The organism is Ideonella sp. sgz306126 (genome assembly GCF_056032705.1).
The window spans coordinates 169,819-224,122 of record NZ_JBVYWP010000001.1; the positions used below are offsets into that span (position 1 = coordinate 169,819).

The window sequence follows — 54,304 nt, forward strand, 5'->3', positions numbered from 1 at the left end:
GATCGCCGAAGGAGCCGCCTTCGAAGGCTCGTTCAGTTCGCGCAACGATCTGGGGCTGAAGATCGATGGCGTGCTCAAGGGCGACATCAGCTTCCAGAACGGCGGCACCGTGCACATCGGTGCCACCGGCGTGGTGGAAGCCACCACGATCGAGGCCGACCACGTGTTGCTCGAAGGCAAGGTGCGCGGCACCATCATCGCCCGCAAGACGCTGGAGATCACCGGTACCGCGACCCTGCTGGGCGACGCGCAATACGATGCGCTGCTCGATGTCCATCCGCGCGCACGGCTGCGCGGCAAGGTCGAGTTCCGCGGCGACCTGGACACGGTCGACGCGGCGCCGTCACCGACCTATTGAGCCTGTCCGAAACGCGGCGACCGGCACGGCGCTGCGCGAGGCCGGCGCCGACCCTTCCATCAGCTGCGGTAGTCGGCGTTGATGCGGACGTAGTCGTGTGACAGGTCGCAGGTCCAGATCGTGGTGCTGGCGTCGCCACGGCGCAGGTCCACCCGCACGCAGATCTCGGACTGTTTCATCACGCGCTGGCCGTCTTCTTCGCGATAGCCGGGATGCCGTCCGCCCTGGGTCACGACGTGCACGTCGTCCAGGTGCATCTCGATCAGGCTCTGGTCCAGATCGTCGATGCCCGCATAGCCCACCGCGGCCAGGATGCGGCCGAGGTTCGGATCGCTGGCGAAAAAGGCGGTCTTGACCAAGGGCGAGTGTGCGATGGCATAGGCCGCCAGGCGGCATTCGTCGACACTGCGGCCACCGTCGATCTGCACCGTGATGAACTTGGTCGCGCCCTCGCCATCGCGCACGATGGCCTGAGCCAGTTCGCGCGACACCGCGACCACGGCGTCGCGCAAGGCCCGTCCCTGCGGACTTTGCAGCGACCGGATCGGCGCGTGGCCGGCCTGGCCGGTGGCGATCAGCACGAAGGAATCGTTGGTCGAGGTGTCGCCGTCGATCGTGATGCGGTTGAAGCTCTCGTCGGCGGCCTCGCGCACCAGGACCTGCAGCAGGTCGGCGTCGAGCGCCGCATCGGTGGCGACGAAACCCAGCATCGTCGCCATGTTCGGGCGGATCATGCCGGCGCCCTTGGAGATGCCGGTCACCGTCACCGTGCGGCCGTCGATCGTCAGCTGGCGCGACGCGGCCTTGGGCAGCGTGTCGGTGGTCATGATGCCTTCGGCGGCCCGCGCCCAGTGAGCCGGGGCCAGGTCGGCCAGCGCCGCCGGCAGGCCCGCCTCGAGGCGATCGACCGGCAGCGTTTCCATGATCACGCCGGTGGAAAACGGCAGCACCTGCTCGGGCGTCAGGCCCAACCGACCGGCCAGCGCCACGCAGCTGCGGCGCGCCCGCGCCAGGCCGTCCGCCCCCGTGCCGGCGTTCGCATTGCCGGTGTTGACGAGGATCGCCCGGATCGCTGCCCCGCTGGCCAGATGCTCGCGGCAGACCTGCACCGGCGCGGCGCAAAAGCGGTTGCGGGTGAACACGCCGGCCACCGTCGCACCTTCGGCAAGTTCGACCACGACCAGATCCTTGCGGGCGGCCTTGCGAATACCGGCCTCGGCCACGCCCAACCTCACGCCGGCGACAGCGTGCAGTGACTCGGGGGCAGCGGCGTGTAGGTTGACGGGCATGGCGGACTCGAGGCGGCGGATGGGAGTCGGCGATTGTACGAACACCGGCCGCCGTGGCACCCGGCGCGGGTCAGGCCAGCACGGTCACCGCCACACCCACCAAGGCCATCGCCAGGGTCAGCACGCACAGGCCGGCCAGCAGCAGCATGCTGCGCCGATCGAGTTCGGCCAAAGCCCGGCCTGCGTCGTCGTACTCGTCGGCCGGGTCCCACACGGCCATTTCGGCGTGACAGACACCGGACACGGCCGGGCCGTCGGACGACGGCGTTGGCAAGGGCTTCATAGGGTGCTCCTGTGGACGACGGGCGGAGGTGGACGGCGGCCGGATCACGCGCGGCGCGTCCAGGTGAAGAACTGCTCTTGCAGGAGGGTCCGCGGCTGGGCCGGCGCGATGGCGGCGGCGTCGCGCGCCAGGCTCGCCGCAGGACGGACGGCCATCCGCGGCGGGGTGTCGGGCATGACCTCGCGGAAAGTACGCAGACGGTCCAGCGCACGCTGGATCACCGCGACATCGCCGTGGCACAGCGCGTGTTCGGCCGCCAGGACGGCCTCGTCCAGCAAGGCGCGCGCAAAGGCGCCGGTGGAACCCAGCGTGGCGTAGTCCCGCGCCAGGGTCTGGCAGCGGTACATCTCGGCGCGAAGCATGTCGGGAAGCGTGGCCATGGATCTCTCCTTCGATCGGGGAACAAAGCGTCGATGCCTGGGACGGCATGGGTGCATTGCATCGCTGCGGCGTTTGCAAAACCACGCAGCAGTGCGCAGAACCGCACGTTCCTGGTAGACGATGAGCAGTCGATCCGGCAGCGCTGCAGCGGCCTGGCCGCAAGCACGGACAAAAAAAACCCGTCCATTCCCCGAAGGGCCTGAACGGGCCAAGGACAACGATGACAGCGTCTTTTTTTCTTGTTCTTGTTATGTTTTGGAGGGCGGCTCGTCCTTGCCCGCTGACCGTTGCCGAACGGCTTGCGCCACCGGACCGGGGACATGGCGACGGCGCGGCCGGCGCGCGCCGGCTGCGGCCACGGCGGCCTGGGCCGCCGGCGAAGGCCGATGGCCCGGCCGGAACACCGGATGGCTTGGCACACGACCGACGTGGAGCGCCTGGAAGGGCGTGTCGCGGTGGTATTCCTTCAGGAACTCCACCCAGTTGGTTTCCTTCAGAAAATCGATCACCGCGGGCTGCGACGGCGGCAGCGTCACGGTGCTGCCGTCGGCCAGGTTCAGCGTGCGCGGGGTCGGGTTGAGGTCGAAGTAGTACGGTGCGCGCCAGTCCCACACACCTTCGCGCAGCGGATCGGGCAGAAAGATGTTCATGGCGAGCGTCGGCTCGGTGAAGTCCCACACCGCGCTGTGCGTGTCGTCCAGGGCCGGCACGCCCTTGTCGCCATAACGCTTGATCCCGGCCAGCAGGCCGGCCAGCGTCTCTGCGGCGCCCCGCACGGCGGGATAGGCCGTTGCGTGGCGCTGCAATGCGGCGGCCAGGCTGCGCAGATCGGTGAGCTGATCGGGCGTCTGCAGGATCGCCGGCTCGGCGACGTCGTAGTTCATCGCGTCGGCCACCGCCGCTTCGATCATGGCCAGCGCCGCGGCCCGGGCGGGGGTGGCCGGCCCCCTGAGCAGGTCCAGCAGCGTATCGGACAGCGCATCGACACCGTTGGCGATGCCCGTCATGCGCGACAAGGCCAGCGCGCCACCCACGGTCGGGTAGCCCCCCCCGGGTGCCAGCGTGTCATGCTGGGCGTCGCACAGCCACTGCGCCAGTTCCAGCGCGCTCGCGCTGCCCCGCTCGGCCAATCGGGCAAAGGCGCCCGCATAGGCCGCCCCCGCGGTGAAGAAATCGATGCCGCAGACGCCGTCGGCCGCGTCGGCATAGGGCGCCACGGTGTGTAGCACCTCGGTCGAGAAGTTGAAGCAGTTGGCGAGGTGGATCACCGCGATGTGTGGCCCGCCCTGATCCCGGGCCGCCTTGAGGGCGCGCCCGAGGCCGGGGGTCGACAAGGGCATGTGCGAGTTCGGCATGCCCGGAAAGCCGAAGGGCATGCCGGGGAATCCGAAGGGCATGCCCGGAAAGCCCAGCGGCAGATCCGGAAAGCCCAACGGCAAGGCCGGATGGCCTTGCGGCTGCTCGGTCGACACGCCCACGAGGGGCGCCGCCTCGCGTCCCGAGATCTGCCACACGTTCGAGTCCGCAGCCGCCGGTGACACCGGGGGAGGGCTACCGGTGATTTCCGGCAGATAGCCGGTGCCGTGCCCTTCCAACCCCAGCACCAGCGCCGCCTTGGGATGGTGCTGATGGGCCTCCAGCAGAAAGCCCCGGAGACTGCGCTCGCACCGCATGTCCGCCTTCCAGCGACTGTGCAGCGTGGTGGATTCGGGATCATCGGCCGGGATGTGGAGCAGCCAGGTGTCGTCCTGCGCCCGATCGAACAAGGCCATCACCGGCACGCCGGTGCGCGCCACCTCGCGCAGGGACTCGACCAGCGGATGCTCCATCACCGAGCGGCTGCGGTCGTCGGGGTAGGTGCTCAGGTTGGCGTCGCTGCCGAAAGGCACATACACCGCCAGCACGACGCCATCGCAGTGCGCCGGAGCATCGGTCAAACGGGGCATGGGGAACTCCTGGTGGATGGCACTTCGAACCCGGCGCGAGCCGTCAACGGGTGGGATGGCGCAAGACTACGCCAGGGCGCCTCGCATCCCAACGCCGGCTGGCGTGCCCTACCATGCGAACGTCAGACGATGGCTTGACGATTCAGGTCATCCCGGATTCGACGTCCCCCCCCCCCCCAATTTGAAGTTCGCGATGCCCGCCCTCCCTGTTGCCGCGCCCTCCCGCCATGCCGTGGCCTGGCTGGTGCATGCCGGTTTGAACGCCCACCGCCAAGGCGGCGTGCCCGAGTTGCCGGTGCGCGCCCGGCGCCTGCGGGCCTGTCTGGAGCAGCCCTGGCTCGCCACGGTGTGGGGCACGCTGGGGGATCGGCTGCAACCCGAGCGCCGCGGGGTCGACAGCCAACACCTGCTGCTGGCCTGGGCCCTGAGCCAGCTGCGGCCTGACCACCAGGCGACGCTGGAAGGCATCGACGACGCCGCGTGGGTGCACAGCACCGCCTGGCGCCCGGTGCTGGCGCTGGCCGCGCAGAACGGCTTCCTGGCCGTGCCTGACTTTCCGACCATCTACCGGCGGCGGGCCGGCGAGCCGGTGGCCGACACCTTGTGCGGCCTGTGGTCGGTCGGTCCGAGCACGCTTTACCGCTATCTGGAAAAGGGCCGGCGGCTGATGGTCGACCTGCTCGGCAGTGGCCCGACCGATGGCGCCCTGCTGCTGAGCTTGCGCCGATATGTCGATCTGACCGGCCCGGACGCGCCGCCGCCGTCGGAGCGTGCGGCGTGGCACCGGCAGCGCGCGCAGGACGCCTTGTTGCGCGATGCGGCCGCCGATGCGTTGTGGCACCACACCCAGGCCCAGGACGTGACGGGCTGTGCCGGCACGCTGAACCGCTTCGCGCTGGAACTGGCCGAAAGCCCGGAGACCCAGTTGCTGCTGGAGGCGCTCAAACGCCAGGACCGCCCGGCACGCGAGCGCTTCGAGCTGGTGCTGGCCGAGGCGCCGCTGTGGCGCTTCCGGCGCGACGATGCGCGTGAGCTGGCCTGCCTGCAACAGGCGCTGCGGCTGGCCCAGGAAAGCGGCGAGGCGCTGCTGCTGGGCCGTGCCACGGCGGCGCTGGCGTTCTTTGACCATGCGCGCGATCCGGACCGGGCGATCAGCCGCTACGAGGCCAGCATCGAGCACTGCCAGGCCGCCGTCACCGCCGCCCGGGGCGACGCGCTGACCGAGGCCCTGGGCGAGGTGGCCACCGGCATGACCCGGCTGGCCTGGCTGCATCTGCGGCGCAGCGACCCCAAGGCCAAGCCGCTGCTCGCGGCGGTCGCCAGGATGCGCGACGAAGGCAGCTTGCCGGCAGCGGCAACCGCCCTGCTCGAACTGGTGCTGAGCGAGCAATGGCGCTGCGAGAACGAGCTGCCCCGCGCGATCGAGCATCAGCAGCGCGCGTTGCTGATCTTCGAACAACTGGGCCAGCGCCGCGACGTGCTCAATGGCTACAACAACCTGTGCCTGCTGTATGCGCAACAGGCCGAGTTCGGCAAAGCCCAGGACCATGCCCAGCGCGTGCTGGACGCGGCCCGCCGCCATGCGGTCGAGCCCAACCTCGAAGCCAGCGCCCATGGCAACCTCGCCGTGGCCTGCATGAACGTGGGCGATTTCGACGCGGCCATCGCCCACCTGCATCAGGCGCTGCCCATCTACCTGCGGCTGGACATGCAGCGCCATGTCGTGACCTGCCACCTGAATCTGGCGGAAAGCCACTACCAGCGCTTCCAGCTCGGCGGCGACCCGGCCGACGAACGCCGGGGCGACGAGCACGCCGCTCAGGGCCAGACCCTGAGCAAGACACTGGAACTGCCCAGCCTGACGCAAGCGGCTGCCGGATTGAAGCGCCAGATCCTGACCGGCCTGCAGGACGGTGAGCGGCTGCTGCCGCCCGAGCAGGCCAGCCATCCGGACGAAATGAACGAGGTACAGCGTCTTCGCAACGAACTCGCCCTGCCGCGGCCGGCGGCGCAGCGCGCCCGCACCCACCTGGCGCTGGCCCGCCAGTACCTGCTGATTGCGAGCAAGGAGCGCGAAGCCGCGCGCAGCCTGATCGCACGCCACGGCGTGAGCGATGACCTGGGCCCCGAATTCGATCAATTGCAGCAGGCCTGGGGGCGCGAGCTGAGCCGCGAGGAGCAGGTGTCCGGCCTGTGGCGCGAGCGCCTGGGCGCCTTGATCGGCGATGCGCCGCGCCGCGCCGTGGTGGCCCGGCTGTTGGCGCAGGGCAGCCTGAACAAGAGTGCCTACGCCGAGGCCGCGCAGGTCAGCCCGGCCACCGCGTCCAAGCACCTGGGGCTGCTCGCCGAGGCGGGGTTGCTGGTGCAGCGCGGCAAGGGGCCGAGCACGCGCTACACGCTGCCGCAGGCGTGAGGGCCCGCCGGTGACCGCGCCGGCTCAGCGCGGAAATTCACCCGCCAGCATCGCGAACATCACCTGGGCCGACAGGCCGCCGCGGGCGTCGCGCTCGTAGTGCCGCAACACGCCCTCCTCGCGCAAGCCGACGGACCGCGCAAAGTGCAGCGCACGCTCATTGGCCAGATCCGACAGCGCCTGGATGCGTGCCAGGCCCAGGTCGAAGCCCAGCGACAACACCGCCAGGACCGCTTCGCGCATCAGGCCCTGACCCGCATGGCGGATGTCGCCCACGTAGCCGACCTCGCCGCGCGGCACCTCGAAGTCGAAGCTGTGCAGGTCGATGCGGCCCACGAATGCGCCGTCGTCAAGGCGGAAGGCGTTGAAGATCAGGCATTCGCCGGCCTCGACCATGGCCTGGCCCGCTTGGCAGAAGCGCTCGGCCTGGGCCAGATCCCAGGGGTGCTGGGCCCAGGCGATGAAGCCCAGGGTCGACAGGCTGGTGTTGACGCTGTCGAGCAGCGCCGCTGCGTGCGCCGGCTGCGGCGCCTCCAACCGCAGGCGCGCGCTGCGGCAGTGCCGCGGCGCCAGACGCAGGGTGTCGGCGTCCAAGGCCGCTCGCTTGCCGGCCTCAGGCCAGGCGACCGTGACAGTTCTTGTATTTCTTGCCGCTACCGCAGGGGCAGGGGTCGTTGCGCCCCACGCGCGCCACCTGGGTCTCGGGGTCGGCCACCTCGCTGACGCTGCCGTCCTCGTTGGGATGGGTGTAGGTGACGTTGTGGATCAGCTCGGCCCGCTCTTCGATGGCCTCGGCGGCCTCGCTGATCTGCTCCTGGGTCTGCACGCGCACGGTCATCAGCACGCGGGTGACTTCCATCTTCACCACGTCGAGCAACTGGGCGAACAGGTCGAAGGCTTCGCGCTTGTATTCCTGCTTCGGGTTCTGCTGGGCATAGCCGCGCAGGTGGATACCCTGGCGCAGGTAATCGAGCGCGGCCAGATGCTCGCGCCAGTGCGAATCGATCGATTGCAGCAGCACCATGCGCATGAACGGCGTGAATTGCTCGACCCCGACCGACGCCAGCTTGGCATCGAAGGCCTCGTCGGCCGCGGCACCCACCTTCTCGACCACGTCCTCGTCGGTGATGGTGTCGCTGGCCTCGACCATCGCGCGCAGCGGCACCGCCAGCTGCCACTCGTCGGACAGCACCTTTTCCAGGCCCGGCAGGTCCCACTGTTCCTCGACGCTTTCGGCGGGGACGAAGGTGCGCACCACGTCGTTCATCGTGGCACGGCGCAGGTTGGCGATCTGCTCGCGCAGCGACTGCGCCTCGAGGATCTCGTTGCGTTGCTGGTAGATGACCTTGCGCTGGTCGTTGGAGACGTCGTCGTATTCCAGCAGCTGCTTGCGAATGTCGAAGTTGCGCGCCTCGACCTTGCGCTGCGCGCTTTCGATGCTGCGGCTGACGATGCCGGCCTCGATCGCCTCGCCCTCGGGCATCTTCAGGCGTTCCATGATGGCCTTGACGCGGTCGCCCGCGAAGATGCGCATCAACGGGTCGTCCAGGCTCAGGTAGAAGCGCGACGCGCCCGGATCGCCCTGGCGGCCGGAGCGGCCGCGCAATTGGTTGTCGATGCGGCGGCTTTCATGCCGTTCGGTGGCGATGATGCGCAGGCCACCCTCGGCCTTCACCTTGTCGTGCAGGCCCTGCCACTCGTCCTTGAGTTGCTGGATGCGCCGTGCCTTGTCGTCCGCCGGGATGGCCTCGTCGGCCTCGATGAACTGGATCTGCTTCTCGACGTTGCCGCCGAGCACGATGTCGGTGCCACGGCCGGCCATGTTGGTGGCGATGGTGATCACGCCGGGCCGGCCGGCCTGGGCCACGATCTCGGCTTCCTTGGCATGCTGCTTGGCATTGAGGACCTGGTGCGGCAGCTTGGCCGCGGTGAGCAGGCCGGAGATCAGCTCGGAGTTCTCGATCGAGGTCGTGCCCACCAGCACCGGCTGGCCTCGCGTGTGGCAATCGCGGATGTCGTCGATGACGGCGTTGAACTTCTCGCCCGAGGTCTTGTAGACCAGGTCGAGTTCGTCCTTGCGGATCGTCGGCTTGTTGGGCGGAATGACCACCGTTTCCAGGCCGTAGATCTCCTGGAACTCGTAGGCCTCGGTGTCGGCGGTGCCGGTCATGCCGCCGAGCTTGGCGTACATGCGGAAGTAGTTCTGGAAGGTGATCGAGGCCAGCGTCTGGTTCTCGCTCTGAATCTTCACGCCTTCCTTGGCCTCGACGGCCTGGTGCAGGCCGTCGGACCAGCGCCGACCGGTCATCAGGCGGCCGGTGAATTCGTCGACGATCACCACCTCGCCGTTCTGCACCACGTAATGCTGATCGCGGTGGTAGAGATGCTGGGCCCGCAGCGCGGCGTACACATGATGCATCAACGTGATGTTGGCCGGGTCGTACAGGCTCGCGCCTTCGGCCAGCAGGCCGGCCTCGCCGAGGATGATCTCGGCCCGCTCGTGGCCGGCTTCGGTGAGGAAGACCTGGTGCGTTTTCTCGTCGACCGTGAAGTCACCCGGCTCGATCACGCCTTCGCCGGTGCGGATGTCCTCCTCGCCGATCTGCTTCTTCAGCTTGGGCACCACGGCGTTGATGCGCACGTAGAGCTCGGTGTGGTCTTCGGCCTGGCCGGAAATGATCAGCGGCGTGCGTGCCTCGTCGATCAGGATCGAGTCCACCTCGTCGACGATGGCGTAGTTCAGGCCGCGGGCGACGCGGTCCTCGACCTCGTAGACCATGTTGTCGCGCAGGTAGTCGAAGCCGAACTCGTTGTTGGTGCCGTAGGTGATGTCGGCAGCGAACGCCGCCTGCTTCTCGGCCCGTTCGAGACCGGGCACGTTGACGCCGACGGTCATGCCCAGAAAGCCGTAAAGCCGCCCCATCCATTCGGCGTCGCGGCTGGCCAGGTAATCGTTCACCGTGACCACATGCACGCCTTTGCCGGACAGCGCATTGAGATACACCGGCAGCGTCGCCATCAGCGTCTTGCCTTCGCCGGTTCGCATCTCGGCGATCTTGCCGGCGTGCAGCACCATGCCGCCAATCAGCTGCACGTCGAAATGGCGCATCTTCAGCACCCGCTTGCCGGCCTCGCGCACTGCGGCAAAGGCTTCGGGCAGCAAGTCGTCGAGTGTCGCTCCCTGGGCCAGACGGGCGCGGAACTCGTCGGTCTTGGCCTTCAGCGCGGCATCGTCGAGCTTTTCGAACTGGGGTTCCAGGGCATTGATCGTGTCGACCGTGCGGCGGAAACCTTTGAGCAGCCGGTCATTGCGACTGCCGAAAATCTGGGTGAGGAGCTTGGGCAACATGCGGCGTGGGCAAGATAAGGGCTGAGGGCAACGCACCCGAGGGAGCCAGGCGAGCCGCCATCAGGCGGCGACAAGGTCGGGGAAGGCCCGGCACGGCGTGGCCGGCACTTGGGGGCTCCGGGGCGCGTTTGCAAGGACACCGGGACGCGCTCGTGAAGGCACCGGCGGAGTGTGAAGGGCTGGCGTCTTGGCGGGCGGTAGGGAGGTGCGTCGCAAACGATCGAGTTTAGCACCGGGGTGTTTCATGTCCGTGGCATCGGCGGCCCGCCGCATCAGCGGATCGCCTTGCCGTCGGCCGCGGCCACGGTCGGGGTGTCCGGCCCCAGCGCCAGGAAGCGCGCCGGATTCTGCGGCACGCCATCGAGCACGACCTCGAAATGCAGGTGCGGGCCGGTGGATCGACCGGTCGTGCCGACCAACGCGACCTCCTGGCCGCGCCGCACCAGGTCGCCGACCTTGACCAGGATCTTCGACGTGTGGGCATAACGGGTCACGACGCCGTTGCCGTGGTCGATCTGCAGCAGATTGCCGTAGTCGCTGTGCCAGTCGGTCGACAGCACCACGCCGCCGGCAGCCGCCTTGATCGGCGTGCCGATCGGCGCCGGGAAGTCCAGGCCGGTGTGCAGCGCGGCATGCCCGGTGAACGGATCGCTGCGAAAGCCGAAGCCCGAGCCCACCGGACCCTCGACCGGCCGGCTGCTGGGGATCATCAACGAGCTCATGCGACTCTCGAACAGCCGGGACTCGGTGAGCGTGAACAGATCGGACTGCAGGTCCGCCCGCTCGTCCAGGATGGCCATGGCGTCGTTCAACTGCTTCAGGCTCGGGTGTTCCAGCGGCAGGTACGGCCCCCCGGCAGCGGCGGAGGCAGCCTGCGGACGATGCAAGTCCTTGAGTTCACTGCCCTTGATGCCCGCCAGGCCCGACAGGCGATCGCTCAGCGCCTCCAGGCCGATCAGGCGCGCCTGCATGGTGCCCACCTTCTGCGCCATGGCGTCGAGGTTTTCTCTCATGAAGCGGTCACGCTGCGCGAACTCGTCCCGGACCACCAGCCGGACCACCCGGCTGACCACCGGCCAGCCCTGGCGCGCCGCGGTGACCAGGACCAGGTTGTAGATCACGCCGGACAGCAGCAACCAGACGATGGCCAAGCCTGCCAGGGCCATGATCAACTGGCCTCGCCCGATCGAGATCGACCTGGTCCGTGACGAACCCATGCCGGTGATAAGGATCTGCATCGCTACACTCCTGCAACCATGAACCGGCCGCCGCAACAAGCCCCGACACGCCCCATCTCGGAGGCGCTGGACGCCAACCACATGCTCGGCCACCTGATGGAGCGGCTGCGCGAATCCCAGGCCCGCTTCGCCACCATCCTGCCCGCCTTGCCAGCGTCGCTGCATGCCTGGGTGCGTCCCGGCGTGCTGGACGACGACGGCTGGAACCTGCTGGTGCCCAACACGGCCGTCGCCGCCAAGCTCCGCCAGAGCGTGCCCACCCTGGAAAGACTGCTCGCCGAGGCCGGCTGGCCCGCGCTTGCGGTGCGAGTCAAGGTTCAGCCGCGTCGACCCTGACCCCTTGGCAGCGCGGAGCGCTGGTGCCGGCTATCCGAATCGAACGGATGACCTACCGCTTACAAGGCGGTTGCTCTACCAGCTGAGCTAAGCCGGCACGGGAAATCGGCATTCTATGCATCTCACCGCCACCGCCTCGCGAGGGGCCGCGATGCCGGCGCCAGACTACTTGATGCGCTTGAGCGTCGGGCGCGGCGGCGTCGCCGGCGGGGGTTGATCGTCTCCCCCCGCATCCGGCTCCGCCGCCGGCTCGACGCTGGCCAGACGCAGGCCTGGAGCGGCCCTTTGCGGCCCCCCCTCCACGGCGAGCATGCCGGTGCTGTCGGCCGCCGTGTCGGCCGAAGGCATCGGGAACGCCATGCCTTGTCCGTTCTCGCGGGCGTAGATGGCAACGACGTGATCCACCGGCACGACGATCTCGCGCGCCACGCCGCCGAACCGGGCCTTGAACTCGATGAATTCGTTGCCCAGCTTCAAGCCGCTGGTGGCCTCGAACCCGACGTTGAGCACGATCTCGTTGTTCTTGACGTACTCCATCGGCACCTGGACGCCGGAGTCGACAAACACCGCCACATAGGGCGTGAAGCCGTTGTCGGTGCACCAGTCGTGCAGGGCACGGATCAGGTAGGGACGGGTCGAACTACCCTGGCTGTCGGAGGCGGTCGGCGGGGTGGTCATGGTGGATGTGACGTCGTGTCGTCGAAGCTTACTTGCGCATCACCTTTTCGGACGGCGTCAATGCCTCGATGTAGGCCGGGCGCGAGAAGATCCGCTCGGCGTACTTCAGCAGCGGCGCCGCGTTCTTCGACAGGTCGATGCCGTAGTAATCCAGGCGCCACAGAAGCGGTGCGATGGCCACGTCGAGCATCGAGAAGTCGTCGCCCAGCATGTACTTGTTCTTCAGGAAGATCGGGGCGAGCTGGGTCAGGCGGTCGCGAATCTGGCCGCGGGCCTTCTCCAACTGCTTGTCGTTGCCCTTGATCCCCCGGCCTTCGAGGATGTTCACGTTGGCGAACAACTCTTTCTCGAAGTTGAACAGGAACAGGCGCACGCGGGCGCGAGCCACCGGATCGCCGGGCATCAGCTGCGGGTGCGGAAAGCGCTCGTCGATGTACTCGTTGATGATGTGCGATTCGTACAGGATCAGGTCGCGCTCCACCAGGATGGGCACTTCGTTGTACGGGTTCATCAACGCGATGTCTTCGGGCTTGGCGAAGAGGTCAACGTCGCGAATTTCGAAATCCATGCCCTTCTCGAACAGCACGAAGCGGCAGCGGTGCGAGTAGGGGCAGGTGGTTCCGGAGTAAAGCACCATCATGGTGTCGAGCTCCCTTCAGAAGCGGTTCAGGCAGGCGCCGAAAAACAGAAAACGCAGTGGGCGCCTGAGCCGCACTGCGCGAGAGGCCCGACCGCGGGTCGGCCGGGCGTGGATCACACTTACTTGACGTCTTTCCAGTATGCCGCGTTCAAGCGCCAGGCGAAGACGGTCATCATGGCCAGGAACAGCAGCACCCACACGCCCAGACGCACGCGCTGGGCCTGGGCGGGCTCGCCCATCCACTGCAGGTAGGCGACCAGGTCGGCCACGTTGCTGTTGTACTCGGCCGGCGTCATCGTACCGGGCACGGCGAGTTCGAACCCCTTGAACACCTCGTCGGTCTTGGTCGGATCCTCAGGGTTCTTGACCTGTTCGAAGATGGCCTTTTGCTGCCCCTGCAGTTGCCACAGCGCGTGCGGCATGCCCACGTTCGGGAAGGCGATGTTGTTCCAGCCGGTCGGACGCGAATCGTCGCGGTAGAAGCTGCGCAGATAGGTGTAGAGGTAGTCCGCGCCGCTGCCCCGCTCGCTGGCGCGCGAGCGCGCGATCACGCTCAGGTCGGGCGGGACCGCGCCGAAGTACAGCTTGGCCTGCTTGGGGTCGAGCGCGACATGCATGGTGTCGCCCACCTTGCTGCTGGCGAACAGCAGGTTTTCCTTGATCTGCTGGTCGGTCAGGCCGATGTCGTGCATGCGGTTGTAGCGCATGTAGGACGCCGAATGGCAGTTCAGGCAGTAGTTGACGAACAGCTTGGCCCCGTTCTGCAGCGACGACATGTCGTTCATGCGCTCGGTCGGGAACTTGTCGAGCGGAACGCCGCCTTCGGCGAACGCGCCCGACACCAGGCACAGGGCGGCGACGCAGCCGGCAATGAATTTCTTGATCATGGTGTGTGCTCCTGCCCTGTGCATCAGTGCGCGTGAAAGGTCACGCGATCGGGAACCGGCTTGAAGGTGCCGAGCTGGCTCCACCAAGGCATCAGCAGGAAGAAGCCGAAATAGAACAGCGTGCCGGTCTGCGCGATCAGCGTCCCCAGCGGGGTCGGCGGCTGGATGCCCAGATAGCCCAGCACCAGGAAGAACACCACGAAAACCATGTACAGCTGGAAATGCCAGCCCGGACGATAGCGGATCGACTTGACCGGGCTGTGGTCCAGCCAGGGCAGGAAGAACAGGATGATCACGGCGCCGCCCATCACTACCACGCCCCAGAACTTGGCGTCGAAAGTCAGCAGCAGGCCAATCACGACCACCCCGGCCACCAGCACCGCACCGCGCACCATCATGCTGGCCCGCAGCTTGAAGAACGAGGCCAGCGCGGCCAGTCCGACGATCACGCACAGCACCTTGACCAGGTCGTCGGTGGTGGCGCGCAGCATCGAATAGAACGGCGTGAAGTACCAGACCGGTGCGATGTGGAGCGGCGTCTTCAGCGGATCGGCCGGGATGAAGTTGTTGGCTTCGAGGAAGTAGCCGCCCATCGTCGGCGCGAAGAAGATGATCGCCGAGAACACGATCAGGAACAGGCACACCCCGAGGATGTCGTGCACCGAGTAGTACGGATGGAAGGGAATGCCGTCCAGCGGCCGCCCCTGCGCGTCCTTCTTGGCCTTGATCTCGATGCCGTCCGGATTGTTCGAACCCACTTCGTGCAGCGCGATGATGTGGGCCACCACCAGGCCCAGCAGCACCAGGGGCACGGCGATCACGTGGAAGCTGAAGAAGCGGTTCAGCGTCGCGTCGCCGACCACGTAGTCGCCGCGGATCATCAGCGACAGGTCCGGCCCGATGAAGGGCACGGCCGAGAACAGGTTCACGATCACCTGCGCGCCCCAGTACGACATCTGGCCCCAGGGCAGCAGATAGCCCATGAAGGCTTCGGCCATCAGCGCCAGGAAGATCGCGCAGCCGAAGATCCACACCAGCTCGCGCGGCTGGCGGTACGAACCGTACAGCAGGCCGCGGAACATGTGGAGGTAGACGACGATGAAGAACGCCGACGCGCCGGTGGAGTGCATGTAGCGGATCAACCAGCCCCACGGCACGTCGCGCATGATGTACTCGACCGACGCGAACGCCACCGCCGCGTCCGGCTTGTAGTGCATCACCAGGAAGATCCCGGTGACGATCTGGATCACCAGCACCAGCATCGCCAGCACGCCGAAGACGTACCACCAGTTGAAGTTCTTCGGAGCGTAGTACTCCGACATGTGCTCCTTGAACATCTTGGTGGCCGGGAAGCGGTTGTCCACCCAGGTCATCAGCTTCTCCGCCATCGGCGCATCGGCGGGTGCAATCTTGAATTCAGCCATGGTTGCCTTTCCTGTGTTCTGTGGGCGACGCCGGTTCAGGCCTTCTTGTCCTCGCCGATCAACAGCTTGGTGTCGGCGAGGTACATGTGGGGAGGCACTTCAAGATTGTCCGGCGCCGGTTTGTTCTTGAACACGCGGCCGGCCAGATCAAAGGTGGAACCGTGGCAGGGGCACAGGAAACCGCCGGGCCAGTTGTCCGGCAGGCCCGGCTGGGGGCCCGGCGTGAACTTGTCGCCCGGCGAGCAGCCCAGGTGGGTGCAGATGCCGATCACCACCAGGTATTCGGGCTTGATCGAACGCCACTCGTTGCGTGCATATTCGGGCAGCGGATAGGCCTTGCGCTCGTTCTCGGGATCCGCCAGCAACGGATCGTTCTTCTTCAGCTCAGCCACTTCCTCGGGAGTGCGGCGCAGGATCCAGACCGGCTTGCCCCGCCACTCGACGGTCATCTTCTCGCCCGGCTTGAGCCCGCTGATGTCGGCTTCCACCGCAGCTCCAGCGGCCTTGGCACGCTCGGACGGGCTGAACGAGCTGACAAACGGCACCGCCGTCGCCACACCACCCACGGCACCAGCGCACCCGGTGGCGATCAGCCACGTGCGCTTGCCTTGGTCCACCGCGTTATCGGTCATGGGGATCCTCTTTGGAGCTGGGGAAGGGGGAAAGACAGAAATCTGTTTTCGGTCAATCCGGCATTTTAGCGGACCCACAACGCTGCACCGTCGCCTGCGCGCATCAGTGCACGCCACACGGCGAAAGTCGTTGACATCGCTCAGGGCCGGGCAATACTGGCCGCCGGATGCGAGCGGCTACGCCGCTCGCTCACACCCACACCGTTGACAGGAGAGAACAGCATGAGTTTTTCGTCGGAGTTCAAAGAGTTTGCCATGAAGGGCAACGTCGTCGATCTGGCGGTCGGCGTCATCATCGGCGGCGCCTTTGGCAAGATCGTGGATTCGATCGTCGGCGACCTGATCATGCCGATCGTCGGCAAAATCTTCGGCGGCCTGGACTTCTCCAACTATTTCATCCCGCTCGCCGGTCAGACGGCCACCAATCTGGCCGACGCGAAAAAGGCCGGCGCGGTCTTCGCCTACGGCAATTTCATCACCGTGGCGTTGAACTTCGTGATCCTGGCCTTCATCATCTTCGTGATGGTCAAGCAACTCAACAAGATGAAGAAGGACGCACCGGCCGCGCCGCCGGCACCGCCCGCACCGACCCCGGAAGACGTGCTGCTGCTGCGCGAAATCCGCGACGCACTCGCCAAGCGCTGAGACCGACCGCCGCGGCGCCGCGACCTGCTCAGCGCGGTACGGCGTCGCCGGACCTGCTCAGTCGGCGCGCCATCCGGGTGGCGGCCACCAAGCTGGCCGGGTCCGCCACGCCCTGACCTGCCAGATCGAAGGCCGTCCCATGGTCGGGGCTGGTCCGCACCAGTCCCAGGCCCAGGGTCACGTTGACGCCGTGCTCGACGCCGAGGTATTTCACCGGGATCAGGCCGTGGTCGTGGGTCATCGCGATCACCGCGTCGAATTCGCCGGGATGCCCCGGCGCGTTGCGCGCCCGCATGAACACCGTGTCGGGCGCGAACGGGCCCCGCGCGTCGATGCCCTCGGCGCGCGCCGCGGCCAGGGCCGGCATGATCAACCGGATCTCCTCGTCGCCGAACAGCCCGCCCTCGCCGGCGTGCGGATTCAAACCGGCGACGGCCAGCCGTGGTTGACGCAGGCCGAAGTGCTGCATCGCCTGGTGCGTGATGCGCAAGGTGTCGAGGATCAGCGGCGTGTCGAGCAACTCGATCGCCCGGCGCAGCGCGACGTGGATCGTCACCAGCACCACCCGCAATTCCTCGTTGGCCAGCATCATGCGCACCGGCAACGGCCGCCCCGCCGCCCGCGAGGCCAGCGCCTGCAGCATCTCGGTGTGGCCGGGGAACGTCACGCCGGCCTGGGCCAGGGCTTCCTTGTGCACCGGCGCGGTGACCAGCGCCGACGCCGTGCCCGCCAGGACGGCACCGGCCGCCGCGGCGATGCAGGCCGCCGCCGCCGCGCCGGCGCGCGCATCGACCTGCCCCCACGCCAGCTCGGACAGGCCTGCGCCCAGCCCGGCAGGTTGCCAGACCGGCAGGCAGCCGGGCGGCACCTGTGACAACGCTGCGGGCGCCTCCACCACCGCCACCGGCGCCCGCACCCGGACCGCGGCCATCGCGCGGCGCAGCACCGCCGCATCGCCCACCACCACCGCATCGGCCAGCTCACCCTGGCTCCAGGCTTTGGCGATGATCTCGGGACCGATGCCGCAGGGGTCGCCCATGCTGACGACCAAGGGACGCGCAAAAGGAGTGCTGGGAGCGTTCATGCGGGATTGTCGATGTCGATGAATTCATGCGCCAGACCGAAGGCGGCGGCCACATGCGCCCCGACCGCGGCCGCGCCATAGCGTTCGCTGGCGTGGTGGCCGCAGGCCAGGAAGGCGACGCCGGTCTCGCGCGCCAGATGCGCTTGCGGCTCGGACATCTCGCCGGTCAGGAACGCGTCCGCACCGGCGGCGATCGCCGCCTCGAAGTGGCTTTGCGCGCCGCCCGAACACCAGGCCACCCGGCGAAGCGGGCGACCGTCGCCATCGACCCACACCGGAGAGCGGCCCAGGACAGCCCCGACCCGCCCGGCCAGCTCGGTAGCCTGCGGCTGCCCCTCGATCGGCCCGATGAAGCCGAGTTGCTGCTCGCCGAAGCGCGCGTCGGCCTGCAGACCCAGACGCCGGCCCCACTGGGCGTTGTTGCCCAGTTCGTCGTGGGCGTCCAGCGGCAGGTGGTAGGCAAAGAGGTTGACGCCCGAGGTCATCAGGCGCTCGACGCGGGCCTTCAACCAGCCGGTCAGGCGACCGTCCTGGCCACGCCAGAACAAACCGTGATGCACCAGGATCGCGTCGGCTCCGGCGGCCAGCGCCGCATCGATCAAGGCCAGGCTGGCCGTGACCCCGCTGACGAGCTTGCCGATCTGCGCCCGCCCCTCCACCTGAAGACCGTTCGGCCCATAATCCTTGAACGCCTGCGGTGACAGCAAGCGGTCGAGGAAGGCTTCGATCTCGTCACGCGGCGCCGTCGGCTTCATCGAATCGTCTTTCATGCGCAAAACCTGGCTCATTTTCTCCCAGGCGGTGACCATCGCGGTGGCGGTGCTGTTCGTCGTGGGCACCTTCAAGCCGCAGTGGCTGCGCCCCACGCCCGGCGGTTGGCCGCCATCGGGCGCCCTGCCCTCGGCGCCCCTGCCAGCGCCCAGCGTCGCCCGCCGGGTGACCGAACCGATGCAGCCCTTGACCGCCGCTGCGCGCCGCGCCTCGCCCGCCGTGGTCAGCGTGACGGCCAGCCGGGCGCCCGCCAAGGCCGGGCCGCACAACCAGGACCCGTGGTTCCGCTTCTTCTTCGGCCAACGTGACGCGCAGAGCGAACCCCAGGTCGGCCTGGGCTCGGGCGTCATCGTCACCAGCGACGGCTACCTGCTCACCAACAACCACGTGATCGATGGCGCCGACGAGATCCAGGTCCGCCTGTCCGACGGCCGTCAGGCCGAAGCCCGGCTGGTCGGCACCGACCCCGACAGCGACGTGGCGGTGCTGAAGATCGATCTCGACCGCCTGCCCACGGTCACGCTGGGCGACATCGGTCAGCTGCAGGTCGGCGACGCGGTGCTGGCGATCGGCAACCCCTTCAACGTCGGCCAGACCGTGACCTCGGGCATCGTCAGCGCGCTGGGTCGCAGCGGCCTGGGCCTGTCGACGTTCGAGAATTTCATCCAGACCGATGCGGCGATCAACCCGGGCAATTCGGGCGGGGCGCTGATCGATGTCCACGGCAACCTGATCGGCATCAACACGGCGATCTATTCGCAGTCCGGCGGCAACATGGGCATCGGTTTTGCGATCCCGATCGATCTGGCCAGACAGGTGATGGACGCCCTGGTCAAGGACGGCCACGTCACCCGGGGCTGGATCGGCGTGCAGCCGCGCGACCTGGATGTGGACTTCGCCCAGAGCTTCAACCTGCCGGTGCATGACGGCGTGCTGATCACCGGCGTGCTGCAGAACGGCCCGGCCAGTGCCGCCGGCATGAAGCCCGGCGACGTGGTGGTGCGGATCGCCGGCCAGCCGGTGCACAACACCTCGCAGTTGCTGATGGCGGTGGCCGCCCTGAAGCCGCAGACCGACGCGGTGATCGGCGTTCAGCGCGGCCAGCAGGCGCTGGACCTGAAGGTGACGGTGGCCAGCCGTCCACCGACCCCGCGCCAGCCCGAGTAAGGCCAGCCGCCCGGCTGCCCGGCTCAGGGCTTGGCGTCGGCGTCGGGCGGCGCCTGAGTGTGCTTGATGAACAACCGGGCCGCGATGATGCCCAGCTCATACAGCAAGCACATCGGCAAGGCCAGCGACACCTGCGAGACGACGTCCGGCGGCGTGATGACCGCCGCGACGATGAAGGCCACGACGATGAAATAGCCGCGCAGGCTCTTGAGCTTGTCGATGCTGACCACGCCCAGGCGCGCCAGCACCACCACCACCACCGGTACCTCGAACGCGGCGCCGAACGCGAGGAACATCGACATCACGAAGCTCAGGTAGGCCTCGATGTCGGGTGCCGCGGTGATGCTGTGCGGCGCGAACCGCTGGATGAACGCGAAGACGCGGCCGAACACGAAGAAGTAGCAGAACGCCACGCCGACCAGGAACAGCACGGTGCTCGAAATCACCAGCGGCAGCACCAGCTTGCGCTCGTGGCTGTAGAGGCCCGGCGCCACGAAGGCCCAGAGCTGGTACAGCACCACCGGCAGCGCCAGCATGAAGGCCGCCATCATCGTGATCTTCAGCGGCACCAGGAACGGCGAGATGACGTTGGTGGCGATCATCGTCGCGCCGTGCGGCAAGGCCGCCACCAGCGGGGCGGCCAGCAGGTCGTACAGACCCGATGGACCGGGCCAGATCGCCAGCGCGCCGAAGGCCACGCCGATCGCGATCATGGCCCGCACGAGGCGATCGCGCAGTTCGATCAGGTGGGTGACGAAGGGGGCCTCGGTGCCGTCGAGTTCGTCGCGTGATTCAGTGCTCATGGGCGGCTCGTGTCCGAATGTCTTGCCAATGCAGGCATCGCGCCCCGCCAGTCAGGACGGGGGCCGAAGAGGAACCGCGGCGGGCCCGCGCGTCAGTGGCGCCCACGCTCAGGCAGACGAGCCGCCGCGCGGAGGCCGGAAGCGAGCCACCCGGGCCGCGCCGGACTGCACGTGCATGCGCACGCCCTGGCGCTGCTTGTACCAGTGCGGCGTCGCGGTGCGCTTGATGCGCCAGTTCTTGCGAGGAGGGCGGTAGGCCGTGGCGGGCGGCACCCAGGTCGACGGGTCGTCCGTGCTGGTGTGGCCCAGGCTGCCCGACAGGCCGGCCGTGGCCTCGCTCCAAGTCTTGTCGAACGCGCTGGAGGCAGCGTCGAATTCCCGCTGCACCGTCTGCCCGACATCGCGCGCGGCATCCTCGAACTGGCTCTTCATCTTCTGAAGCTCCTCCAGTTCGATCGAGCGGTTGACCTCCGCCTTCACGTCGGCCATGTAGCGCTGCGCCTTGCCCACCATGTGGCCCACCGTGCGCGCCACGCGCGGCAACTTCTCGGGTCCGATGACGATCAACGCCACCACCCCGATCAGCGCCATCTTGTCGAATCCGAAGTCAATCATGACGAATCAACCGAGTGCAGGCCAAGCAGCCGGGCGGCAGGCCCGCGCTGCTCACCTGCACGGCGGCCTCAGGACTTGGTCCGGGCCTCGACGTCAACGGTGTTGCCCGGGTCGGCCGCCTTGTTGGCGGTGACCTGCTGCGCCGGTGGCACCGGCTGGCTCTCGGCCGGTGCGTCGCTGGCACCCTTGACGCCATCCTTGAAACCCTTGACCGCTGCGCCCAGGTCTTCGCCGACGTTCTTCAGCTTCTTGGTGCCGAAGATCAGCACGACCACCAGCAGCACGATCAGCCAATGCCAGATGCTGAACGATCCCATGAGACTTCTCCAAAAGACGAATCACCCGATTCTACGGGCCAGATGTTTCCGCGCCGACACATTGTGAGGACGTCCGTCCGGCGCAGGCCTAGCCCTTGAGCCAGGGCCGCGGTCCGCCCATCACGTGCATATGCAGATGGTGGACCTCCTGCCCGCCGTCGCGGCCGGTGTTGATGACCTGGCGGAAGCCGCCGGACACCCCCAGCGCGGCCATCAACTGCGGTGCCAGCACCATCATCTTGCCCATCAGCGCCTGATCCTGCGGCGTCACCTCCTGCATCGACGGGATGTGCCGCCTCGGCACCAGCAGGATATGCACCGGCGCCCAGGGGTGGATGTCATGGAAGGCGATCAGATCGTCGTCCTCGTGCACCTTGCTGGCAGGAATCTGGCCCGCAAGAATCTTGCAGAAAATGCAGTTCGGGTCGGTGCTCATCGTGATGTTCAGGTCAGATCGAGGGGGGTCACGCCGGCATGGCCCGCCGTTCGTTGAGGGCCATCCAGCCGCGCACGATGCGGTAAAGAAACCAGATCGAGATGATGACCCATGCGACGTAGCCCGGCAACAGCAGCAGGAACCATAGCGGCACGGTGATCAGGTACAAACCGCCGGCCCACAGCACGCTGCGAATGCGCCAAGCGAAATGGCTCTCCTGCCAGGTGCCCGCGGCGTCGCTGCGCTTGACCATGTCCAGCAGAAAAGCCACCAGCAGCAGCACGATGCTGGCGTGCAGTCCGGGCACCACCGCGCCCACGGCCACGATGGCGTGCAAGGTATAACTGACTTGGCCCAGCGTGCGCAGCGAGACTTCACGGTCCGGGTCGACGGCCTGCGGAACGGGATCGTTCACTCGCCGGTCCTTTCGCGCTGTTGCGCCTTGCGGGCGGCGAACTCCTCCAGCCCGGACAACCCCTCGCGGCGTTCCAGTTCGGCCAGCACGTCGGCCGGCGTCAGGCCGAACTGGGCCAGCGCAATCATCGAGTGGAACCACAGGTCGGCCACCTCGTAGACGATCTTCTGCCGGTCCCCGTCCTTGGCCGCCATCACCGTCTCGGTGGCCTCCTCGCCGACCTTCTTCAGGATTGCATCGGTGCCCTTGTGGAACAGGCGCGCGACATAGCTTTTTTCGGGGTCGCCCTGGCGACGGGTCTCGATGACCTCGGCCAGGCGCTGAAGGGTGTCGTTCGAACTCATGACGTCCTTATTTGTAGATGCCCTGGGGGTCTTTCAAGACCGGATCGACGGCGACCCAGCGGCCCCCGGCCAGCTTTTCGAAGAAGCAGCTGTGACGTCCGGTGTGACAGGCGATCCCGGGCTCATGGCCGAGCTGGGTGACCTTGAGCAGCACCACGTCCTGATCGCAATCGAGCCGGATCTCGTGCACCTGTTGAAAATGGCCCGATTCCTCGCCCTTGTGCCACAGCCGCTGGCGCGAGCGGCTGAAGTAAACCGCCTGCCCCGACGCAGCCGTGCGCGCCAGCGCCTCGCGGTTCATCCACGCGAACATCAGCACATCACCCGACGACGCTTCTTGCGCGATCACCGGCACCAGGCCGTGATCATCCCAGCGAACATGTTCCAGCCAATCCATCCGGTCAGTGTAGCCAAGGGCGCTCGGGCGGGCCGCCGGACACCTCACACGGCAACGCCGGAGGGCCGGGCCCCGTGCGACGCGGCGTCGTCGTGGGTCGGTCCGCCGTGGCCCCATTCCTGGGCAAACCAGCGCAGCACCGGGATCGTGCCCGGCAGCACCGGGCTCCGCTCGACGGGCAGCGACTGCCAGGCCATCGCCTGCTGCTCGCGCATCTGGAACTCCCCCTGCCACTCGAACACCTTGCGAAAGTGCAGACGCACCTTGGCGTGCGGATACTCCATCACCAGTTCATGCCAGGGTTGGCTGGCGCCGATCGTGATGCCCAGCTCCTCGTGCAATTCGCGCCGCAAGGCCTGGTCCACCGTCTCGCCCCCCTCCAGCTTGCCACCCGGGAATTCCCAGTAGCCCGCATAGACCTTGCCGGCGGGTCGGGACGTCAGCAGGAACTCGCGTTCGCGGCCGGCCCCGTCGCGCCGAACCAGCACGCCGACGGCCACGTCCACCGGTTCCCGGTCGGTCGCGGCATGAGGATCGGCGTTCACAGCGCCGCCTCGGCGCCCAAGGCCGAGCGGCCGGCCCAGTCGCGCGCGAACTGGTAGGCCACGCGGCCCGAGCGCGAACCCCGCTCCAGCGCGAACACCAGGGCCTCGGGCCGCGCGGCGGCGACGCCGCCGGCGGTCACGCCGAAATGCTGCAGCCACTGGGCCACGATGGCCAGGTACTCGTCCTGGCTGAACGGATAGAAGCTGATCCACAGGCCGAAGCGCTCGGACAGCGAGATCTTCTCCTCCACCGCCTCACCGGGGTGCAGTTCGCCGTCGTCGGTGTAGGTGGCCGCCAGGTTGTCCTTCATGCGCTCGGGCAGCAGGTGACGGCGGTTGCTGGTGGCGTAGATCAACAGGTTGTCGGACGCTGCGGCCACCGTGCCGTCGAGGATGGACTTGAGCGCCTTGTAGCCAGGCTCGCCATCCTCGAAGCTGAGATCGTCGCAGAACACGATGAAGCGTTCGGCACGGGCGGCGACCCGCTCGACGATGTCGGGCAGATCGACCAGATCGGCCTTGTCGACCTCGATCAGCCGCAGCCCCCGCGGCGCGAACTCGTTCAGGCAGGCCTTGATCAGCGAGCTCTTGCCGGTGCCGCGCGCACCGGTCAGCAGCACGTTGTTCGCTGGTGCGCCGGTGACGAACTGGGCCGTGTTGCGCAGCAATCGGTCGCGCTGCGCATCGACTTCCTTCAGGTCCGACAGGCGGATGCCGCCAACGTGCCGTACCGGCTCCAACAGGCCGGTGCCGCCGCGCTTGCGGTAGCGAAAGGCGATCGACGCACTCCAGTCCGGTTCGGTGAACGGACGTGGCAAGACCGCTTCAAGCCGTGACAGCACGGCTTCGGCACGGACCAGCAGGGATTCAACGGCAAGCAGGCTCATGGGCCGCAAGTGTAGTGACCTGTCGCCGTCCAGCCCCCGCTCCCGGCGGCGCCAAAGGCGCCGGCACCCGATACGCTGCGCGCTCAGGTCAGCAAGCCGAGCGCCACATCCAGCTGCTCGGTCGGCTGACGCTTGAAGCCCGAGCGGGTGTAGCGTTGCAGGCGGCCGAGGATGAAAGCGGTCAGCACCGAGGCCTGACCGTGCGCATCGACCGTGGGCGTGGCCGAACCGGCCTGGTCGGCGGCGCTGCGCAGGCATTGGCGCAATTGCGATTCGACCCGATCGAAGAACTGGTTCATCCGGGCGATCAGGCGTTCGTTCTCGAACACCAGCGCGTCCCCCACCATCACCCGGGTCATGCCCGGGTTCTTCTCGCCGAACTGCAGCAGCACCTGGGTGATGCGCTGGGCCTGGACGGCACCCGACTCCTCGCGCTCGACGATCTGGTTGATCAGGCTGAAGACGCTGGATTCGATGAAGTCGATCAGGCCTTCGAACATCTGCGCCTTGCTGGCGAAGTGGCGGTAGAGCGCTGCCTCGCTGACGGACAGCCTGGCCGCCAGCGCGGCCGTGGTCACGCGGTCGGCGCCCGGCTGTTCAAGCATCGCTGCCAGGGTCTGCAGGATCTGCACCCGGCGCTCGCCGGGCCGGGGCCGCTTGCGGACGACCGTCGCCGCGGCGGCCACGACGGCCTGCTCCACGTCGGAGGCGACGGCCGGTTCGATCACCGCATCAGGCGCGTCAGGCAGGTCAGACATCACGGCAGGCGGTGCAGCTGTTGGAGCGAACTGATTCTTGCACAGACATAGGCCGGCCTCCGGTGCAGGTAAACACCAGCTTCCGGGCCGTGCGCGTGGTGTTTGAGCCACCGCTGCATCCAGACGGTGCGCAGGCCGACGCGGTAGGCTGCCTTCTGATGCACCAGCGTGTCTTCCACCAGCGTGCAGTCGCGCGGTGCGACGCCGAGCCGCGCCACCAGCGCGCGCAACATGCGGGCATCGGGCTTGGGGCGCAGCTCGCCGAACCCACGCATCTGCTCGATGCCGATCACGTCGTCGAAGGCGCGTTCCAGGCCCAGGACCCGCAGCACCCGCAGCGCGTAGTCGCGGCCGGCGTTGGTCAGCACGATCTTGCGCCCGGACAGCCGTCGGACCGCCGCCACGTCGTGCGCATGCGCGCGCACCTCGCGCTCCAGATCCGGGAAGGCATGCGTGTGGCGGACGAAATGCTCGACCCGGACGCCATGGTGCCGGACCAGCCCGAGCAGGGTCGATCCGTAGCGGGCCCAGTAGTGCGAGCGCAGGTGATTGGCCTCGTCGGCACCGACCGCCAGCTCGCGCTCGATGTAGGCGTTCATCGCGCCATCGAAATGGCGGAAGGCCGACGCGCCCGCGTTGTGCAAGGTGTTGTCCAGGTCGAACAGCCAGACCTTGTTGGCGCGCGGCCGCTGCGACATCGCGGCGCCGGTCAGTGCGACCGGATCATCGTGCCGAAGGCCTGGTCGGTCAGGATCTCCAGCAGCAGCGCATGGGGCACCCGTCCGTCGATGATGTGTACCGCGTTGACGCCGCCCTTGGCCGCGTCGAGCGCGCCCGAGATCTTGGGCAGCATGCCGCCACTGATCGTGCCGTCGGCGAACAGCTCGTCGATGCGCTTGGCGCTCAGGTCGGTCAGCAACTGGCCGGCCTTGTCGAGCACGCCCGGCGTGTTGGTCAGCAGCACCAGCTTCTCGGCCTTGAGGATCTCGGCCAGCTTCGACGCCACCAGGTCGGCGTTGATGTTGTAGCTCTCGTTGTCGGCGCCGAATCCGATCGGGCTGATGACCGGGATGAAGGCGTCGTCCTGAAGCGCCTTCACCACGCTCGGGTCGATCGACTCGATCTCGCCGACCTGGCCGATGTCGTGCTCCTTGCTCGGATCGTCCTTGTCCATCATCTTGAGCTTGCGGGCGCGGATCATCGCGCCATCGCGGCCGGTCAGGCCCACGGCCTTGCCGCCGGCCACGTTGATCAGGCCGACGATGTCCTGCTGCACTTCGCCGCCCAGCACCCATTCGACGACCTCCATGGTCTCCGAATCGGTCACCCGCATGCCCTGGATGAACGTGCCCTTCTTGCCCAGGCGATTCAGCGCCTCGTCGATCTGCGGGCCGCCACCATGGACCACCACGGGGTTCATGCCGACCAGCTTGAGCAGCACCACGTCCTCGGCGAAGTCCTGCTGCAGCGCCGGGTCGGTCATGGCATTGCCGCCGTACTTGATCACCAGCGTCTTGCCGTGGTACTTGCGGATGTAGGGCAGCGCCTGCGCCAGGATCTCGGCCTTGTCCCGGGGCAGGATATGGGCGAGCGAGGTGGATGGATCGGCGTGGGTCATGGCAGGCGGGCTCGTGGCAGCACGGGCAGAATCAGGCTTGGCTCCCATTCTAGGCACCGACGCGCACCCGCCCTGTCATCGCGATGGCTACCGTACCCGTTGAACGGACGACCCCGAGAGGAAACATCATGCAGATCATCCCCCACCGACCGTTGCATTCGCTGCTGGCCCTGGCCCTGGTGGCATCGGCCGTCGTGGCGCACGCGACCGAAGGCGAGGTGAAGAAGATTGACCGCGCGCAAGCCAAGGTCACGCTGCAGGCCGGCGAGATCAAGAAGCTGGACATGCCCGCGATGACCATGGTGTACCGCGTGCGCCCGCCCAGCCTGCTCGATGGCTTGGCCGTGGGCGACCGGGTCGTCTTTGAGGCCGACAAGGTCGACGGCCAGTACGTCGTCACCTCGATCAGCAAGCGCTGAGGGCGGACTGGCGGCCGGCGCGGGCCGGGCACGAGGTGCCCGGTTCGGGGACGCTCAGAAGTGAATCCCGCGCATCATCTGCGCCATCGCGATCGCCTCGGGCGACAGTGACGCCTTGGCGCTCTTGTCGCCCTTGGCCGCCGCGCTGTCGGGGAACATGCGGAAGCTGGTGTTCATCACGATCTGCGTCACGCGCGGCGCCGCGGTGTGCAGCAGCGCACCGAAGATGCCCAGGCGCGTGGCCACCCGCACCGGCTTGTCGACGCAGGCCTGCACGATCAGGTCGGCCGCTTCCTCGGGTTTGAGCAGCGGCATGCTGTCGTAGATCTTGGTCGGCGCCGTCATCGGCGTGCGCACCAGCGGCATGTTGACGGTGGTGAAGGTCACCCCCTGGTCGGCGAACTCGCTGGCGGCGCAGCGCGTCCAGGCGTCCAGCGCGGCCTTGCTGGCGACGTAGGCCGAGAAGCGCGGCGCGTTGACCAGCACGCTGATCGAGCTGATGTTGACCACGTGACCCTTCTTCTTCGCCACCATGCCCGGCAGCAGACCCATGGTGATGCGCAGCGCGCCGAAGTAGTTCAGCTGCATCGTGCGCTCGACATCATGGAAGCGGTCGTAGCTCGACTCGATCGCACGGCGGATCGAACGCCCGGCGTTGTTGATCAGGTAATCGACCCCGCCATGGCGCTCCTGCATCAACTGCACGAACGCCGCGCAGCTGGCGGCATCGGCGATGTCGACCGGGTAGGCGAACACCTGGGCGTCCCTGCCGGCATAGGCCTGGATCTCGTCCACCGCGGCGGCCAGCTTGGCCTCGTCGCGACCGCAGATCACGGTGATCGCACCGGCCTCGGCGAAGCGGCAGGCCGCCGACAGACCGATGCCCGACGAGCCGCCCGTGACCAGCACCACCTTGGCGCCCACCGCACCCTTGAGGCTGCGATCGACGAACAGGGCCGGGTCCAGGTGGCGCTCCCAGTAGTCCCACAGCCGCCAGGCGTAGTCGTTCAGGTTCGGGCACGCGATGCCCGAACCCTTCAGCGCGGCCAGCGTGTCGCGGCAATCGAAGCGCGTCGGGTAGTTCACGAAAGTCAGGATGTCCTCGGGCAGGCCCAGGTCCTTCATCACCGCATTGCGCACCCGACGCACCGGCGCCAGCGCCAGCAGGCCCTTCTTGACGCTCTTGGGGATGAAGCCCAGCAGCGCGGCGTTGATGAACAGGTTCATCTTCGGCGCGTGCGCGGCCTTGGCGAACACGTCCAGCACGTCGCCGACGCGGTAGCCCTGCGGATCCACCAGGTGGAAGCAGGCACCCTTGACGGCGTGCCTGGAATGACTGATGTGGTCCAGCGCGGCGACCACGAAGTCCACCGGCACGAGGTTGATCCGCCCGCCTTCCAGGCCGACGGCCGGCATCCACGGCGGCAGGAACTGGCGCATGCGCTGGATCAGCTTGAAGAAGTAGTACGGCCCGTCGATCTTGTCCATCTCGCCGGTCGTCGAATCGCCCACCACCATCGCCGGGCGATACACCGTCCAGGGCACCTTGCATTCGGTGCGCACGATCTTCTCCGACTCGTGCTTGGTCATGAAGTACGGGTGGTCCAGACCCTCGGCCTCGTCGAACATGTCCTCGCGGAACACACCCTCGTAGAGGCCGGCCGCGGCGATCGAGCTGACGTGGTGCAGGTGGCCGGCGTCCACCGCCTTGGCGAACTCGACCAGGTGGCGCGTGCCCTCGACGTTGACCTGGATCTGGCTCTCTTCGTCGGCCCCCAGGTCGTACACCGCCGCCAGGTGGTAGATCGCGTCGATCTGGCCCTTGAGCGACTTGATCAGCTCCGGCGCCACGCCCAGCTTCCTGGCGGTCAGGTCGCCGCTGACGGCCACGGCGCGCTTGCCTGACCCCCCCCACTCCGCCAGCAGCGCGTCCGCCTTGCCTTCGCTCCCCGGCCGGACCAGGAAATACACCGTGCTGCCGCGACGCGCCAGCAGCTTGGCGACCAGACGTTTGCCGATGAAACCGGTTGCTCCGGTCACGAAGTAGCGCATGCGGGCCTCCTGGGCAAGCTGATGACAAGCGGGGATTCTGTACCGCCGGCGTCGCAGCCCCGCCGCGCGCTTACCCGGGATAGATGGACTGCCCTAGGACTTTAGGATGCGGCCTCCAGGCACGGCTTCTACACTGCTCGCGTCGGTCTCGGCAGTTCCGTGGCGCTGCGGGCCGTGCCTCACTGTTCGCCACGCATCGAGAGGAACACCATGGTCAAGAAACTCAAGAAGATGGCCGAGAGTCAGGCCGCTTCGTCGGCCGGTGTGCTGGACAGCCAGCTCGCCAGTGCCGTGAAGGCGTCGGCCCAGCAGATCTGGCTGGCCGGCATGGGTGCGTTCGCCAAGGCCCAGGACGAAGGCGGCAAGGTGTTCGAGGCGTTGATCAAGGAAGGCATGAACCTGCAGCGCAAGACCCAGACCGCGGCCGAGGAACGCCTGGGCGAGGTCACCGGCAAGATGAGCGCGATGGCCGGCGAGGTGACGAACAAGGCCGGCGCCTCATGGGACAAGCTGGAGTCGATCTTCGAAGCCCGCACCGCCAAGGCGATGGGCAAGCTGGGCGTGCCGACCGCCAAGGAGGTCGCCGAGTTGAGTGCCCGTGTCGATGCGCTGGCCACGGCGGTGGCCCGGCTCGGCGGCAAGGGAGCGGCCAAGCCGGTGGCTGCGCCCCAGCGCGCCGCCAAGCCCGTGCGCAAGGCGGTGGCGAGCCCGGCGGCGGCCCGCAAGCCCGCCGCACCCGCTGCGGCAGCCCCCAAGCCGGCCACCCGGCGCGCGGCCGCGCGCAAGCCGGCCGCGGCCAAGACCTGATGCGGCCAGCCCGGCTGCCTGATCGGCAACGCCGCCGCAGCTCATGGTGACCCGCCGCCCACGCCGTGCCGCGGCGCCGCCCCGCATCGGGCTGGCGCTGGCGGGCGGCGGTCCGATGGGGGCGATCCACGAGATCGGTGCGCTGTGCGCGCTGGAAGACTCGGTCGACGGGCTCGACTTCACCGCGCTCGGGGCCTACGTCGGCGTGTCGGCCGGCGCCGTGGTGGCTGCTGCGCTCGCCAACGGCCTGTCGCCGCGGGCCATCTGCGCCGCCTTCATCGAGAACGTCGGCGGCGCCGACGACGTGATCGAGCCCGGCCTGTTCACCCAGCCCGCTTGGCACGAGTTCGCGCGGAGCTTGGCCGAATGGCCGCGCTTGGCCGCGGGTGCCGGCTGGCAGATCCTGCGCGGCCGGGCGTCGATGCGCCGGCTGCTGGCCGATGCCGGCCGCCTGCTGCCCAACGGCTTGTTCGACAACCGGCCCTTGCAGCGACATCTCGAACGCCTGTTCTCGATGCCTGGCCGCAGCGATGATTTCCGCGCGCTGTCGCGCCGCCTGGTGGTCGTGGCCTGCGACCTGGACACCGGCGAAGCGGCACCCTTCGGGCTGCCGGGCTGGGACGACACGCCGATCTCGCTGGCCGTGGCCGCCAGTGCCGCCCTGCCCGGGCTGTACCCGCCGGTGACCATCGGTGGCCGCAGCTACGTCGACGGCGCGCTGAAGAAGACCATGCATGGATCCGTGCTGCTGGACCAGGGCCTGGATCTGCTGATCTGCCTGAACCCGCTGGTGCCGTTCGACGCCTCGCAGACTTCGACGGCTCGGTGGCGCAACGCCGGCGCCGACGCGATCCCGCCTCTCGCCCAAGCCGGCCTGCCGGTGGTGCTGAGCCAGACCTTTCGCTCGCTGATCCACTCGCGGCTCGAACTGGGCATGAAGAGCTACGAGCGCAGCCACCCCGGGTGCGACATCCTGTTGTTCGAACCCGACCATGGCGACGCCGAGATGTTCCACGCCGGCACCTTCAGCTACGCGGCGCGGCGCCGGATGGCCCAGCACGCCTTCCAGCAGACCCGGCGCCTGCTGCGCGAGCGTCAGCACGAGATCGCCGCCACCTTCGCCCGCCACGGCCTGACGCTGAACGTGGAACGGCTGCACCAGCCGCGGCAGCTGTTCGCGACGGCCGCTGCGCAACCCGAGGCAACCCCGGCCTCGGAGTTGCTCCAACGTGCCCACGCGACGCTGGATGCGCTGGAGCGGTGGCTTGCGCTGCAGCCGGCCGCGACGGCGCCGGCCCGACGTCAGGCGGCGCCGAGGTAGCGACGCGCGAGGTGCGCGCGCAGGTGCGCGGGATTCAGCGTCTCGCCGCTGGCGCGCAGCGCCAGTTCGTCGGTGGTCCAGCGACTCGCCTGGTGCCAGATGTTGTCGCGCAGCCAGCCGAAGACGATCGCCAGGTCGCCTGCGCCGATGCGCGCGTCCAGGTCCGGCTGCTGGCGCCGCAGCGCGGCGAACCACTGGGCGGCGTACATCGCGCCCAGCGTGTAGCAAGGGAAGTAGCCGAACATGCCGCTGGGCCAGTGCACGTCCTGCATGGCGCCGTCGCGGAAGTTGCCTCGGGTGTCCAGGCCCAGCAGATCCCGCATGCCCTCGTCCCACAGCGCCGGGATGTCGTCGACCTCGGCCTCGCCCTCGACCAACGCGCGCTCGATCTCGAATCGCAGCATCACGTGGGCCGGATAGGTGACCTCGTCGGCTTCGACGCGGATCAGGCCCGGCGCGACCCGCGTCATCAGCCGGTGCAGGTTGCCGGGCTCGAACGCCGGTTGATCGCCGAAGGCCTCGGCGAGCAGCGGCGCCAGCCGCGACGCGAAGCCGGGGTGTCCGCCCAGCTGCATCTCGAACGACAAGCTCTGGCTCTCGTGGATCGCCATCGAACGGGCCTCGGCCAGCGGCTGGCCCAGCCACTCGCGCGGCAGGTTCTGCTCGTAGCAGCCATGGCCGGTTTCATGGACGGTGCCCATCAGGCCGGCCAGAAAATCGTCGTCGCGCAGCCGGGTGGTCAGGCGCACATCCTCGGGCGAGCCGCCGGAAAACGGATGGGTGCTCAGGTCGAGTCGCCCCGCGCGGACATCGAAGCCGAGCAGCCGGATCATCCGTTCGCTGAGCCGGCGCTGGGCATCGATCGGAAACGGGCCGACCGGCCGGATCACGGCCTCGGTCGCCTGGCGCGCGACGACGTCACGAATCATCTGCGGCAGCCATTGGCGCAGCTCGGCGAAGACCTTCGCGACCACCGCAGCGCGCATGCCCGGTTCGTAGGGATCCATCAGCGCGTCGTAGCGCGACAGCCCCTGCTGTTGCGACAGCCACTGCGCCTCCTCGCGCACCACGGCGAGCACCTCGCGCAGGTGGACCGCGAATCCCGCCCAATCATTGGCCGGGCGCTGCTCGCGCCACGCATGCTCGCAGCGCGCGGTGGCCAGCACCCGGCGCTGCACCAGATCGTCGGGCAAGGCGGTGGCGTGCGACCACTGGCGGCGCATCTCGCGCAGGTTGGCACGCTGCTCGGGCTGTAGCGCCTCGTGCTCGGCACCGGCCAGGTCCCGCCCCAGCTGCGCGTCGCTGCGCAGGCCGTGCAACAGCGACGCCAGCTCCGCCTGCGCCGCGGCTCGGGCCTCGTTGCCCCGCGGCGGCATGTAGGTGGCCTGGTCCCAACCCGCCAATGACTGCAGATGGCTGAAACGGTGGATGCGGGCGAACGCCCGGGTCAGGCGCTCGTAGGCAGGGGGCGTGGGCAAGGTCATGGCAGCGTCCAGGTGCGGGGCTGGGCGGCTTGTGGCCGCAGCCCGTCAGTGCGGTGGCCCATTCTCGGCGATCTCGCCGGGACGGCCCGCCCCCTCGCGCGCGCCGCGCGGCAAGCGCCTGCGTCAGCCGGCGTGCGGGCCGACCCAGTACAGCGCCGCGCCGGTCATCACCAGATAGCGTCCGAACTTGCCCACCGCCATCCAGCCCACGCAGGGCCAGAACGGCAACCGGAGCCAGCCGGCGAGCGCGCACAAGGGATCGCCCACCAGCGGCAGCCAGGCCAGCAGGCAGGCGCGGGGACCGAAGCGCCGCAGCCAGGCCAGCGCCCTCGCCTCGTGGCGTGGGCGTGCACGGGTGTGCTCCCAGGCGCGCTCGGCGCCGTAGCCCATCCACCAGCTGATCGCGCCGCCGATCGTGTTGCCCAGCGTCGCCACCGCGACCGCCGGCCAGAACAGCGCCGGGTTCAGCAGCACCAAGGCCATCACCGCCGGCTCCGACCCCAGCGGCAGCAGCGTGGCCGAGATCAGCGCCATCACGAAGACGGTCGACAGCCCCGCCTGGGGCAGCGACCACCACGCCATCACGGCGTTCATCCAGGCATCCATGGCGTCGATTGTCGCCAGTCGGCGCCCAACCTTCCGCCGGGTGGGGCGGCTATACTCTGCCTCCTTTTTCAGCAGTTCACATTCACGCTTGCACCATGCGCATCGGCCCCTACGAACTGCCCAACGCACTGTTCGTCGCGCCGATGGCCGGCGTGACGGACCGGCCGTTCCGGCAGCTGTGCCGGCGCTTGGGCGCCGGCTACGCGGTCAGCGAGATGGTGACCTCGCGGCGCGACCTGTGGGATTCGCTGAAAACCTCGCGCCGCGCCAACCACGAGGGCGAGCCCGGCCCGATCGCCGTCCAGATCGCCGGAACGGAGCCGGCGATGATGGCCGACGCCGCGGCCTACAACATCGACCGCGGCGCGCAGATCATCGACATCAACATGGGCTGCCCGGCCAAGAAAGTGTGCAACGTCTGGGCCGGCTCGGCGCTGATGCGCAACGAGCGCGCGGCGCTGGCCATCGTCGAGGCCGTGGTCGCCGCCTGTGCGCCGCGCGGCGTGCCGGTGACCTTGAAGATGCGCACCGGCTGGTGCGACACCGAACGCAACGCGCTGGCGCTGGCCCGCGCCGCCGAGAGCGCGGGCGTGGCGATGGTGACCGTGCATGGGCGCACCCGCGAGCAGGGCTACAAGGGACAGGCCGAATACCGCACAGTCGCGGCCGTCAAGGCCGCGCTGCGCATTCCGGTGGTGGCCAATGGCGACATCGATTCGCCGCACAAGGCGGCTGCGGTGCTGCGCGAGACCGGTGCCGACGCGCTGATGATCGGCCGCGCCGCGCAAGGCCGGCCGTGGATCTTCGCCGAAGTGGCCCACTACCTGCAGCACGGCACGCTGCTGTCGCCGCCGGCCACGCGCGACGCGGGCCGCTGGCTGGCCGAACACCTGCACGACCACTACACGCTGTACGGCGAGCAGGCCGGCGTGCGCAGCGCGCGCAAGCACATCGGCTGGGCGGTCCGTCACCTGCCGGGCGGCGAAGCCTTCCGGGCCGAGATGAACCGGCTCGACGATGCCGCGGCGCAATGGCGCGCGGTCACCGCCTTTTTCGACCGCTTGGCCGCCACCCACGCAAGGCTGCCGGCGCCCGACCCGGCCGCCAACCAGGACCACCTTCGATTGCAAGCCTGAACCGCCAGCGCGGCACCGATGCCCGGGCGCGCCCCGGATCTCCGCCCAGCGGCCGCCACGACCGACCCTAAGAAAAAACATGAGCAAGAAAAACATCGAGGAGTGCGTCCGCGAGACGCTGGACCAGTATTTCAAGGACCTGCACGGTGCCGAGCCGCATTCGATGCACGACATGGTGATACGCACCGTCGAAAAGCCGCTGCTCGACGTGGTGATGCGCCAGGCCGAGGGCAACCAGAGCAAGGCCGCCGAATGGCTGGGCATCAACCGCAATACCCTGCGCCGAAAGCTGCTCGAACACAAATTGCTGAAGTGAGCCGCGCGGCCGCTTCCCGTCCCCTTCCCGCCTTTTCAGGATTCACCATGTCCGACCTCACCGCCCTGCTCTCGGTCTCCGACAAGACCGGCATCGTCAATTTCGCCCGCAGCCTGCACGCCCTGGGCGTGAAACTGCTGTCCACCGGCGGCACCGCCAAGCTGCTCGCCGACAACGGCCTGCCGGTGACCGAGGTGTCGGAGATCACCGGCTTCCCGGAGATGCTCGATGGCCGCGTCAAGACCCTGCACCCGCGCGTGCACGGCGGCCTGCTGGCGCGGCGCGACGTGCCGGCCCACATGGCCGCGCTGAAGGAGCACGGCATCGGCACGATCGATCTGCTGATCATCAACCTCTACCCCTTCGCGCAGGCCACGGCCAAGGCCGACTGCACGCTCGAAGACGCAATCGAGAACATCGACATCGGCGGCCCGGCCATGCTGCGCGCCGCGGCCAAGAACTGGCAGGACGTGGGGGTGGTGATCGAGCCCGCGGACTACCCGCAGGTGCTGGCCGAACTGAAGTCCGGCGGCCTGGCGCGAGCCACCAAGTTCATGCTGGCCAAGAAGGTGTTCGCGCACACCGCAGCCTACGACGGCATGATCACCAACTACCTGACCGCGCTGGCGCCCGGCGCCGAGGACCACGGCCACGCCGTGCCGGCACGCGCCGACTACCCCGAGGTGTTCAACCTGCAACTGCACAAGGTGCAAGGCATGCGCTACGGCGAGAACCCGCACCAGAGCGCTGCGTTCTACCGCGAAGCCCAGCCCGTGGCCGGCACGCTGAGCCAATGGACGCAGATCCAGGGCAAGGAGCTGAGCTTCAACAACATCGCCGACGCGGATGCCGCGTGGGAATGCGTCAAGGCCTTCGACCTGCCAGCCTGCGTGATCGTCAAGCACGCCAACCCCTGCGGCGTCGCCGTCGGCGCGACGCTGCTGGAGGCCTACCAGAAGGCCTTGCAGACCGACCCGACCAGTGCCTTCGGCGGCATCATGGCCTTCAACCGTCCGCTGGATGCCAGCGTGGTCGACGCCATCAACGCCAACAAGCAGTTCGTCGAGGTGGCGATCGCGCCGGCCATCCTGCCGGAGGCGCGCGCCGCCTACGCGGCCAAGCAGAACGTGCGCCTGCTGGAGGTGCCGCTGTCCAAGCAGTCGAACGCACTGGACTTCAAGCGCGTGGGCGGCGGCATGCTGCTGCAGTCGGCCGACGCCGTCGACGTGGTCGGTGAACTCAAGGTCGTCACCCGGCTGCAGCCCACCGAGCAGCAGATGAAGGACCTGCGGTTCGCCTGGACGGTCGCGCGCTTCGTCAAGAGCAACGCCATCGTGTTCTGCAAGGACGGCATGACGATGGGCGTGGGCGCCGGCCAGATGAGCCGGCTCGACTCGGCCCGCATCGCCAGCATCAAGGCCGAGCACGCCGGCCTGTCGCTCCAGGGCACGGCGGTGGCCAGCGACGCCTTCTTCCCGTTCCGCGATACCCTGGACGTGCTGATCGACGCCGGCGCCACCAGCGTCATCCACCCGGGTGGCTCGATGCGTGACGACGAGGTCATCGCCGCCGCCGACGAACGCGGCATCGCCATGGTCCTCACCGGCACCCGCCACTTCCGTCACTGAGCCCAGGCGCGGGCCGGACCGCAGAGGCGTGCCCGGTCCGACCTCAGGCTTTGCCGGCCAGTTCGGGGAAGTCTTCCTCGCGGAATTCCAGCTCGCCACGCAGGTCGGCGGCGACCCGCTGCGCCTCGTGGCGGCGGAGCTGGGCGCGCTGGATCTTGCCCGAGATGGTCTTGGGCAGCGGTGCGAACTCGACCCGGCGGATGCGCTTGTAGCCGGCCAGGTGCTCGCGCGCGAAGCGCAGGATGTCCAGCGCCGTCTCGCGGTTCGCGTCGGTCCCCGGCTTGAGCGTGATGAAGGCCTTGGGCACGCTGAGCCGGATCGCGTCGGGGCTGGGCACCACGGCGGCCTCGACGACGGCGGGATGCTCGATCAGCACCGATTCGAGCTCGAACGGGCTGATGCGGTAGTCCGCCGACTTGAACACGTCGTCGGCGCGGCCGACGTAGGTGATGTAGCCCTGCTCGTCGCGCTGCGCGACGTCGCCGGTGTGGTACAGGCCGTCGCGCATCACCTCGGCCGTCTTGGCGGCGTCGTCGGCGTAGCCCAGCATCAACCCGGCGGGCGCCGGGTTCAACGGCAGGCAGATCTCGCCTTCGTCCGCGTCCTGGCCGTCGGCGTCGATCAGCCGCACCTGGTAGCCCGGCATCGGCCGGCCCATGCTGCCCGCCTTGACCTCCTGGCCCGGACTGTTGCCGATGAGGCAGGTGGTCTCGGTCTGGCCGAAACCGTCGCGCAGCGTCAGGCCCCAGCCCTGGCGCACCTTGTCGATCACCTCGGGGTTGAGCGGCTCGCCCGCCCCGATCACCTCGCGCAGTTGAACCGGCGAGGCCGCCAGGTCGGCCTGGATCAGCATGCGCCAGACGGTGGGCGGCGCGCACAGCGAGGTGACGCCGCGACTCGCCAGCACCGCCAGCAGATCGGGAATCTGCAGCCGCTGGTAGTTGTAGATGAAGACGCAGGCCCCGGCGTTCCACGGCGCGAAAAAGCTGCTCCAGGCATGCTTTCCCCAACCGGGCGACGAGATGTTCAGATGGATGTCGCCCGGCCGCAGGCCCAGCCAGTACATGGTGGAGAGATGGCCGACCGGATAGCTCTGCTGGCTGTGCAGCACCAGCTTGGGCTTGGAGGTCGTGCCCGAGGTGAAGTAGAGCAGCAAGGGGTCGCTCGCCCGGGTGACGCCATCGGGCGTGAACGCGGCGCCGGCCTCGCCGATCTGAGCGAAGTCGTGCCAGCCGGCGACCGGCGCGCCCACCGCGATGCGCGTGAATCCCTGGCCCAGCGACGCGAACTTGCCGGCCTGCGCGCTGGCGCAGATCACATGGCGCACCTGGCCGCGGTCCAGCCGGTCTTGCAGATCGCCTTCGCTGAGCAAGGTGGTGGCCGGAATCAGCACGGCGCCCAGTTTCATCAGGCCCAGCATCGCCTCCCACAGCGGGCGCTCGTTGCCCAGCATCAGCAACACCCGGTCGCCCCGCCGCACCCCCAGGCCGCGCAGCCAGTTGGCGGCCTGGTTGGAGCGCACGGACAACTCGGCGAAGGACAGCTTTTCCTCGCTGCCGTCCTCGGCCACGATCCACAGCGCGGGCTGGTGGTTGTCGCGCGCCAGGTCGTCGAAATGGTCCAGCGCCCAGTTGAAATGCGTCAGCGTCGGCCAGGCAAAGCCGGCGTGGGCACCGGCGTAGTCGCTGCGGCGGTCCAGCAGCCACTGGCGCGCTGCGCGAAAGGCCTGCAGATCGGGGCTCATCGTGTCTCCTGTGGTGGTCATTGCGGGCGATTGTGAAATCAATCCGGCCACAAAAGCCCTAGGCATTGCCCCCACCCTGAGGCTGTCGCCCAGCGGACATCGCCACGACCATGGAAAATCGCCCGCTCCATTGCGTCTCCCGGAACCGGCTCGCCGACCTCTCATGCCCCACTCCATCGAACTCTCCACCCTGCTGCTGATCGCCTTGGCCGGCCTGTATGCAGGCACCCAAAACGCGCTGGCCGGTGGAGGCTCCTTCATCACCTTCCCGACGCTGCTGCTGGCCGGACTGAACCCGCTCGCAGCCAACATCACCTCGACGATCGCACTGTTCCCCAGCCAGATCACGTCGTCGATGTCCGGCCGCACGCTGGCCGGCGGCGTGGGGGAACTCAGCCTGCGCAAGCTCTTCCTGCTCAGCGTGGCGGGCGGCATCGTCGGCGCCGTGCTGCTGCTCAACACCCCGGCCAGCTTCTTCGCCCGCCTGGTGCCGTGGTTGGTGCTGTTCGCGACCTCGGTGTTCGCCTGGGGCAGCTTTCGGCGCAAGCCCTTGCACGCCGCGTCGGCGATTCCGCTGCCGGTGCTCGCCGGCGTCCAATTCATGATCTCGGTCTACGGAGGCTACTTCGGCGGCGGCATCGGCTTCCTGATGCTGGCGGCGCTCACCGTGGCCGGCCAGCAGGTGCGCATGGCGCAGGCGACCAAGAACATGCTGGCAGCGGCGATGAACGCCTCGGCCGTCGCGCTGTTCGCGTTCTCGTCCAACGTAAACTGGCTGGCGGCCGCGGCGCTGGCGGTGGGCGGGATCGGCGGGGGCTTCGCCGGCGGCTGGCTGGTCCATCGGGTGCCGGAGCGGCTGCTGCGCGGCTTCGTCGTCGTGGTCGGTGCGGTGCTGACCGTCTGGCTCTTCTTGCGCTAGGAGGCTCGTCCATGTCTCGCTCCCTCAAGACCTTCTGGTTCGGCCTGGCCTTGCTGGCCTTGGCGCTGCAAGGGGTGCTGATCCAGAAGGTCGTGGACCTGGGACAGCAGGTACAGGACTTGCGCGGCCAGGTCGACGACTTGTCGAGTCAGGCGGATGGCGACGGCGACACGCTGGACCAGACCCAGGCCGCCATCGACACCGTGCGTTCGGAATTCGAAGCGCTCAAAGCCAGCGTCGGTGCGCTCGACCGCCGCCACGACGAGGGCGCGGTGCGCGATCTGAAGCAGGCCACGGTGCGGGTCGATGCGGCGCTGCAGGAGGCCGAGGACGCGCTGGATCCGTCACCCGACGACGGCGGCGACGCGGCGCCGCTGGCCACCCGCCTTCCGGCGCGGCGCCGGGCCGGCGCACCGCCGCCGCGATCGGCCCCGCCTGCCTGAGCGCCGCCCCGTCAGGCGGCCGGCCCCGGCGCCTTGAAGGCGAAGGCGAAGAACGCCGCGACGCCCATGAACCCGAAGGCCACCAGGTAGTTCCAGGCCAGCCGCTCCTTCAGGAACAGCACCGCGAAGACGATGAACACCGTCAGCGTCACCGCCTCCTGGATGATCTTCAGCTGGAAGCCGCTGAACTCCCCGAAACCCAGGCGGTTCGCCGGCACCGCCAGGCAGTATTCGAGCAGCGCGATGCCCCACGACACCAACACCGCCTTCCACAGCGGCCAGTCATGGCCGTATTTCAGATGGCCATACCAGGCGAAGGTCATGAAGACGTTGGAGGCGACCAGCAGCAGGACGGTGGGCATAGGGCTTCGATGAAGTCGCGGCAGGCGCACCGGCCGGGCGCACAAGACGCGCCGCAGCGCACCGCGCAGGCGACCGGGTGCTCGCCGCATGAGGATCTTGGTAGGCCGCCCGTGAGTCGAACACGGCACCAACAGATTATGAGTCTGCTGCTCTAACCAACATGAGCTAGCGGCCCGGAGGGGTTGGATTGTAGGCGGCGCGATCCGCCAGGCCCTCAGCGCTGCGACAGTGCGTGGCCCACCAGCTTGGCGGTGATGTCGACGATCTGGATCATGCGGTCGTAGGCCATGCGGGTCGGGCCGATCACCCCCAGCGTACCCACGACGCGGCCGTCGACCTCGTAGGCCGAGGAGACGACCGAGAGTTCCTCGAACGGCACGACCCGGCTCTCGCCGCCGATGAAGATGCGCACCCCTTCGGCCCGGCTGGAGGTGTCGAGCAGGCGCATCAGCTGGGTCTTCTGCTCGAACAAGTCGAACATCTTGCGCAGCGAGCCCATGTCGTGGCCGAAATCCTGCACGCCCAGCAGGTTGCGCTCGCCGCTGACGATGACCTGGTCCTCGTTCTCGGCCATGGCCTCGGTGCCGACCTGGACGGCCGCCTGCATCAGCGTCGCGATCTCGCCGCGCAAGGCGTCGACCTCCCGCCGCACGCGTTCGCGCACCTCTTCGATCGCCAGGCCGGCGTAGTGGGCGTTCAAGTGGTTGGTGGCCTCGACGAGTTCGCTCTGGGTGTGGTCGCGGGCGGTGAAGATGACGCGGTTCTGCACGTCGCCATCGGGCGCGACCAGGATCACCAGCACCCGCTTCTCGCCCAGGCGCATGAACTCGATGTGGTGGAACACGCTGGGCTTCTTGGGGGCGGTCACGACCCCGACGAAGCTCGACAGGTTGGACAGCAGCTGCGCCGCCTGCGCGATCACGCGCTGAGGCTGGTCCGGCTGCAGCGGCTCGTTGGCCGCGGCCATGTCGGCCGGCATGCCGCCCAATTGCATCGGCTGCACCGTCAGCATGGTGTCGACAAACAGCCGGTAGCCGCGCGCCGTGGGCACCCGGCCGGCCGAGGTGTGCGGGCTGACGATCAGGCCCATGTCTTCCAGGTCGGCCATCACATTGCGGATGGTGGCCGGCGACAGCTCCAGCGACGACGCCTTGGCCAGGGTGCGCGAACCCACCGGCTGTCCATCGGCGATGTAGCGTTCGACCAGGGTCTTCAGCAGGGATTTGGCGCGCTCGTCGAGCATGGCCCGCATTGTACGGACAGCCCTGCGGGCCCCTCGCCCGGCACAGGGGCTGTGGTGTAATTCCTCACACCATGCCAACCCGCTTCCGACACGCCGCACTGGTGGGAAAGTACCAATCCCACGGCATCCGGCCGATGCTGGAAGCCATCGCGCAATTCCTGGCCCGCCAGGGGCTGGAAGTCTCGGTCGATCGCGATACCGCCCTCAACACCGACTGGAACGATTTCGGCTCGTTGACGCCGGCCGAGATCGGCCGCCAATGCGACTTGGCGGTGGTGGTCGGCGGCGACGGCACCATGCTGGGCATCGCCCGCGAACTGGCGCGCTACAACATCCCGCTGGTGGGCATCAACCAGGGGCGCCTGGGGTTCATCACCGACGTGCGCGCCGCCGACTGGCAGGAGGCGCTGGGTCCGATCGTGCGCGGCGACTACGAGGAAGAGCGGCGCTCGATGATCGAGGGCGGCATCTGGCGCGACGACGAGCTGATCTTCGAAGGCCTGGCACTCAACGACGTGGTGGTGGGCCGCGGCGCGACCGCCAGCATGATCGAGCTGCGGATCGACGTGGGCGGCGAGTTCGTCGCCAACATGCGCGCCGACGGCCTGATCGTCGCCTCGCCCACCGGCTCCACCGCGTATGCCCTGTCGGCCGGCGGCCCGATCCTGCACCCGGCGATCGGCGGCTGGGTGCTGTTGCCGATCGCCTCGCACACCTTGTCCAACCGGCCCATCGTGCTGCCCGACTCGCAGGAAGTGCAGATCACCATCGTCAACGGTCGCGACAACAGCGCCAATTTCGACATGCACGGCCTGGCGAGCCTGTTGCATGGCGACCAGGTCCGGCTGCGCCGCTCCGCTCAGACAGTGCGCTTCCTGCACCCGCGCGGTTGGAGCTACTACGCCACGCTGCGGCGCAAGCTGCGCTGGTACGAAGGCGTTGTGTGAGGCGCCCACGCGCCCGCTGCCGACGGCTCGACATGGCGATATCGGTTCGCTGACATGCTCAAACATCTGACGCTCAAGGACTTCGTCATTGTCACGTCGCTGGACGTGAGCTTCGAAGGCGGCTTTTCGGTCCTGACCGGCGAGACCGGTGCCGGCAAGTCGATCCTGATCGACGCCCTGCAGTTGGCGCTCGGCGCCCGGGCCGAGAGCCTGGTGGTTCGCGAGGGCGCGGCGCGCGCCGAGATCACGGCCTGCTTCGACTGCCCGGCCTCACTGGAGCCCTGGCTGGAGGAGGCCGGTTTCGAGACCGGCGACGAGTTGCTGCTGCGCCGCATCGTCGACGCCCAGGGCAAGAGCCGCGGCTTCGTCAACGGCAGCGCCGCCACCGCCAACCAGTTGCGCGACATCGCCGGCCACCTGGTCGACATCCATGGCCAGCATGCCTGGCAGGGCCTGACCCGGCCGGCCGCCGTGCGTTCCCTGCTCGACGAACAGGCCGGCGTCGATCCCCGGCCGATGGCCGAGGCCTTCGCAATCTGGAAGCAGGCCTCGGAGAGGCTGGCCCAGGCACGCGCCCGCCAGGGCGAGCTCGACACCGAGCGCCAGCGCCTGCAATGGCAGATCGGCGAACTCGAACGCCTGGCCCCCGGCGCCGACGAATGGCCCGAGCTGACCGCAGAGCACCAACGCCTCGCCCATGGCCAGGCCCTGGTCGACGGCGCGGCGCGCAGCCTCCAGTGGCTGGATGCCGACGACCGCGGCGCCACCGCCGCGGTCAGCAAGACCCTGGCCACCCTGGACGAGCTGGTCTCGTTCGACCCGCGACTGGCCGACGTGGTGACGGCGCTGCAAGGCGCGCAGGCCCAGCTCGACGACGCCACCCGCACGCTCAACGCCTACCTGTCGCGCGCCGAGCCCGAGCCCGGCCGGCTGGCCGGACTGGAGGCCCGCCTGAGCGACTGGATGGGCATGGCTCGCCGCTTTCGGCAGCCACCCGAAGCCTTGCCAGCGCTGCTTCGGCAGTGGCGCGACGAGATGAGGTCGCTCGATGCCGCGGCGGATCTGGCGGGGCTGGAGAGCCACCTGGCGGCCGCCGAGCAGGCCTGGCGCGACGAGGCCTCGCGGGTCAGCGCCGTGCGCCGAAAGGCCGCGCTGCCGCTGGCGCTGCGCGTGACCGAGGCGATGCAACAGCTGGGCATGGCGGGCGGCCGCTTCGAGGTCGCGCTGCTGGCACAGGACGCGCCGCAGGCCCACGGGTTGGAAACGGTGGAGTTTCGCGTCGCCGGGCATGCGGGCAGCGAACCGCGCCCGCTGGCCAAGGTCGCATCGGGCGGCGAGCTGTCGCGGCTGGCGCTGGCGATCGCCGTCACGGCAGCGCAGGCGCGTCGCGCCGGCCCGGCGACCCTGATCTTCGACGAGATCGATTCCGGCGTCGGCGGCACCGTGGCCGACGCGGTGGGCCGGATGATGAAGCAGCTCGGCCGCAGCGCGCAGGTGCTGGCCGTGACCCATCTAGCCCAGGTGGCCGCGTGCGCGAACCGGCATTTCGTGGTCGCCAAACACACGCAGGCCGGCACCACCCACAGCCGGATCACCGCGATCGCCGGCGAGGCCCGGGTGGCCGAAGTCGCCCGGATGCTGGGCGGTGAACGTGCCAGCGGCACCAGCCAGGCCCATGCACAGGAATTGATCCAGCAGGCGAGCCGAGCCCAGGTCGCGGACGCGTCGCCCGCCGGGCCGCAGCCATGAATGCCGCCCGGCCGCCCGAAGGGGTGAATCTCCGCCCGGAGGGACAGGGCCTCAGGCCCCAGGGTGCGCCGACGATCAAGGGCTCGCCCGAAGGGGCCGACACCTCGCCGCGCGAGGTCGTGCTGGTCACCGGCATCTCGGGCTCGGGCAAGTCGGTGGCGCTGCACGCGCTGGAGGACGCGGGCTATTTCTGCGTCGACAACCTGCCGCCCGAGCTGCTGCACGAGTTCATCCGCGTCGAGAGCGAACACGGCGTGCAGCGCATGGCGATCGCGGTGGACGTCCGCACCGCCGGCTCGCTGCCCTACCTGCTACCGGTGCTGGACCAGTTGCGCGCCGAAGGTGTGCAGGTGCGCAGCGTGTTCCTCAACGCCACCACCGAAGCCCTGGTGCGGCGCTTCTCGGAGACCCGGCGCCCGCATCCGCTGAGCAATCCGGTCGATGCCAACGATTTGCACCGGGCGCTGTTCGACGCGATCGAACTCGAACGCGACCTGCTGGCCGATCTGCACGACCGCTCCACCGTGCTCGACACCAGCCAGTTGCGCCCGACCCAGCTGCGCCTGTGGATCCGTGACCTGGTCGGCGCCACCCGCAGCGGCCTGACCCTGGTGTTCGAGTCCTTCGCGTTCAAGCGCGGCGTGCCGCTGGACGCCGATCTGGTGTTCGACGTGCGCGTGCTGCCCAACCCGTTCTACATCCGCGAGTTGCGGCCGCTGGACGGCCGCGATGCGCCGGTGGCCGACTATCTTCGCGCCCAGCCCGAGGTCGGCGAGATGTTGGCCCAGATCGAAGCCTTCGTGCGCCGCTGGCTGCCGGCCTTCGAGGACGACCAGCGCAGCTACCTCACGGTGGCCATCGGCTGCACCGGCGGCCAGCACCGCTCGGTGTATTTCGTCGAGACGCTGTCGCGGCATCTCGCCGGGGCGACGACGACCTTGATCCGCCACCGCGAGCTCGACCACGCCGGCTGAGCCGACCCGCGCTCAGCGGCTCGGTGGCAGCAGCCGGGCAACGGGCGCGGGCAGGCCGTACCCGGCCAGGTCGGTCTGCCGCACCCAGCGCCCGGTCGGCCAGGTGGCCGTCAGCACCTCGTCGCGCCGGGCTTGCGCAGGCAAGCGGTGGCAGACGGGGCTGAGATCCCAGTCGAAATGGGTCAGGGTGTGCGAGAAGGCCGGCAGCAGTTCGGTCGCGCCCGGCCAGCCTCCCAGCCACGCCTGCAGCTCGTCGAGCGAGTCAAATTCGGGCAAGGACCACAGACCGGCCCAGACTCCGGTCGCCGGTCGCTGCACCAGCCAGTGGGCGTCGCCCTGGCGCAGCCACAGCAAGGCATGGCTGCGTCGCGAGCGCTTCAGCTTGCGCGTGCGCACCGGATAGGCTTCGGGCCGGCCCTGCGCCCTGGCCACGCACAAGGCCTGCCACGGACAGACGTCGCACTGCGGCGCGCGAACCGAGCAGACGGTCGCGCCCAGGTCCATCAAGCCCTGGGTGTAGACGCGCATCGGCTCGCCCGCCTCGGGCAGCAAGGCCTGGGCCAAGGCCCACAGCGCCCGCTCGTGGCCGGCCAGCGCCAGATCGGCATCGAAGCCCAGTGCCCGGGACAGCACGCGCCGGACGTTGCCATCGAGGATGGCGCTGCGCTCGCCCTGGCAGAAGGCGGCGATCGCGGCGGCGGTCGAGCGGCCGATGCCGGGCAAGGTCATCAATTGCTCCGCACCGGCCGGGAAACGTCCGCCGAAGTCGCTCATCACCGCTTGCGCGCAGCGGTGCAGGTTGCGCGCTCGGCTGTAGTAACCCAGCCCGGCCCACAGCGCCAGCACCTCGTCCAACGGCGCCGCGGCCAACGCCTCGACATCGGGAAAGCGCGCCAGAAAACGCTCGTAGTAAGCCAGCACCGTGGCGACCTGGGTCTGCTGAAGCATCACCTCCGACAGCCAGACTCGGTAGGGATCGCGGCTGCGCTGCCAGGGCAGCGCATGGCGGCCGTGCTGGCGTTGCCAGGCGATCAGGGCCGGTGCGAGGGACGGCAGCGGGGCCGTCACGCCGAGCGACTGTCCGGCTGCCAGACCTCGCCCTGCGCCGGCGCGGGGCCGGCCGCCTCGGTCGCCGGCCCCTGCTCAGCGCGCAGGCGCACGGCCGAGCCCAGGCGGTACGCGTTGTCGATCTGCCCCAGCAGCCGGGCGTCCAGGGATTCGACCTCGATCAGGCGGTGCTCCAGTTCGCCCGTCGCGCCCAGGATGCGCTCCAGCGACTCGGCACGGCGCTTGAAGCTGCGGCGCCGCTCGCGGTTCTGGCTGTCGATCATGGTCGACGCCGTCTGGTTCCAGGCCTCGATCTCGTTGCTCGCCGACTCGAACACGGTGCGCAGCTTGGAGACCAGCATGCCTCGAAGCTGTTCGTTGAAACCCGCCGAGCTCAGGCGAACCACGCCGGCCACGCCGAAATAACGGCTGTAGCCGCGTTCGATCCGGTGCAGCTCTTCGCGGAACGACACCAGATCGGGCACCGGCGCCAGCGCGAGCGAGAAGCCGTAGTCGCTGTTGAGCTGTTCGAACGATGCCTGCAGCATCTGGCCGATCTCGGCGCACTGGTGGGCCGCCTGCTCCACGTGTTCGACCATCTGTTCGCACAGCCTGGCGAACGACGAACGCGCACGCAGGTTGAACCAGCTGGCGCCCAGGCTGGTCTGCAACTCGGCCACGCCGGTGCGGATGCGCTCGGCCGACAAGGTGTTCAACGCCTTGCGCAGCATCCGGGCGTGCACCGAGCGCAAGGCAGCCAGCCGCGCCGAGCTGCGCTCGAACTCGGCGCTGTCGGCATGGATGCGCTCCAGCATTTGCTCGACACGGGCCTGGCTTTTGCCGCGCAGCCCGCGCAATTCCAGCATTTGCTCGGCGTTGTGGCGACGCAGGTCGCGCAGGCGGCGGGTGGCGTGCTCCAGCAAGGACTGCACGCCGCCGATCACCGCCTTGGCCAGCACCTGCTGGCGCTGCGGCAGCAGTTCGGCGTTCAGGGCCGCCTCCAGCGCCGGCAGCCGGCTGGCGGCGAGTTGGCCGGCGTCGTCTTCCATGCGCGCGCTCAAGGCCATGCGCGCCGAGACCGGAAACACCCGGTCGCGGCCGATGTGCAAGGTTTCGGCGGTGCTGCGGCACTGGCGCTCGATCGAGGCCTCGCGCTGCGCCTCGGTGGCCAGCGGATCGGCCAGCATGTCGACCTTGTTCAGCACCACGAAACAGGCCAGCCCTTGGCCGCCCAGGTGACGGCTCCAGATGTCCATGTCGGACCGGGTCACGCCGGTGTCGGCGCCCAGCACGAACAGCGCCGCGTGGGCGCTGGGCAGCAGGCTCAGCGTCAACTCGGGTTCGGCGCCGATCGCGTTGAGTCCGGGCGTGTCGATCACCACCAGCCCGCGCCGCAGCAGCGGGTGCGGGTAGTTGATGATCGCGTGGCGCCAGGCCGGCACCTCGACGCAGCCATCGTCGCCCAGCAGCGGGTTGTCGGCACCGACATCGTCGGACCACAGCGACAAGGCCCTCGCTTCGTCGACCGTGACCCGCCGGGTGCGCGTGACTTCCGTCAGCGCATGGGCCAGCGCCTCGGTGTCATTCGGATCGAGTTGGCGCCGCTTCCACTGGTCGCGCTGCTGGCGCCACTCCGCCAGCGAGGCGCCGGTATAGCGGCTGTCGATCGGCAGCAGGTCCAGCGTCGGCAGCTCGTTGTCGTCCCAGGACAGTTCGACCGGACACATCGTGGTGCGCCCGGGAGTGGCCGGGAGGATGCGGCGGCCGGCATCCGAGAAGAAGATCGCATTGATCAGCTCGCTCTTGCCGCGCGAGAACTCGGCGATGAACGCCACCACGAGCTTGTCGCTGGCCAGGCGTTGGCGCAGCGACTGCGCGCTGGCCAGCCCGGCCGGCGCCAGCAGGTCGGCGTCCGTCAGGTAGGCGACCAGCGCCGCGAAGTCGTTTTCGAGCGCCAGCCGCCAGTCGGCCAGGGCATCCAGGCCAGGCACCAGCGGCGGCAGCAAGGGCATCGGGTGGGTCGACGTGGCTTGGTCAGCGTGCTTCACAATGGCGCCGATCGTAGCCTGAAAGGCCTTGCGGCCGGCCGGTTCGGCGCGTCATGGCGCCGCCAAGCGTGGCTTCTTTCCCACCCTTCGCAGCGGCGTCGAGTCGCGCCCCGCGTCATCGGTGCTGGCAGGTCGGGCAGAAATAGGTGGCGCGCTGACCCTGGACGATGCGCCGAATGCGGCTGCCGCAGCGCCGGCAGGCCTCGCCTTCGCGCCCATAGACCCGGGCCTGGCCCTGGTACTGCCCGACGCTGCCGTGGGCGTCGCGGAAATCGCGCAACGTCGAGCCCCCGGCGGCAATGGCCTCGCCCAGCACCTGGCGGACCGCCGCCAGCAAGCGTGCGGCGCGCACCACCCCGATGCGCTGGCAGGACGTGCGGGGATCGATGCCGGCCTCGAACAAGGCGTCGCTCGCGTAGATGTTGCCGGCGCCCACGATGATGTCTCCGGCCAGCAAGGCCTGCTTGATCGCCACCCTGCGTCCGCGCAGCGCGGCGTGGAAATCCGCCGCGGTGAAGCTCAGGTCGAACGGCTCGCGGCCCAGCCGCGCCAGCAGCGTCACGGCCGGCGCATGCTGCAGCGAACGCGACCACAGCAGCGCACCGAAGCGCCGCGGGTCGGTCAGGCGCAGCGTGCCGCGATGCGTCACCAGATCGGCATGGTCGTGCGGGCCCGGTGCCCCGGCATCTTCGACGAAAGCCAACGAGCCCGACATGCCCAGGTGCCACAGCAGCCCGCCGGCGGCCGTCCCGTCGGTCGCTCGCAGCGGCAGCCACAGGTACTTGCCGCGGCGCTCCAGGTCGCCGACCGTCAGTCCCGCCAGATCCGCGCCGTCGCAGCCCGGCGCATGCCGCAAAGGCTTGCCCAGGCGCAAGCCCAGCACTTTCGCGCCGGCCAGGTGAGCCAGGCTGCGACGCGTGACCTCGACCTCGGGCAACTCGGGCATGCGCCCATTATCCGTGGCCGAGAAGGACCACAGGGGGCCCCACTAGAATGAGTCGATCCAGGAGTGACGATGACGCGATTGCCTGCCCGCACGGCCTCTCTTCTTTCTCGGGCCGCCCGCCATCGCTGGCGGCTCTCGGGCCTGGCATGGGCGCTGACTGCCGCACTGGGAGCGCACGGCCAAGGCCGTCCTGACCTGGCGGCACCGCCCGCGATCGCCGCCAGCCAGGCGGCGGTCCGGAACTCGGAACTCGACGCGCCGATGTTCTACCAGCTGCTGGTGGGCGAGATGGAAGCGCAGGAGGGGCGCCTGGCCAATGCCTACGAGGTGATGCTGGACGCGGCGCGGCGCAGTCACGACAGCGGGCTGTACCAGCGCGCGGTCGAACTGGGCATCCAGATGCGTTCCGGCGACCAGGCGCTGGCCGCCGCCAAGGCCTGGCGGGCCGCACACCCCGAGTCGATCGAAGCCACCCGCACGATGCTGCAACTGGCGGTGGCGCTCGACCGGCCGGGCGATCTGGCCGAGCCGCTGCGCGGCTTGCTGCAGCAGTTGAAGGGGGACGACCGCACGGCCGCCATCGCGGGCATGCCCCGCTTCCTGGAAAACATGTCGGACAAGTCCCGGGTCTTCGCGACGGTGGAGCAGGCCCTGGCTCCCTACGCGACCGCCCAAGCCACCCGCACTGCCGTGCGCGTCACGCTGGGTCGGATGGCGCTGGCCGCCGACAAGCCGGAACAGGCGCTGAGCCTGGACCAGCGCGCGCTGGCCGACGATCCGGGCGCGCCGGGGCCGGTCCTGCTCGCGCTGGACCTGATGCCCCGTGAGCCGGCGGCCGAGGCCCTGGTGCAGACCGCGCTGGCACGGCCCGACGCATCGGCGATGATCCGCATGGCCTACGCGCGCACGCTGGAGCAGCGTCAGCGCATCGTCGACGCGATCGCGCAGATGCGGCTGGCGCTGCAGCAGCAGCCTGATCTACCGCAGGGCTGGTTGAGCCTGGGAGCGGCCTTGCTCGACCTGCACGAGACCGACGCCGCCGTCGACGCGCTGCACCGCGCGCAGGCCCAGTTGCCGGCTCCGGCGGCCGCAGGCGCCGCGAGCGGCCCCCTCCCCTCGGACGCCAACGACCACCGACTGAGCGACGTGATCTGGCAGTTGCTGGCCCAGGCCGCGGAACTGCGCGGCGACGACGCGGCCGTCACCTCGGCGCTGTCCCACATCGACCCGGCCCGGGCGGATTTGTCGGTGCGGGTCAGCCAGGCCGGGGTGTTGGCCCGCGCCGGTCACGTGGATGAAGCCCTCGCGCTGGTACGCGAGGCGCCGGCCGCGGACCACCCGAACGACCGTGCCCGCCTGCTGGCCCAGACGCAGGTGCTGCGTTCGGCCAAGCGCTGGCAGCAGGCCTACGACCTGCTGCTGGAGGCCTTGCGCAAGACGCCGGACGACACCGACCTGATGTACGAAATGGCGATGCTGGCCGACCAGCTCGACCGCCCTGCCGACATGGAAGCACTGCTGCGCCGGAACATCGCGCTCAAGCCCGACGACGCGCAGGCGCTCAACGCACTGGGCTATTCGCTGGCCGATCGCAATCAGCGGCTGGACGAGGCGCTGGCCCTGATCCGGCGCGCCGTGGCGAAGGCGCCCGACGACCCGTTCGTCGCCGACAGTCTGGGCTGGGTCGAGTACCGGCTCGGGCACCGCGACGAGGCACTGCGCATCCTGCGCAAGGCCTATGCCCAACGCCCCCACGTGGAAGTGGCCGCGCATCTGGGCGAGGTGCTGTGGACCAGCGGGCAGAAGGACGAGGCGCGGAAGGTCTGGCGTGAGGGCGCTGCCCGCGACCCCGACAACGAGGTGCTGCGCAAGATGCTGGCTCGCCTGCAGGTTCATTTGTGAGGCGGATCCGACAGGCGTTTCGGCCGGGTCGGCGCCGGGTCGCCGCCTGGCTGGCCGGCGTGACGCTGCTGGCCGGCTGCGCGACGCCGCATCTGCCGACCGACCGCCTGGCGCCGCCGGTGAGCGGTCGCATGCTGATCAAGGTCGACGCCACCGCCCAGCGGCCACCCCAGTCGCTCAGTGCGGCCTTCGAGCTGTCGGGCACCGACACCCAAGGCCGCCTGATCCTCCTGAGCCCACTGGGAACGCTGCTGGCCGACGCGCGATGGACACCGGTCGGGGTGCAGCTGAGCACCGCCGACGGCGTTCGCCGCTTCGACGACTTGCCGGCGCTGTCGCGCGAGGCGCTGGGAGAAGACATCCCGCTGCAGGCGCTGACGTCCTGGCTGGCCGGCAAGCCCTGGCCCGGCGCAGCGTACGACGCCACCGCCGCGGGATTCGCCCAACTGGGCTGGGGGGTCGACTTGTCCCGCTGGTCGGCCGACGCGCAGATCGAAGCGCGCCGCGCGAGCCCGCCGGCGGTCCTGGTGCGCGCCCGCATCGATCGATGACACCGCCCCGATCGCCCGCGACGCCCCCGCCACCGCCCGAGACCCTGCTCGCATGACCTCCTCCCGCCCATGAGCCTGACCGCGCTGTTCGACCTGCCTGCCCCGGCCAAGCTGAATCTCTTCCTGCACGTGATCGGCCGCCGCGCCGATGGCTACCACCTGCTGCAGTCGGCCTTCGTGCTGATCGACTGGGCGGACACCTTGCACCTCGAACGGCGTGATGACGGCCGCCTGGCACGCCACGACCTGGGCCCCGCCCTGCCCGCCGACGACTTGTGCCTGAAGGCGGCGCGCGCGCTGCAGCAGGCCAGCGGCACCCGCCTGGGCGCCGACATCTCGATCGACAAGCAGCTGCCCTGGGGAGCCGGGCTGGGCGGCGGCAGCTCCGACGCGGCGACCGTCCTGCTGGGCCTGAACCGCTTGTGGCGCCTGAACTGGTCGCGCGAGCGCCTGCTCGAACTGGCCCGGCCCCTGGGCGCCGATGTGCCCTTCTTTGTCGGCGGGCACAACGCGTTCGTCGAAGGCATCGGCGAGCAACTCACGCCGATCGAGATTCCTGTGCAGTGGTTTGCGGTGCTGAAGCCCGCGGCCGGGCTGTCGACCCAGGAAATTTTTTCCAGCCCGCTGCTGACACGAAATACAAAGCCTGCTACAGTAGCGGGCTTACTTGCTGACATGCAGCAGCGCGCAGGAAGAGGTGCTTTTGCTTCGGAGTCTTCTGGAGACCGGGTGAAAGACGCATTTTTCGGCCGCAACGACTTGCAGGACGCGGCCGAAGCCTTGTGCCCGGACGTGGCGCTGGCGGGCCGATGGCTGGCAGCTCGGTTCGGCAACAGCCGGATGACGGGCTCGGGCAGTGCGGTGTTTGCAAGTGTGAACGGTGATGCAGGCGCAGGCGATCAAGCCATGGCGACCTTGGCTGAGGGTGAATGGCCCGCAGCGTGGGTTGGTCGGATGTGCCGGAGTCTGGCCCGTCATCCGCTGGTCGGATGGGCCGACTGAAAGGTTGAAGGGCGTGGCCTCGTGCCATGTCCTGTGTAGGGGAGTCGCCAAGTTGGTCAAGGCATCGGATTTTGATTCCGACATGCGAGGGTTCGAGTCCTTCCTCCCCTGCCAAATGACTGAAGATCTGACCGCGCCACTTGGCGCGGTTGCTGTTTGACGGCGCCGCGCGGCGCCTGCGCTGTACCAAGGCACCCTTGAAGCCCGCCCCCACCGGAGAAGCTGACGTGCTGTTCAACACCGTCCTGTTCACGGGCAACGCCAATCCGGTGCTGGCCCAGGAAATCGTCTCGCACCTGGGCGCCGAACTCGGCAAGGCCAAGGTCGGCCGCTTCTCCGACGGCGAAGTCGACATCGAGATCCAGCAGAACGTCCGCGCCCGCGACGTCTTCGTCGTGCAGTCCACCTGCGCGCCGACGAACGAAAACCTGATGGAACTGATGATCATGGTCGATGCGCTCAAGCGTGCCAGCGCACGCCGCATCACGGCCGTGATCCCCTATTTCGGCTACGCCCGCCAGGATCGCCGTCCGCGCTCCACGCGAGTGCCGATCAGCGCCAAGGTCGTCGCCAACCTGCTGGAGACCGTCGGCGTCGAGCGCGTGCTGACGATGGACCTGCACGCCGACCAGATCCAGGGCTTCTTCGACATCCCGGTCGACAACATCTACGCTTCGCCGGTGCTGCTGACCGACCTGAAGGCCAAGAACTACTCTGACCTGGTGGTGGTGTCGCCCGACGTCGGCGGCGTGGTCCGCGCCCGTGCGCTGGCCAAACAACTGGGCTGCGACCTGGCGATCATCGACAAGCGCCGCCCCAAGGCCAACGTGTCGGAAGTGATGCACGTGATCGGCGAGATCGACGGCCGCAACTGCGTGATCATGGACGACATGATCGACACCGCCGGGACGCTGGTCAAAGCGGCCGAGGTGCTGAAGGACCGCGGCGCCAAGCACGTCTACGCCTACTGCACCCACGCCGTGTTCTCGGGCCCGGCGATCGACCGCATCAACCAGTCGCACCTCGACGAAGTGGTGATCACCAACACGATCCCGCTGAGCGACGCCGGCAAGGCCTGCGCCAAGATCCGCCAGCTGTCGGTGGCCTTCCTGTTCGCCGAGACGATCCGCCGCATCTCGGACGGCGAATCGGTGACCTCTTTGTTCTCGGAGCAGAACAACAACTTCTGATCCGTTTCGCGGGCGGGCGATCCGAACGGTGAGCCCGCCTTTTTCACAGGGGCGATTCTGGTCGCGGACGCCCCGACTCACAGGAGAGTGTTATGCAATTCGTCGCTTTTGAGCGCGCCAAGCAGGGGACCGGAGCGAGCCGCCGCCTGCGCATCTCGGGCAAGGTCCCTGGCATCGTGTTCGGTGCCGGCGAGCCCGCCATGATCGAGCTCGATCACAACGCGCTGTACTTCGCGTTGAAGAAGGAAGCCTTCCACTCGTCGATCCTCGACATGGAACTGGCCGGCAAGACCCAGAAGGTCCTGCTGCGCGACTTCCAGATGCACCCGTGGAAGCAGCAGGTGCTGCACGTGGACTTCCAGCGCGTCGATGAAACGACCCGCCTGCGCAAGAAGGTCCCGCTGCACTTCTCGAACGAGGAGAACTCGGTCGCGGTCAAGACCGACAAGTGCGTGGTGTCGCACGTCGCCACCGAGATCGAGATCGAGTGCCTGGCCACCCAGCTGCCCGAGTTCGTCGCGGTCGACCTGTCGGGTCTGGTGCGCGGCAAGAGCCTGCACGTGTCCGACCTGACGCTGCCCGAGGGCATCAAGGCCGTCAAGCACGGCACGCAGAACCCGGTCGTCGTGTCGGTGGCCGAACCCAAGGTCGAGGAAGAAGTCGTGGCCGCCCCGGTGGCCGTGGACGACAAGGCCAAGGGCAAGGGCAAAGGCAAGAAGTAAGTTCAAGCCCGTTGGGGCGCTGGACAACCTCGAAGGCCCCGCTTGCGGGGCCTTTTGCATGGGCGCGCCGATCGCTGCCTGGGTGTCAC

The 54,304-nt window shown here is 68.7% G+C and carries 57 protein-coding genes and 3 tRNA genes (2 of these 60 running past the window's edge); 22 read left to right on the top strand and 38 right to left on the bottom strand.

Annotation, left to right across the window (positions count from 1 at the left end; all coding sequences use genetic code 11):
* Window positions 1-358 carry the 3' portion of a bactofilin family protein gene (locus AC0N04_RS00750; RefSeq protein ID WP_474277628.1) on the top strand. The gene continues 74 nt to the left of window position 1, outside the view, so only the last 358 of its 432 coding nucleotides appear in the window; the start codon falls outside the window, past its left edge; its stop codon occupies window positions 356-358.
* 59 nt (window positions 359-417) lie between these two features.
* Here AC0N04_RS00750 and argJ read toward each other — a convergent pair whose 3' ends face one another.
* The 4 genes from argJ to AC0N04_RS00770 all read right to left on the bottom strand — a co-directional run bounded on the left by argJ (window position 418) and on the right by AC0N04_RS00770 (window position 4,257).
* Complete coding sequence (argJ, locus tag AC0N04_RS00755) at window positions 418-1,647, bottom strand: bifunctional glutamate N-acetyltransferase/amino-acid acetyltransferase ArgJ (RefSeq protein ID WP_474277630.1); 1,230 nt, start codon at window positions 1,645-1,647, stop codon at window positions 418-420.
* A gap of 70 nt (window positions 1,648-1,717) precedes the next feature.
* Window positions 1,718-1,930 carry a hypothetical protein gene (locus AC0N04_RS00760; RefSeq protein ID WP_474277632.1) on the bottom strand — a complete coding sequence of 71 codons (213 nt, stop codon included), beginning with the start codon at window positions 1,928-1,930 and terminating at the stop codon, window positions 1,718-1,720.
* Between the two features lie 44 nt (window positions 1,931-1,974).
* The gene (locus tag AC0N04_RS00765) at window positions 1,975-2,310 is read right to left on the bottom strand and encodes a hypothetical protein (RefSeq protein WP_474277633.1); all 336 of its coding nucleotides are present in this window, start codon (window positions 2,308-2,310) and stop codon (window positions 1,975-1,977) included.
* 249 nt (window positions 2,311-2,559) lie between these two features.
* Complete coding sequence (locus AC0N04_RS00770) at window positions 2,560-4,257, bottom strand: hypothetical protein (RefSeq protein WP_474277635.1); 1,698 nt, start codon at window positions 4,255-4,257, stop codon at window positions 2,560-2,562.
* 193 nt (window positions 4,258-4,450) lie between these two features.
* On the opposite strand from AC0N04_RS00770, the gene AC0N04_RS00775 reads away from it, so the two are divergent.
* Complete coding sequence (locus AC0N04_RS00775; protein WP_474277636.1) at window positions 4,451-6,670, top strand: tetratricopeptide repeat protein; 2,220 nt, start codon at window positions 4,451-4,453, stop codon at window positions 6,668-6,670.
* 24 nt (window positions 6,671-6,694) lie between these two features.
* Here AC0N04_RS00775 and AC0N04_RS00780 read toward each other — a convergent pair whose 3' ends face one another.
* From AC0N04_RS00780 to AC0N04_RS00790, 3 genes are all read right to left on the bottom strand, one after another.
* Window positions 6,695-7,264, bottom strand: a complete 570-nt coding sequence (locus AC0N04_RS00780) for a GNAT family N-acetyltransferase (protein WP_474277638.1) — start codon at window positions 7,262-7,264, stop codon at window positions 6,695-6,697.
* A 19-nt stretch (window positions 7,265-7,283) separates the two neighbouring features.
* On the bottom strand, window positions 7,284-10,019 hold the full coding sequence (gene secA, locus AC0N04_RS00785) for a preprotein translocase subunit SecA (RefSeq protein WP_474277640.1): 2,736 nt from the start codon (window positions 10,017-10,019) through the stop codon (window positions 7,284-7,286).
* Window positions 10,020-10,291: 272 nt separating this feature from the next.
* The gene (locus tag AC0N04_RS00790) at window positions 10,292-11,257 is read right to left on the bottom strand and encodes a M23 family metallopeptidase (RefSeq protein ID WP_474277642.1); all 966 of its coding nucleotides are present in this window, start codon (window positions 11,255-11,257) and stop codon (window positions 10,292-10,294) included.
* An 18-nt stretch (window positions 11,258-11,275) separates the two neighbouring features.
* On the opposite strand from AC0N04_RS00790, the gene AC0N04_RS00795 reads away from it, so the two are divergent.
* Window positions 11,276-11,593 (top strand): hypothetical protein, encoded by a 318-nt coding sequence (locus tag AC0N04_RS00795; RefSeq protein WP_474277644.1) that lies wholly within the window; start codon window positions 11,276-11,278, stop codon window positions 11,591-11,593.
* Window positions 11,594-11,614: 21 nt separating this feature from the next.
* On the opposite strand, the gene AC0N04_RS00800 is transcribed toward AC0N04_RS00795, so the two are convergent.
* The 6 genes from AC0N04_RS00800 to petA all read right to left on the bottom strand — a co-directional run bounded on the left by AC0N04_RS00800 (window position 11,615) and on the right by petA (window position 15,854).
* Window positions 11,615-11,690, bottom strand: a tRNA-Thr gene (locus tag AC0N04_RS00800).
* A gap of 68 nt (window positions 11,691-11,758) precedes the next feature.
* The gene (locus AC0N04_RS00805) at window positions 11,759-12,271 is read right to left on the bottom strand and encodes a ClpXP protease specificity-enhancing factor (protein ID WP_474277645.1); all 513 of its coding nucleotides are present in this window, start codon (window positions 12,269-12,271) and stop codon (window positions 11,759-11,761) included.
* Between the two features lie 28 nt (window positions 12,272-12,299).
* Window positions 12,300-12,911, bottom strand: coding sequence for a glutathione S-transferase N-terminal domain-containing protein (locus tag AC0N04_RS00810; RefSeq protein WP_474277647.1), 612 nt, complete (start codon window positions 12,909-12,911; stop codon window positions 12,300-12,302).
* 119 nt (window positions 12,912-13,030) lie between these two features.
* Window positions 13,031-13,795 (bottom strand): cytochrome c1, encoded by a 765-nt coding sequence (locus tag AC0N04_RS00815; protein ID WP_474279017.1) that lies wholly within the window; start codon window positions 13,793-13,795, stop codon window positions 13,031-13,033.
* A gap of 26 nt (window positions 13,796-13,821) precedes the next feature.
* On the bottom strand, window positions 13,822-15,222 hold the full coding sequence (locus tag AC0N04_RS00820; RefSeq protein WP_474277648.1) for a cytochrome b: 1,401 nt from the start codon (window positions 15,220-15,222) through the stop codon (window positions 13,822-13,824).
* A gap of 35 nt (window positions 15,223-15,257) precedes the next feature.
* Complete coding sequence (petA, locus tag AC0N04_RS00825; protein ID WP_474277650.1) at window positions 15,258-15,854, bottom strand: ubiquinol-cytochrome c reductase iron-sulfur subunit; 597 nt, start codon at window positions 15,852-15,854, stop codon at window positions 15,258-15,260.
* A gap of 222 nt (window positions 15,855-16,076) precedes the next feature.
* Between petA and mscL the strand changes: the two genes are divergently transcribed.
* Window positions 16,077-16,499, top strand: coding sequence for a large conductance mechanosensitive channel protein MscL (gene mscL, locus AC0N04_RS00830; RefSeq protein ID WP_474277652.1), 423 nt, complete (start codon window positions 16,077-16,079; stop codon window positions 16,497-16,499).
* 28 nt (window positions 16,500-16,527) lie between these two features.
* Here mscL and pdxA read toward each other — a convergent pair whose 3' ends face one another.
* Both pdxA and AC0N04_RS00840 read right to left on the bottom strand, forming a co-directional pair.
* Window positions 16,528-17,583, bottom strand: coding sequence for a 4-hydroxythreonine-4-phosphate dehydrogenase PdxA (pdxA, locus tag AC0N04_RS00835; RefSeq protein WP_474277654.1), 1,056 nt, complete (start codon window positions 17,581-17,583; stop codon window positions 16,528-16,530).
* Window positions 17,580-18,353, bottom strand: coding sequence for a Nif3-like dinuclear metal center hexameric protein (locus tag AC0N04_RS00840; protein WP_474277656.1), 774 nt, complete (start codon window positions 18,351-18,353; stop codon window positions 17,580-17,582). The genes pdxA and AC0N04_RS00840 overlap by 4 nt, the downstream gene beginning before the upstream one ends.
* Between AC0N04_RS00840 and AC0N04_RS00845 the strand changes: the two genes are divergently transcribed.
* A complete protein-coding gene (locus tag AC0N04_RS00845) occupies window positions 18,352-19,521 on the top strand; it encodes a S1C family serine protease (RefSeq protein WP_474277658.1) in 1,170 nt (389 codons plus the stop codon). The genes AC0N04_RS00840 and AC0N04_RS00845 overlap by 2 nt on opposite strands.
* A 23-nt stretch (window positions 19,522-19,544) precedes the next feature.
* Here the strand turns inward: AC0N04_RS00845 and tatC are convergent, their stop codons facing one another.
* From tatC to argB, 12 genes are all read right to left on the bottom strand, one after another.
* Window positions 19,545-20,324 (bottom strand): twin-arginine translocase subunit TatC, encoded by a 780-nt coding sequence (gene tatC, locus AC0N04_RS00850; protein ID WP_474277660.1) that lies wholly within the window; start codon window positions 20,322-20,324, stop codon window positions 19,545-19,547.
* Window positions 20,325-20,432: 108 nt separating this feature from the next.
* Window positions 20,433-20,939 (bottom strand): Sec-independent protein translocase protein TatB, encoded by a 507-nt coding sequence (gene tatB, locus AC0N04_RS00855; RefSeq protein WP_474277662.1) that lies wholly within the window; start codon window positions 20,937-20,939, stop codon window positions 20,433-20,435.
* A gap of 68 nt (window positions 20,940-21,007) precedes the next feature.
* On the bottom strand, window positions 21,008-21,256 hold the full coding sequence (gene tatA, locus AC0N04_RS00860; protein ID WP_474277663.1) for a Sec-independent protein translocase subunit TatA: 249 nt from the start codon (window positions 21,254-21,256) through the stop codon (window positions 21,008-21,010).
* An 88-nt stretch (window positions 21,257-21,344) separates the two neighbouring features.
* Entirely contained in the window at window positions 21,345-21,692 is a 348-nt protein-coding gene (locus AC0N04_RS00865) for a histidine triad nucleotide-binding protein (protein WP_474277665.1), read from the bottom strand.
* Window positions 21,693-21,720: 28 nt separating this feature from the next.
* Window positions 21,721-22,107: a DUF4870 family protein gene (locus AC0N04_RS00870; protein WP_474277667.1), complete on the bottom strand. Its 387-nt coding sequence runs from the start codon at window positions 22,105-22,107 to the stop codon at window positions 21,721-21,723.
* Complete coding sequence (locus tag AC0N04_RS00875) at window positions 22,104-22,451, bottom strand: phosphoribosyl-ATP diphosphatase (protein ID WP_474277669.1); 348 nt, start codon at window positions 22,449-22,451, stop codon at window positions 22,104-22,106. Before AC0N04_RS00875 ends, AC0N04_RS00870 begins: the two co-directional genes overlap by 4 nt.
* A gap of 7 nt (window positions 22,452-22,458) precedes the next feature.
* Entirely contained in the window at window positions 22,459-22,848 is a 390-nt protein-coding gene (gene hisI, locus AC0N04_RS00880; protein WP_474277671.1) for a phosphoribosyl-AMP cyclohydrolase, read from the bottom strand.
* A gap of 44 nt (window positions 22,849-22,892) precedes the next feature.
* Entirely contained in the window at window positions 22,893-23,393 is a 501-nt protein-coding gene (locus tag AC0N04_RS00885) for an NUDIX domain-containing protein (RefSeq protein ID WP_474277673.1), read from the bottom strand.
* Window positions 23,390-24,280, bottom strand: coding sequence for an ATP-binding protein (locus AC0N04_RS00890; RefSeq protein ID WP_474277675.1), 891 nt, complete (start codon window positions 24,278-24,280; stop codon window positions 23,390-23,392). The genes AC0N04_RS00885 and AC0N04_RS00890 overlap by 4 nt, the downstream gene beginning before the upstream one ends.
* An 83-nt stretch (window positions 24,281-24,363) precedes the next feature.
* Window positions 24,364-25,038, bottom strand: coding sequence for a nucleoid occlusion factor SlmA (gene slmA / locus AC0N04_RS00895; RefSeq protein ID WP_474277677.1), 675 nt, complete (start codon window positions 25,036-25,038; stop codon window positions 24,364-24,366).
* Window positions 25,038-25,736, bottom strand: coding sequence for an HAD-IA family hydrolase (locus AC0N04_RS00900; protein WP_474277679.1), 699 nt, complete (start codon window positions 25,734-25,736; stop codon window positions 25,038-25,040). Before AC0N04_RS00900 ends, slmA begins: the two co-directional genes overlap by 1 nt.
* Before the next feature lie 11 nt (window positions 25,737-25,747).
* Complete coding sequence (argB, locus tag AC0N04_RS00905; RefSeq protein ID WP_474277681.1) at window positions 25,748-26,656, bottom strand: acetylglutamate kinase; 909 nt, start codon at window positions 26,654-26,656, stop codon at window positions 25,748-25,750.
* A gap of 128 nt (window positions 26,657-26,784) precedes the next feature.
* Between argB and AC0N04_RS00910 the strand changes: the two genes are divergently transcribed.
* Window positions 26,785-27,075: a copper-binding protein gene (locus tag AC0N04_RS00910; RefSeq protein WP_474277683.1), complete on the top strand. Its 291-nt coding sequence runs from the start codon at window positions 26,785-26,787 to the stop codon at window positions 27,073-27,075.
* Window positions 27,076-27,129: 54 nt separating this feature from the next.
* Here AC0N04_RS00910 and AC0N04_RS00915 read toward each other — a convergent pair whose 3' ends face one another.
* Entirely contained in the window at window positions 27,130-29,127 is a 1,998-nt protein-coding gene (locus AC0N04_RS00915) for an SDR family oxidoreductase (protein WP_474277685.1), read from the bottom strand.
* Window positions 29,128-29,337: 210 nt separating this feature from the next.
* Here AC0N04_RS00915 and AC0N04_RS00920 point away from each other — a divergent pair, with 210 nt between their 5' ends.
* Entirely contained in the window at window positions 29,338-29,934 is a 597-nt protein-coding gene (locus AC0N04_RS00920) for a phasin family protein (RefSeq protein ID WP_474277687.1), read from the top strand.
* A 43-nt stretch (window positions 29,935-29,977) separates the two neighbouring features.
* Window positions 29,978-31,255, top strand: coding sequence for a patatin-like phospholipase family protein (locus AC0N04_RS00925; protein ID WP_474277688.1), 1,278 nt, complete (start codon window positions 29,978-29,980; stop codon window positions 31,253-31,255).
* Here AC0N04_RS00925 and AC0N04_RS00930 read toward each other — a convergent pair.
* Both AC0N04_RS00930 and AC0N04_RS00935 read right to left on the bottom strand, forming a co-directional pair.
* Window positions 31,237-32,739, bottom strand: a complete 1,503-nt coding sequence (locus AC0N04_RS00930) for a carboxypeptidase M32 (RefSeq protein ID WP_474277690.1) — start codon at window positions 32,737-32,739, stop codon at window positions 31,237-31,239. The genes AC0N04_RS00925 and AC0N04_RS00930 overlap by 19 nt on opposite strands.
* A 123-nt stretch (window positions 32,740-32,862) precedes the next feature.
* Window positions 32,863-33,345 carry a YqaA family protein gene (locus AC0N04_RS00935; RefSeq protein WP_474277692.1) on the bottom strand — a complete coding sequence of 161 codons (483 nt, stop codon included), beginning with the start codon at window positions 33,343-33,345 and terminating at the stop codon, window positions 32,863-32,865.
* 95 nt (window positions 33,346-33,440) lie between these two features.
* Between AC0N04_RS00935 and dusB the strand changes: the two genes are divergently transcribed.
* The 3 genes from dusB to purH all read left to right on the top strand — a co-directional run bounded on the left by dusB (window position 33,441) and on the right by purH (window position 36,425).
* Window positions 33,441-34,481 carry a tRNA dihydrouridine synthase DusB gene (gene dusB / locus AC0N04_RS00940; protein WP_474277694.1) on the top strand — a complete coding sequence of 347 codons (1,041 nt, stop codon included), beginning with the start codon at window positions 33,441-33,443 and terminating at the stop codon, window positions 34,479-34,481.
* Between the two features lie 79 nt (window positions 34,482-34,560).
* Window positions 34,561-34,797, top strand: a complete 237-nt coding sequence (locus AC0N04_RS00945) for a Fis family transcriptional regulator (protein ID WP_474277696.1) — start codon at window positions 34,561-34,563, stop codon at window positions 34,795-34,797.
* A 47-nt stretch (window positions 34,798-34,844) separates the two neighbouring features.
* On the top strand, window positions 34,845-36,425 hold the full coding sequence (gene purH, locus AC0N04_RS00950; RefSeq protein WP_474277698.1) for a bifunctional phosphoribosylaminoimidazolecarboxamide formyltransferase/IMP cyclohydrolase: 1,581 nt from the start codon (window positions 34,845-34,847) through the stop codon (window positions 36,423-36,425).
* A 43-nt stretch (window positions 36,426-36,468) separates the two neighbouring features.
* Here purH and AC0N04_RS00955 read toward each other — a convergent pair whose 3' ends face one another.
* Window positions 36,469-38,169: an AMP-binding protein gene (locus tag AC0N04_RS00955; RefSeq protein ID WP_474277700.1), complete on the bottom strand. Its 1,701-nt coding sequence runs from the start codon at window positions 38,167-38,169 to the stop codon at window positions 36,469-36,471.
* A 163-nt stretch (window positions 38,170-38,332) separates the two neighbouring features.
* Here AC0N04_RS00955 and AC0N04_RS00960 point away from each other — a divergent pair, with 163 nt between their 5' ends.
* Together AC0N04_RS00960 and AC0N04_RS00965 are read left to right on the top strand one after the other, a co-directional pair.
* The gene (locus tag AC0N04_RS00960) at window positions 38,333-39,088 is read left to right on the top strand and encodes a sulfite exporter TauE/SafE family protein (protein ID WP_474277702.1); all 756 of its coding nucleotides are present in this window, start codon (window positions 38,333-38,335) and stop codon (window positions 39,086-39,088) included.
* 11 nt (window positions 39,089-39,099) lie between these two features.
* On the top strand, window positions 39,100-39,531 hold the full coding sequence (locus AC0N04_RS00965; protein ID WP_474277704.1) for a hypothetical protein: 432 nt from the start codon (window positions 39,100-39,102) through the stop codon (window positions 39,529-39,531).
* Between the two features lie 11 nt (window positions 39,532-39,542).
* Here the strand turns inward: AC0N04_RS00965 and AC0N04_RS00970 are convergent, their stop codons facing one another.
* The 3 genes from AC0N04_RS00970 to hrcA form a co-directional block, all read right to left on the bottom strand.
* Window positions 39,543-39,893 (bottom strand): DMT family protein, encoded by a 351-nt coding sequence (locus tag AC0N04_RS00970; RefSeq protein ID WP_474277706.1) that lies wholly within the window; start codon window positions 39,891-39,893, stop codon window positions 39,543-39,545.
* A 98-nt stretch (window positions 39,894-39,991) separates the two neighbouring features.
* Window positions 39,992-40,069, bottom strand: a tRNA-Ile gene (locus tag AC0N04_RS00975).
* 39 nt (window positions 40,070-40,108) lie between these two features.
* Window positions 40,109-41,137, bottom strand: a complete 1,029-nt coding sequence (gene hrcA / locus AC0N04_RS00980; protein ID WP_474277708.1) for a heat-inducible transcriptional repressor HrcA — start codon at window positions 41,135-41,137, stop codon at window positions 40,109-40,111.
* A gap of 71 nt (window positions 41,138-41,208) precedes the next feature.
* On the opposite strand from hrcA, the gene AC0N04_RS00985 reads away from it, so the two are divergent.
* The 3 genes from AC0N04_RS00985 to rapZ are packed head-to-tail and all read left to right on the top strand — an operon-like array spanning window position 41,209 to window position 44,807.
* On the top strand, window positions 41,209-42,084 hold the full coding sequence (locus AC0N04_RS00985; protein WP_474277710.1) for an NAD kinase: 876 nt from the start codon (window positions 41,209-41,211) through the stop codon (window positions 42,082-42,084).
* Window positions 42,085-42,138: 54 nt separating this feature from the next.
* Window positions 42,139-43,833 (top strand): DNA repair protein RecN, encoded by a 1,695-nt coding sequence (gene recN / locus AC0N04_RS00990; protein WP_474277712.1) that lies wholly within the window; start codon window positions 42,139-42,141, stop codon window positions 43,831-43,833.
* A complete protein-coding gene (rapZ, locus tag AC0N04_RS00995) occupies window positions 43,830-44,807 on the top strand; it encodes an RNase adapter RapZ (RefSeq protein ID WP_474277714.1) in 978 nt (325 codons plus the stop codon). The genes recN and rapZ overlap by 4 nt, the downstream gene beginning before the upstream one ends.
* A 12-nt stretch (window positions 44,808-44,819) precedes the next feature.
* Here rapZ and mutY read toward each other — a convergent pair whose 3' ends face one another.
* The 3 genes from mutY to mutM form a co-directional block, all read right to left on the bottom strand.
* A complete protein-coding gene (gene mutY, locus AC0N04_RS01000; protein ID WP_474277716.1) occupies window positions 44,820-45,875 on the bottom strand; it encodes an A/G-specific adenine glycosylase in 1,056 nt (351 codons plus the stop codon).
* Window positions 45,872-47,902, bottom strand: coding sequence for a dynamin family protein (locus tag AC0N04_RS01005; protein WP_474277718.1), 2,031 nt, complete (start codon window positions 47,900-47,902; stop codon window positions 45,872-45,874). Before AC0N04_RS01005 ends, mutY begins: the two co-directional genes overlap by 4 nt.
* Window positions 47,903-48,017: 115 nt before the next feature.
* Window positions 48,018-48,848 carry a bifunctional DNA-formamidopyrimidine glycosylase/DNA-(apurinic or apyrimidinic site) lyase gene (gene mutM / locus AC0N04_RS01010; RefSeq protein ID WP_474277719.1) on the bottom strand — a complete coding sequence of 277 codons (831 nt, stop codon included), beginning with the start codon at window positions 48,846-48,848 and terminating at the stop codon, window positions 48,018-48,020.
* Window positions 48,849-48,917: 69 nt separating this feature from the next.
* Between mutM and AC0N04_RS01015 the strand changes: the two genes are divergently transcribed.
* From AC0N04_RS01015 to AC0N04_RS01040, 6 genes are all read left to right on the top strand, one after another.
* On the top strand, window positions 48,918-50,750 hold the full coding sequence (locus AC0N04_RS01015; RefSeq protein WP_474277721.1) for a tetratricopeptide repeat protein: 1,833 nt from the start codon (window positions 48,918-48,920) through the stop codon (window positions 50,748-50,750).
* Window positions 50,747-51,301, top strand: coding sequence for a lipoprotein insertase outer membrane protein LolB (locus AC0N04_RS01020; RefSeq protein ID WP_474277723.1), 555 nt, complete (start codon window positions 50,747-50,749; stop codon window positions 51,299-51,301). Before AC0N04_RS01015 ends, AC0N04_RS01020 begins: the two co-directional genes overlap by 4 nt.
* 69 nt (window positions 51,302-51,370) lie before the next feature.
* Entirely contained in the window at window positions 51,371-52,303 is a 933-nt protein-coding gene (ispE, locus tag AC0N04_RS01025; protein ID WP_474277725.1) for a 4-(cytidine 5'-diphospho)-2-C-methyl-D-erythritol kinase, read from the top strand.
* A 37-nt stretch (window positions 52,304-52,340) separates the two neighbouring features.
* Window positions 52,341-52,417, top strand: a tRNA-Gln gene (locus tag AC0N04_RS01030).
* A gap of 113 nt (window positions 52,418-52,530) precedes the next feature.
* A complete protein-coding gene (locus AC0N04_RS01035; RefSeq protein ID WP_474279019.1) occupies window positions 52,531-53,493 on the top strand; it encodes a ribose-phosphate pyrophosphokinase in 963 nt (320 codons plus the stop codon).
* A 92-nt stretch (window positions 53,494-53,585) separates the two neighbouring features.
* Entirely contained in the window at window positions 53,586-54,215 is a 630-nt protein-coding gene (locus AC0N04_RS01040) for a 50S ribosomal protein L25/general stress protein Ctc (protein ID WP_474277727.1), read from the top strand.
* A gap of 85 nt (window positions 54,216-54,300) precedes the next feature.
* Here the strand turns inward: AC0N04_RS01040 and pedF are convergent, their stop codons facing one another.
* Window positions 54,301-54,304, bottom strand: partial view of a cytochrome c-550 PedF gene (gene pedF / locus AC0N04_RS01045; protein ID WP_474277729.1) — the 3' portion only. The gene runs 545 nt beyond the window's last position; only the last 4 of its 549 coding nucleotides appear in the window; its start codon lies beyond the right edge, outside the window; its stop codon occupies window positions 54,301-54,303.

What these genes read in the sequence shown, in the direction of transcription:
- purH (WP_474277698.1), top strand. Translation starts at nt 34,845, where the DNA reads ATGTCCGACCTCACCGCCCTGCTCTCGGTCTCCGACAAGACCGGCATC.
- AC0N04_RS00810 (WP_474277647.1), bottom strand. Translation starts at nt 12,911, where the DNA reads ATGATGGTGCTTTACTCCGGAACCACCTGCCCCTACTCGCACCGCTGC.
- ispE (WP_474277725.1), top strand. Translation starts at nt 51,371, where the DNA reads ATGAGCCTGACCGCGCTGTTCGACCTGCCTGCCCCGGCCAAGCTGAAT.
- tatC (WP_474277660.1), bottom strand. Translation starts at nt 20,324, where the DNA reads ATGAGCACTGAATCACGCGACGAACTCGACGGCACCGAGGCCCCCTTC.
- AC0N04_RS00890 (WP_474277675.1), bottom strand. Translation starts at nt 24,280, where the DNA reads ATGAGCCTGCTTGCCGTTGAATCCCTGCTGGTCCGTGCCGAAGCCGTG.
- dusB (WP_474277694.1), top strand. Translation starts at nt 33,441, where the DNA reads ATGCGCATCGGCCCCTACGAACTGCCCAACGCACTGTTCGTCGCGCCG.
- AC0N04_RS00925 (WP_474277688.1), top strand. Translation starts at nt 29,978, where the DNA reads ATGGTGACCCGCCGCCCACGCCGTGCCGCGGCGCCGCCCCGCATCGGG.
- secA (WP_474277640.1), bottom strand. Translation starts at nt 10,019, where the DNA reads ATGTTGCCCAAGCTCCTCACCCAGATTTTCGGCAGTCGCAATGACCGG.
- mscL (WP_474277652.1), top strand. Translation starts at nt 16,077, where the DNA reads ATGAGTTTTTCGTCGGAGTTCAAAGAGTTTGCCATGAAGGGCAACGTC.
- AC0N04_RS01040 (WP_474277727.1), top strand. Translation starts at nt 53,586, where the DNA reads ATGCAATTCGTCGCTTTTGAGCGCGCCAAGCAGGGGACCGGAGCGAGC.
- argJ (WP_474277630.1), bottom strand. Translation starts at nt 1,647, where the DNA reads ATGCCCGTCAACCTACACGCCGCTGCCCCCGAGTCACTGCACGCTGTC.
- AC0N04_RS00820 (WP_474277648.1), bottom strand. Translation starts at nt 15,222, where the DNA reads ATGGCTGAATTCAAGATTGCACCCGCCGATGCGCCGATGGCGGAGAAG.
- mutM (WP_474277719.1), bottom strand. Translation starts at nt 48,848, where the DNA reads ATGCCCGAGTTGCCCGAGGTCGAGGTCACGCGTCGCAGCCTGGCTCAC.
- pdxA (WP_474277654.1), bottom strand. Translation starts at nt 17,583, where the DNA reads ATGAACGCTCCCAGCACTCCTTTTGCGCGTCCCTTGGTCGTCAGCATG.
- argB (WP_474277681.1), bottom strand. Translation starts at nt 26,656, where the DNA reads ATGACCCACGCCGATCCATCCACCTCGCTCGCCCATATCCTGCCCCGG.
- recN (WP_474277712.1), top strand. Translation starts at nt 42,139, where the DNA reads ATGCTCAAACATCTGACGCTCAAGGACTTCGTCATTGTCACGTCGCTG.
- petA (WP_474277650.1), bottom strand. Translation starts at nt 15,854, where the DNA reads ATGACCGATAACGCGGTGGACCAAGGCAAGCGCACGTGGCTGATCGCC.
- AC0N04_RS00930 (WP_474277690.1), bottom strand. Translation starts at nt 32,739, where the DNA reads ATGACCTTGCCCACGCCCCCTGCCTACGAGCGCCTGACCCGGGCGTTC.
- AC0N04_RS00900 (WP_474277679.1), bottom strand. Translation starts at nt 25,736, where the DNA reads ATGTCGCAGCGGCCGCGCGCCAACAAGGTCTGGCTGTTCGACCTGGAC.
- AC0N04_RS00955 (WP_474277700.1), bottom strand. Translation starts at nt 38,169, where the DNA reads ATGAGCCCCGATCTGCAGGCCTTTCGCGCAGCGCGCCAGTGGCTGCTG.
- AC0N04_RS00775 (WP_474277636.1), top strand. Translation starts at nt 4,451, where the DNA reads ATGCCCGCCCTCCCTGTTGCCGCGCCCTCCCGCCATGCCGTGGCCTGG.
- AC0N04_RS00875 (WP_474277669.1), bottom strand. Translation starts at nt 22,451, where the DNA reads ATGAGTTCGAACGACACCCTTCAGCGCCTGGCCGAGGTCATCGAGACC.
- hrcA (WP_474277708.1), bottom strand. Translation starts at nt 41,137, where the DNA reads ATGCTCGACGAGCGCGCCAAATCCCTGCTGAAGACCCTGGTCGAACGC.
- AC0N04_RS00970 (WP_474277706.1), bottom strand. Translation starts at nt 39,893, where the DNA reads ATGCCCACCGTCCTGCTGCTGGTCGCCTCCAACGTCTTCATGACCTTC.
- tatA (WP_474277663.1), bottom strand. Translation starts at nt 21,256, where the DNA reads ATGGGATCGTTCAGCATCTGGCATTGGCTGATCGTGCTGCTGGTGGTC.
- AC0N04_RS00845 (WP_474277658.1), top strand. Translation starts at nt 18,352, where the DNA reads ATGCGCAAAACCTGGCTCATTTTCTCCCAGGCGGTGACCATCGCGGTG.
- AC0N04_RS00765 (WP_474277633.1), bottom strand. Translation starts at nt 2,310, where the DNA reads ATGGCCACGCTTCCCGACATGCTTCGCGCCGAGATGTACCGCTGCCAG.
- AC0N04_RS00805 (WP_474277645.1), bottom strand. Translation starts at nt 12,271, where the DNA reads ATGACCACCCCGCCGACCGCCTCCGACAGCCAGGGTAGTTCGACCCGT.
- AC0N04_RS00840 (WP_474277656.1), bottom strand. Translation starts at nt 18,353, where the DNA reads ATGAAAGACGATTCGATGAAGCCGACGGCGCCGCGTGACGAGATCGAA.
- AC0N04_RS00790 (WP_474277642.1), bottom strand. Translation starts at nt 11,257, where the DNA reads ATGCAGATCCTTATCACCGGCATGGGTTCGTCACGGACCAGGTCGATC.
- hisI (WP_474277671.1), bottom strand. Translation starts at nt 22,848, where the DNA reads ATGGATTGGCTGGAACATGTTCGCTGGGATGATCACGGCCTGGTGCCG.
- AC0N04_RS00960 (WP_474277702.1), top strand. Translation starts at nt 38,333, where the DNA reads ATGCCCCACTCCATCGAACTCTCCACCCTGCTGCTGATCGCCTTGGCC.
- AC0N04_RS00795 (WP_474277644.1), top strand. Translation starts at nt 11,276, where the DNA reads ATGAACCGGCCGCCGCAACAAGCCCCGACACGCCCCATCTCGGAGGCG.
- AC0N04_RS00770 (WP_474277635.1), bottom strand. Translation starts at nt 4,257, where the DNA reads ATGCCCCGTTTGACCGATGCTCCGGCGCACTGCGATGGCGTCGTGCTG.
- AC0N04_RS01015 (WP_474277721.1), top strand. Translation starts at nt 48,918, where the DNA reads ATGACGCGATTGCCTGCCCGCACGGCCTCTCTTCTTTCTCGGGCCGCC.
- AC0N04_RS00760 (WP_474277632.1), bottom strand. Translation starts at nt 1,930, where the DNA reads ATGAAGCCCTTGCCAACGCCGTCGTCCGACGGCCCGGCCGTGTCCGGT.
- AC0N04_RS00935 (WP_474277692.1), bottom strand. Translation starts at nt 33,345, where the DNA reads ATGGATGCCTGGATGAACGCCGTGATGGCGTGGTGGTCGCTGCCCCAG.
- AC0N04_RS00910 (WP_474277683.1), top strand. Translation starts at nt 26,785, where the DNA reads ATGCAGATCATCCCCCACCGACCGTTGCATTCGCTGCTGGCCCTGGCC.
- AC0N04_RS00920 (WP_474277687.1), top strand. Translation starts at nt 29,338, where the DNA reads ATGGTCAAGAAACTCAAGAAGATGGCCGAGAGTCAGGCCGCTTCGTCG.
- AC0N04_RS00865 (WP_474277665.1), bottom strand. Translation starts at nt 21,692, where the DNA reads ATGAGCACCGACCCGAACTGCATTTTCTGCAAGATTCTTGCGGGCCAG.
- AC0N04_RS00985 (WP_474277710.1), top strand. Translation starts at nt 41,209, where the DNA reads ATGCCAACCCGCTTCCGACACGCCGCACTGGTGGGAAAGTACCAATCC.
- rapZ (WP_474277714.1), top strand. Translation starts at nt 43,830, where the DNA reads ATGAATGCCGCCCGGCCGCCCGAAGGGGTGAATCTCCGCCCGGAGGGA.
- tatB (WP_474277662.1), bottom strand. Translation starts at nt 20,939, where the DNA reads ATGATTGACTTCGGATTCGACAAGATGGCGCTGATCGGGGTGGTGGCG.
- AC0N04_RS00915 (WP_474277685.1), bottom strand. Translation starts at nt 29,127, where the DNA reads ATGCGCTACTTCGTGACCGGAGCAACCGGTTTCATCGGCAAACGTCTG.
- slmA (WP_474277677.1), bottom strand. Translation starts at nt 25,038, where the DNA reads ATGTCTGACCTGCCTGACGCGCCTGATGCGGTGATCGAACCGGCCGTC.
- AC0N04_RS00945 (WP_474277696.1), top strand. Translation starts at nt 34,561, where the DNA reads ATGAGCAAGAAAAACATCGAGGAGTGCGTCCGCGAGACGCTGGACCAG.
- AC0N04_RS00965 (WP_474277704.1), top strand. Translation starts at nt 39,100, where the DNA reads ATGTCTCGCTCCCTCAAGACCTTCTGGTTCGGCCTGGCCTTGCTGGCC.